The sequence below is a fragment of the Streptomyces sp. NPDC055239 genome, assembly GCF_053606205.1.
Genome location: NZ_JBSGRD010000011.1, coordinates 169,320 through 226,990, shown reverse-complemented (window position 1 = coordinate 226,990; position 57,671 = coordinate 169,320). Strand labels below are relative to the sequence as shown.

Genomic DNA, 57,671 nt, shown 5'->3' with positions numbered 1-57,671 from the left:
TGATGTCGACGACGTAACCCTCCTCGCCGCTGCTGAGCTTGATGTAGTCGCCCGGTTGCACCGTCTTGGCCGCCAGGATGTGTACGCCCGCGAAGAGGTTGGCCAGGGTGTCCTGCAGGGCCAGGGCCACCGCGAGGCCGCCGACGCCGAGAGCGGTCAGCAGCGGGGCGATGGAGACGCCGAGCGTCTGCAGGACGACGAGGAAGCCCATCGCGAGCACGACCACGCGGGTGATGTTGACGAAGATCGTCGCCGAGCCCGCGACGCCCGACCGGGACTGCGCGACGGACTTCACCAGCGTGGTGACCACGCGGGCCGCCGTCAGTGTCCCGGCAAGGACGAGCAGGGCGGTCAGCGTCATCGAGACGTTGCGCCCTGTCCTGGGGGTGAGCGGCAGCGCGGCCGCTGCGACGGCGGCGCCCGCGGTTATCGCCGCGCAGGGAACCAGGGTGCGCACGGCGTCGACGATGACATCATCGCCGCTCCACCGGGTCCTGCTGGCGCGTTCGCCCAGCCACCGCAGGATCATGCGCAGCAGCAGACCCGCCGCGATGCCAACGGCCACCGCGATACCCGCGGTGATCAGGTCGTGCCAAGTGAGGGCTCGCTCCATCAGTTCCTTCTCCAGGTCGTACGGGCGCGCCGGACGTATGTTCGTGTCCGGCGCGAGCGTCATCCTGCCCCATGGGTGCGGCGCCGTTGCCGGGGGCCCGAGCTCAGCCTGCCGTCAACTCACCGGGCACAGGGCGATTTCCGCCATCCCGATCACCACCTGCTACGGCTTGCGCGCCACCCCCGCGTACATCGGCACCGATGTCCCGTCCCTGACCTCGTCGACGCCGAGCTCCTGATGCCAGTCCGGCGCCCACACGACGCCGGGGTCAAGGAGCTCCAAGCCCTCGAAGAACCCCTCCACCTCGGCCCGCGCGCGCGGCGCGAGCGTGACGCCGCCCGCCTTGTACATCTCCACCGCCTGCCGCGTCCGCTCCGGATCGAAGTCGGCGGAGATCTGGGACAGGACCAGGTGGCTGCCCGGAGCGAGCGCGGCCACGAGCTTCTCCACGACGTCGTACGCACCGTCGTCATCGCTGATGAAGTGCAGCAGCGCGATCAGCGAAAGGGCGATCGGCTGGGTGAAGTCCAGTACTCCCTCGGCCTGTTCGAGGATCTTGTCCGGCTCGCGCGCGTCCACCTGGAGGAACTCCGTCGCCCCCTCGGCCGTCCCCCGAAGCAGCGTCTCCGCGTGCGCGAGCACCGTCGGATCGTTGTCCACGTACACGACGCGTGCCTCGGGGGCGGCCGACTGGGCGATGCGGTGGAGGTTCGGCTCGGTGGGGATCCCGGCGCCGACGTCGAGGAACTGGCGTATTCCGGCCTCTCCCGCCAAGTGGCGCGTGGCGCGCTGCATGAACCAACGGTTGTGCTGCGCGCAGTACTTGGCCTGTGGTTCGAGCGACACGATCTGGAGCCCGAGCTCCTCGTCCACCGGGTAGTTGTCCTTGCCGCCCAGGTACCAGTCGTAGACCCGGGCGGGGTGTGCCTTGCTGGTGTCGATCGGGTGGGTGGAGGGCGGCGGGATCGCGGTCATGCGTCAACTCCCATGGGTGGGGCGGGCGTCTCGACGGACTTCGCGTACGTCCGCTCATCGTGCCCGCTCGGCCCCCCGCGCTCAAGAACCACTCGGGTCCCGCAGCAGACTGCCCGCGCCCGGCACATGCGGCGAAAGCCCCAGCTCGGTCAGGATCCGGTACGCCGTCGCGGTGGCCGCCGACAGGACCGGAAGGCCCGCCGCGTCCTCCACCGCCTGGATCGACGCGAGCGACGGCATCTGCACACACGCCGAGAGGACGAGCGCGTCGGCGCGGCTCAGATCAACGCGCCGCCAGTGATCGCGCAGGTCGGCGGGGTCGAGCCGGGCGACGGCCAGATTGTCCGGCACCTCCAGGCTGAGCGCGTCCACGACCTCGATCCCGGCGTCCTCGATGTAGTCGACGACCAACTGGGTGAGCGGCTTCATGTACGGGGTGATGATCGCGACCCGTGCCGCGCCGAGCGCCTTGATGCCGTCGAGCAGGGCGCCCGCGCTGGAGATCACCGGCGCCTGCGCGCCCTCGGAGCGCAGGGCGGCGGTGATCTCGTCCTCCGCCGTGCAGTGGTGGCCAGGACCCTGCGCCATGATCGCGACGAGACAGGCCGTGGCGACCACATCAGGCCTGGCGTCGGCGAGTTCGAGCGCGGCACGCTCGGTCTGCGCGTTCATGGCCTTCAGCTGCTCGGGCGTCACGTGCTTCATCCGCATCCGGCTGCTGTGGAAGACGAACCGATCCTGCGGGGCCACGGACTCGCGGTCGCGCAGCATGCGCGGCAGCTCCGTCTCCATCGTCAGATTCGAGCTGGGCACGATCATGCCGATGTGGTGGTCGGTCGCTGTCGTCGCGGTCACTGCCACGGGATCCTCCGGATGTTCTCGTACGCCGATGCGTACGGCTATGAGTCCTCGGTCAGCCCCTCCCAGTGATCGGCGAGGGACGTGAGGAGGTGCATGACTTCTTCGCGCTGCTCGCCGTCGAACGGTTCGAGGAGCCGCTCGTCGAGGTCGCGGGCGCGACGGTTGGAGTCGTGGAGGGTGCGCTCACCCTCCTCGGTCAGATAGAGCAGCTTGCGGCGGCCGTCGTCGGCCGCCGTCCTGCGCAGGAGCAGTCCCCGGTTCTCCAGGCGGCGTGCCACGTCCGCCATGGTCGACGTGTCCAGGGCCACCGCCGAAGCCATCGACCGCTGGTCACGGCCGGGCGAGGCGTCCACGGCCTGAAGGACGGCGAACTGCGGTCCGGTGAGCGTGGGATCCACCGCCCGGATCCACACCGCGAGGTAGGCCTGGTACAGGCGCCGTACCTGGTATCCGGGGGCGGCCGTGAGGGCGGCGGGCGGACCGGGCGGCCCTGACGTCTTAGCCGTCGTGGTGGAGGTTTCGTCAGCCATGGGGCCCACTTAAGCACGGGGATTGATCGGTTCGGACGCTCAGGTCAGCATCGGGCGCAGCGCCTCGCGCAGGGCGGTGAGGGCGGCGCGGCCGCTGTCCCAGAACAGCATGTGACCCGCGTCCGGGATGCTGTCGAGAACGGCCGAAGGGCGCAGCCGCACGGCCTCGGCGGCGCCCGCCGCGGTGACGACGGGGCTGTCCGCGCCGTACAGGAGCGCCGTGGGTCCCGGCACCGATGGCCACCAGTCGAAGAAGTCCTCGGACTCGAAGCCGCGGTGCGTGGCGGCGATCGCCTCGGCGTCGCAGCTGGCCAGCCAGCGGGCCCGCAGCTCCTGCTCCCTGCGCGGCCAGCGCGGCCAGGACAGGGCCACCTCGTCCGCGTCGGTACCGCGCGTGGCCTGTGCCAGCTGGTCGAGGAAGGCTGCCAGGGGTGTGGGGTAGGGCCCGCGTCCGGGGCCGCTCATCGGCGGGTCCCCGAGCACCGTGCCGCGCAGCGCCACCTTGCCGCGGACCGCCGTCACCGCGGCGATGCGCGCGCCCATGGAGTGCCCGAACAGGACCGGACGGTCGAGACCGAGCCCCGTGACGACCGCTTCGACGTCCTCGGCGTACTCCTCCAGGCAGTAGGAGCCACCGCCGTCGGAGAGCCCGCGCCCCCGGACGTCCAGAACCAACGGGCGTACGACATCTGTCAGTTCGCGTGCCACGAAGTCCATCGTGACGGCGGGGCTCGTGATGCCGGGCAGGATCAGGAGCGGAGTGCCGGGACCGCCGTAGTCGAGGAGGTGGAGCCGTGTGGCGCCCGAGCGGACCCAGCGGCTGGTGGCGGGGACGTCGGCCAGGTCGGCCAGGGCGGACTGTGCAAGACAGCGGTCGGGCGGGGTCATGCGGTCCTCCTTGCGTGCGTGAGGGTGCCGAGGTAGTCGACTGCTTCTTTGAGGTCGATGACGTCGCCGTACTTGGCCTGGATGTCGAAGAGGCTCGCCTCGTGCGGTCCCTCGGCGCGGTCGCCGACACACGCGCGCGGTACGAGCACCGAGAACCCGCTCTGCACGGCGTCGACCGCGCTCGCCCGCACACAGCCGCTCGTCGTCGCGCCGCACACCAGGACCGTGTCGCAGCCGAGACCGGTGAGCAGGGCGGCCAGCGAGGTCCCGAAGAAGGCCGAAGCGCCCTTCTTCACGACCATCAAGTCCTGCGGTTCGCGCGGAAGTCGGGGGTCGAGTGCGACCTCCTCGCCGCCCTCGACGAGGGATCGCATGCCCTGTGCCTTCTGCAGCCAGGTGACGGCGTCACCCGCGGCCTCGGCCGGTGTGTAGGAGATCGCGGTGAAGATGACGGGCACGTCGGCCGGGCGCCCGCTCTCGATCAACTCACCTACCGCGCCCACCACATCGGTCAGATCGGCCCCCGAGGGGAATCCGTCCTCGGTGAATCCGCGTGTCAGGTCGACGACGAGGATCGCGGGCCGGCTGCCCCTGCGCACGGGTGCGCCGAATCCGGCTCGTTCGTAGGTACGTTCCGTCTCCTGGCCGTAGTTCACGATGCCGTCGTAGTTCACGATGCCCTCCTCAGCGCGCGCAGCTCCCGTGCCTGGGAACCGAGCCGACCGAGCAGCCAGCCCTCGAAGAGGCCGAAGGCGAAGGCGCCGGCGACGACGCCGTACTTGGCGGCGGCCGGACCGAGCAGCATGGAGAGGCCGTCGAGTTCGCTCTCCGCGGGGGCCGCGGGGAGAGTGGCCCGGGGTGCCGCGGAGGGCAGGCCGGAGGAAGACGCGGCCGGTGTCGGTGTCCGGTCCTGGTCGAGCAGGCTCCCCAGATTCCGCGCGAACTGCTGGAGGATCCGTTCGGACACCGTCGCGATGGCGCCCTTCCCGAACTGCGCGATCTTGCCGCGTATCACCAGATCCGTGGAGATCTGGAGCAGCGCGCCCTCCGGTGCCGCGAGCACTTCGAGCGCGACCTCGGCCTCCGCGTCGCCGCTCCCGTGGGTGTCGGCTCCGCGCGCCTGGACCCGCAGCCGCCGCCCCTGCGGGTCGACCTCCAGGAAGCGGACCGTACCGGCGTACGCGGCGCTGATCGGGCCGACCTTGATCTTCACGGAGCCCTGCCAGGCGTCCCCGTCACGCCCTTCCAGCGCCGCGCCCGGCATGCACGAGGCGACCCGCTCGACGTCGTTCATCAGGGCGAAGACCTCGTCCGGCGAGGCCTTGACGGGGACCGAGTTGGTGAGTTGCATCAGGACTCCTTGGGGCAGCGCCGGGTGACGGCGCACCCGTCGATCGCCTCGACGATGGTCTGGTAGCCGGTGCACCGGCAGAGGTTGGAGGCGACGACCTCGCGGATCTCGTCCTTGGTCGCCTCGGGCCGCTCGGCGAGGAAACCCTCGGCGAGCATCAGGAAACCCGGGGTGCAGAAGCCGCACTGCAGGCCGTGGTGCTCGCTGAACGACCTTTGCAGATCGCTCAGTTCGGTCCCGTCCGACAGCGACTCGACGGTACGGATCCGGGCACCCTCGGCCTGCGCCGCGAACATCAGACACGCGCGTACGGGCCGGTCGTCGACCAGGATCGTGCACGCGCCGCAGATGCCGTGCTCGCAGCCGACGTGGGTGCCGGTCAGGCGCAGATCGTGCCGGAGCACGTCCACCAGGGTGCGGCGGGGCTCGGTGATCACTTCGTGCCGTTCGCCGTTGACGTCGAGCGTCAGCAGCAGAACATCGGCGGCGTTTCCGGTGGCGGTCAGGTGGCCGGTGTCGGTCATGAGGAGAGCTCCAGGTTCAGGGCGCGGTGCACCGTCTCCGGGGTGATGGGGGTGTGGTCGAGCTCGACGCCCGTGGGAAGCAGCGCGTCATTGACGGCGTTGAGCACGGCGGCAGGAGCCCCGATGGTGCCGCCCTCGCCCGCGCCCTTCGCGCCGGTCTCGGTGAACGCGCACGGCGTCTCCAGGTGATGGATGAGGACGTCGGGGATCTCGTGGGCGGTGGGCACCTTGTAGTCCATGAAGCTGGTCGCCGACGGTTCGCCCTGGGCGTCGTACGTCACCTGCTCGAAGAGCGCGCCCGCGATGCCCTGTGCGATACCGCCCCGGCACTGCCCCTCCACGACCTGCGGGTTGATCGCCACGCCGCAGTCCTCGACGCAGACGTACCGCAGGATCTCCACCTGCCCCGTGCCTTCGTGGAGTTCTACGACCACGCCATGGGTGGCGTTGGAGAAGGTGCCGTCGTTGAAGACGTCGAAGGTGGCGGTGGCGCTCAGGCCCGGCTCGATGTCCTTGGGCAGCAAGTGCGCCTGGAGGTAGGCGATGTCGGCCAGTTCCTCGTAGGTGAGGCTCGCGCCGTCACGGCGCCGTACCGCCCCTGTCCCGAGCTCCACGTCGTCAGGGCCGACCTCCCAGCGCGCCGCGGCGATCCGGCGCAGCTTCTCGCCGAGCTTCGCCGCCGCGAGCCGTACCGCGCTGCCGCCCACCGTGATGGAGCGGCTCGCGAAGGTGCCCCAGCCGTAGGTGATGCGTTCGGTGTCGCCCTGATGGAGCTTCACCTTGCCGATGTCCAGCCCCAGTTCATCGGCGACGATCTGCGCCATCGTCGTCTCGTGGCTCTGCCCGTGGCTCATCGTGCCGGTGGTGACGGTCACCGCGCCGCTGGTGTCCATGCGGACCTCGGAGATGTCGAAGCCGGGGACGACCCGCATCTTGCGCTGGGCGAAGGCCTTCGAGCCGTAGCCGGTGCGCTCGCTGAAGCAGGAGTAGCCGATGCCGATGTGCCGCCCCTGTGCCGCCGCCTCCGAGCGCTTCTCGTACCAGCCCTCGTCCTTGACCAGCTGTTCGCACAGGTTCAGCGACTCCAGATAGGAGCCCGGGTCGTACGTGATGCTGTTGACGCCCGTGTACGGGAACTCGGTGATGACGTTGCGGCGGCGGATCTCCACGGCGTCCAGGCCCAGTTCGCGGGCGGCCCGCTCGAAGAGCCGCTCCACCACCATCACGTACTGCGGACGGCTGCCCCCCCGATACGGGGCGGTGGGCGCCTTGTTGGTGGTGACCGCCCGGCCGCGCACCCGATAGGCGGGCACCTTGTAGACGCCGGGCATCTCGGCCGACGCCATCAGCGGCTCGATGCCCGCCGTGAACGGGTAGCAGGAGTAGGCGCCCATGTCGCACACCACATCGGCGTCCAGGCCGAGGATCCTGCCCTCCTCGTCGAAGGCCGCGCGCACGTCGTAGTGCTGTTCGCGGGCGAGGAAGGAGGCGGACAGGGCGTCCTTGCGGTCCTCGATCCACTTCACCGGCCTGCGGAGCCGCAGTGCGGCAGCGGCGGCGGCGATCTCCTCGCGCCCGACGACACACTTCTGGCCGAACCCGCCGCCCATGTCGGGCACCACGACCCGCACCGCCCGTTCGTCCAGACGCAGACAACGGGACGCCACCGTCCTTACCTGGTGCGGGACTTGGGTGCAGGTCTGCAGGACGAGCTGTTCCTCGCGATCGTCCCAGTGCGCGACGACGCCGCGTGTCTCCAGGGGGAGCGCGTTCTGCCGTCCGGTCCGTGACGCGACGTGGACGACGCAGGCGGCGGAGTCGAAGATCTCGTCGATGCCGTCGGTGGCGAAGAGCGAGACGTCCACCAGGGTGTTGTGCGCCGCCTCTTCGTGGACGAGAGGCGCGTCGGGCGCGAGGGCCGCCTCCTCGGAAGTGACCGGGGGCAGGGGCGCGTAGCTCACCTTGGCCGCTTCCAGGCCGTCCTCCGCCGCGTACGCGTTCCGTGCCACGACGATCGCGACGGGCTCCCCGACGTAGCGGACCCGGTCGCGGGCCAGGACGGGCATCGCGGTCGGCACGAACTCCGAGAGCGGGCGGCCGAGCTGGGCGGTGATGTCGATCAGCTCCAGGTCGTCGGCCGTGAACGCGGCGACGACACCCGGCACATCACGTACCGCCGTCAGGTCGATCGACGTGATCTCGCCGTGCGCGACCGTGCTGCGGACGAACTGGGCGTGCAGCATGCCGGGCAGCGCGATGTCGTCGACGAACCTGCCGCGCCCGGTGAGGAGCCGGGGATCCTCGCGCCTGAGCACGGACCTGCCGACCAACTGGCCTTCTTTTCCGGCATTGTTCATCGGGCCTTCGCCTCCTCACAGGCACGCAGGACCAGAGTGCGGACGAGCTGCTTGCGGTAGTGCGTGCTGCCGGACGCGTCGGCAGGGGGATCGACCGCGTCCGCCGCCGCTGCCGCGCACTCGGCGAACGAGCCGCCGCCCGCGAGGACCGCCTCCGCCTCCGGCACGCGCACCACGGCGGCGGCGACCCCACCGAGCGCCACGCGCCCGCCGCGCACCACACCGCCCGCGACATCGAGATCCACGACGGCGGAGACGAGCGCGAAGTCCCCCTGCCGCTCGGCGAACTCGGTGAGCGCGGCGTGCGGTGCGGGGCGCGGGAAGACGATCTCGACGAGGATCTCGTCGAAGTCGATCGCGGTGGTGTAGTAGCCGAGGAAGAAGTCCCCGGCCGCGATACTGCGCTCGCCGCGCGGCCCGCGGACCACGAACTCGGCGTCGAGCGCGAGGGCGAGCAGACACCACTCGGCGGTGGCGTCGGCGTGCGCGATGCTGCCGCCGACCGTGCCGCGGGTACGGATCGGCAGATGTCCGATCCACGGCATGGCGTCGCGCAGCACACCGAAGTCCGCCCCGATCCGCCCCGCCGGGTCCCTCTCCACCGTGTGGTGGGTGGTGAGCGCCCCGATGCGCAGCCCGCCCGCCGCGTCCGTGCGCACCCTGTCGAGCTCCCGCAGAGCGGCGATGTCGACCAGGTGCCGGGGCCGGGCGAGCCGGAAGTTCATCATCGCGACCAGGCTCTGGCCGCCGGCGACGACCTTGGCGTCATCGCCGAGCTCGGCGAGCAGCCGCGTGGCGCCGTCGAGGTCGCGGGCCCGGTGATAGGCGAAGGGGGCGGGCTTCATGGTCCTCCTGTCGTACGTAGGGGGCGTGCGGGCGCGGGTTACAGCGCCGCTTGCTCCGGGACTGGCAGCGTTGCCGCGGGTGCCGGGGACTCCTCCTCGCCGTCCAGCTCCCGGCCCTTCGTCTCCGGTGCGGCCACCGCCATCCACACGACGGCCACCAGGACCGTCCCGCCGAGTACGGCGAACGTCAGCGGAAGACCGAGCACCGGCCACATCACCGAGCCGAAGAGCAGCGGTGCGAACCCGGTGAGCGCCCTGCTGACCGATGAGGCCCAGCCGAAGCCGCTGGCCCGCAGGGGAGTGGGGTAGAGCTCGGAGACGTACGCGTACAGGGCGGGGATGGCCAGCTGGGCCAGGAATCCGAAGACGCCGATGGCCACGACCGAGCCGGTCGGCAGGTCCCGCACCAGGGCGAACACCACCAGGGCGAGCGAGGCGACCGGCGCCGATACGCCGATCAGCCACTTGCGGCCGACGAGGTCGACCAGGGCGGTGGAGACCATGACGCCGAGGATGCCGACGCCGCTCATCAGGGTGGTGCTCATGAACGCGGCGGTGTCGCCCTGGCCCTCCTCCTTGAGGATCGAGGGCATCCAGCTCAGGGCCGCGTAGTAGACGAGCATGATCGTGGAGAAGAGCAGCCAGGCCGCCGACGTGATGCGCGGGCTGAAGGCCCAGATGCGGCGCAGCTGGTCGACGGCGGCGCCCACACCGCGCGGGCCTTCGTCCTCCACCGGCTCGGGGATGACGTAGGGCTCCACGGGCGCGCCCGTCCGGGCCACCAGGTCGTCGATGACCTCGCGCGCCTCGGCCTCGCGGCCCTTCTTCGTCAGATAGATCGGCGACTCGGGAATGCCGCGCCGGGCCCAGAAGAGCAGCAGCGCGGGCAGGACCATCGTCGCCAGCATCCACCGCCAGTTGCCGTCGAGGGTCAGCATCGCCGTCGAGACGAGCCCGCACAGCGTCACGCCCACCGGCCACCACGCGTCGAGCGCGGTCAGGATCCTGCCCCGGTACTTGCGCGGCGAGAACTCGCCCACCAGGGCGTAGTCCACGGGGATACAGCCGCCGAGCCCCACACCCGCGAGGAACCGCAGGGCGAGGAAGACCGGATACGTCGGCGCGAGCGCACCGAACACCGAGAACAGGGCGAAGATCAGCAGCGTGACGCTGAAGGCCTTCTTGCGGCCGATACGGTCGGCGACCGCGCCCCAGGCGACGGCGCCCACGGCCATCCCCACCAGGTTGGCGGTGGCGACGAGCCCGCGCTCACTGAGCGAGAGGTCGAAATGCTGGCCGAGGAGCGGCATGAGGAAGCCGTTCAAGGCGATGTCGTACGCGTCGAAGAGGTAGCCGAGGCCACCGATGATGAAGATCTTGCCCTGGACCGACCACCTCCAGGGAAGTTCCTGAACGATCTGATCGCCTGTTTTCACGTTCGCTCCACGGGGTCGTGTCGGGGACGTTCTGCGGCGCTCGCGGGTGCCGGGTCAGCGGATGTGCGGGGGATGCAGGGGGTTCAGCGCGTGAACTGGTACGAGAACGCGCCGAGATCGGGGTCGTTGAGCGGGCTGCCGCCCCAGAGCCAGTCGTAGGAGAGATCGGACTCGCCGTCGAAGTTGCGCCGCAGCTTCTCGTCCCTGGCCTGCTGCTCGGGGCCGTCGGGAAAGTGGTAGAAGGTCTTGTTCTGCAGCGAGGCGTCCTGCACCATCCCGGCGTGCTTGGCGCGCCGGTCGACATAGCGGCGCAGGGCACCCTCGATGCCGTCCGCCGTGACCGCGCCCAGTTCCTCGGCGAGCACGGCGGCGTCCTCCATGGCCTGCGAAGCGCCCTGCGCCTGGTAGGGGAGCATCGCGTGGCAGGCGTCGCCGAGGAGGGCGACCCGGCCGTCCTGCCACACCGGGTCGCGGCGCCGGTGGTAGAGCGCGAAGCAGGAGACGTCCTCCTTCGCCTTGGAGAGCATCGCCGGGACGCGGTCGTCCCAGCCGGGGAAGGCGTCGACGAGGTCCTGCGCGGTGGAGGCGATGGACCACTTCTCGGCGACCTCGTCCGTGCAGGGCACGCAGGCCACGATGTTCAGGTACTCGCCGCCGCGGATCATGTAGTGCACCAGATGACGGTCGGGCCCGTACCAGATCGTGGACTGATAGCGGTCCACCAGCCAGCGCGTCGCCGGGTCGGCCGCGATCAAGTCCCCCGGTATGAGGGCCCGGTAGGCCATCTCGCCGGAGAACTGCAGGGTGTCCGGGGCGCCCATCAGATCGCGCACCTGGGAGCGGATGCCGTCGGCGCCGATGACGACGTCGGACTCGTACCGCCGCCCGTCGTCCGTGATCGCCACCGGGCGCGCGGGGTCCGTGCGGTCGAGCTCGGCGACCTTGCTCGCGGTGTGCAGCGCGACGACAGGCCCTGGCCCCGCCGGGTCGACGCAGGCGTCCATGAGGACGCGGTGCAGATCGGCCCGGTGGTAGTGCCAGTACGGCGCGTTGAACTGTTCCTTGCAGCGCCGGCCGAGCGAGGTCAGGCCGACGACGCTGCCGTCCTTCCAGCGCCGCCGCACCTGGTCGAGCGGTTCGGTGTGGATGGCTTCCAGCTGTCGGCGCAGGCCCAGGCCGAGCAGGACGCGGCTGGCGTTCGGCGCCGTCTGGATGCCCGCGCCCACCTCGCCGAGCTGCGGGGCCTGTTCGAGCACGGTGACCCGCAGACCGCGGTGCCGCAGCGCGAGGGCGGCGGTCAGGCCACCGAGGCCGCCTCCGACGACGGTGACTTCGTACGACTGGCTGGACGCCACGCTTCCTCCATCTTGCTTGCACGATCGGGCAGTTGACGCGCGACGCCGCTCAGCGCTCGGTGAGACGGCCGCCCGTCACGACCTCGGTGTCGTCGACCCGGACCGTGCAGCCGCGCATGGCGATGTCGAGATGCGCGTACGACTCACGGCCGAGGACGGGGTGCGGTCCCGTGGACCACAGGAAGTTCCCGGCGAAGGCGCGGGCGTCCATGCCCATCAGGTCGTCCTTGCCGTACATCGCGGTGGCGAACCAGTCGGCCGTACGCATCAGGCCCCAGCCCATGTGGGAGAGGCTGCGCGCCCACTGGTCGTCCGCGTCCTCGAAGAACGTGTTCAGGAGCTCGGCCTCGGCGCCGCCCGACACCTTCTCGATCTGCCCGCCCGAGATCTGCAGGGTCACGGGCTGACGCACGTACTCCTTGAAGGGCAGCAGGATGTCTCCCTCGGCGAGCACGATCTGCCCGTCGGAGATCTCCGGCCAGGCGAGAACCATCGTGCTCGGCCAGTGGTCCCAGCGGCCCGGGTCGTCGGCGAAGCCGCACTGGAACTCGGGCTTGGAACCCGCCAGTTGCACGGTCAGATCCGTGCCCGCGTCCGAGGTGACCTTCATGACGGTCGACCGCTTGAGCAGCTGGACGCCTTCGAGCACCTCGTCCTTGTCGGACTCCTTGGGCAGATTGCGGATGAGGACGTCGGGTGCGTCGCAGACGAAGATGATGCGGGTTCCGGCGCGCAGGATCTCCTGCTGGACCGGCGCGTGGATGAAGCCTTCGCGGGTGATGTCGACGACCAGATCGGCGGACTTCAGCAGGTCCTGCGCGGTGGAGTCGTTGAGCACGGAGACCAGGCCCGGACCCGCGCCGGTGTGGGTGCTCGGCATCGGCGCGGGGCTGCCGCCGGGGACGGTCGCGGCGATGACATGGGCGCCGCACGCCTTCGCGGCGCCGAACGCCGCCGCCACGTAGTCGCCGCGGCTGCCGGGCTCGGAGAGGACGACGACGTGCTCGCCCTCGGTGAGCTTGCACAGTCGCAGTTCGCGGGTGAACGCGTCGAGCAGATCGACGGACGAAAGATCGAACACGGGGGGTCCCTTCTTTCGGGCTCTTTCGGGCTGCCGCAGGCAAACGGGCAGCACGACTCCGGACACTTCGTGCGAGGGGAAACGGGGGTATGAGAGGGGAGGGCGGACAGGCCTCACCGGCCCGCCGTACAGGGTCTGAACTGCGGATACGAGGCGGTGGGTGACCGCCCGACAGAGATAATCCGAACACGTACGATCTCCCTTGGCAAGGGGTGGCGCACGGAGTTAACACCGGTCTTTCCTGATGAACCGTCAGCGAAGTGCCGCTCCGTACCGGCTGACCTCGGCTTCGTCACCGACGGCTGTCCGGTGGTCGCCCGGGGGTGCTCGGGGGGCGCGGTTACGTCCCGGTAAACCGCCCCGCGGTCGGGCCCGCCCTCGCGGATTCCGCCCCCGCGAAGGGGGTTCCCCGCCGGGCACAGATATGAAAGTGTCCTCCCAAATCTCCGGGAGCAGCAGTGGACTCACAGGTCAACAGGGCTGCCATGGCCTCGACATGGGGTGAAGAAGTGTTGCGGAACGGGACACGGGGGCACGATCTTGCCTCGCTGCGCCGGTTGAACACCACCGTCGTGCTGCGCGCCCTGCACCGCCGCAGCCCGCAGACGCTCGCGGAGCTCGCCGCGGGCACCGGGCTCTCCAGGCCCACCGTGGAAGCAGCCGTCGAGGAGCTGACCGCGCACGGCTGGGCGGGGGAGGCCGAGCGCGAGGACGGGGAGCGCGCGCCGGGCCGCCCCGCCCGGCGGTTCCGGTTCCGCGTGGAGGCGGGCCATGTGGTCGGCGCCGACATCGGCCTGCACAAGATGGTGCTGATCCTCGCCGATCTCGGCGGGACGGTGCTCGCCGTGCAGCGCGAGGACATCGACCCGGAGCTGGGTGGAGCCAAGCGGCTCGACCTGCTGCGGACGGGGCTCGAAGACTTCCTCGACGCGCACTCCGTACGACGCGACGACATCCTCGCCCGCTGCGTCGGCGTACCCGGCGTCGTCGATGCGGGCGGCACCATCACCTCGCACGTCATCCCCGAATGGTCCGGCGTCGACCTCGGGCGGCTCCTCGCCGACGGGGAAGCGGGTCACACCCTCGTCGAGAACGACGTGAACCTCGCCGTGCTCGCCGAGCGCTGGCAGGGCGCGGCCACCCTCGCCGGAGACGTCGTCTGCGTCCTGACCGGCCACCGCGTGGCGTGCAGCCTCACCATCGGCGGGCGCCTGCACCGGGGTCGGCGCGGCGGCGCGGGCGAGCTGGGGCTGCTTCCGCTGCTCGGCATGAACACCGCGCAGGAAGCTCTCAGCTGGAAGGGGCCGCGGCGCGCGGGGGAGTCCGAAGTGGCCGCCCTCGCACGCGCCGCGGACACCGCGGACCCACGTGCGCTGGCCGCCGTCGCGGACTTCGCCGACCGCATCTCGCCGGGCATCGCCGCCCTGGCTCTCGCCGTCGACCCGGAGTTAGTGGTGCTCACCGGCGGCGCGACCCCACTGGGCGGCCATCTCGTGCCGCTGATCGAGGACAGGCTGCGCCCGCTGACGCTGCACGTCCCACGCATCGCGCTGAGCACGCTGGGCGAACAGGGCGTCGCGATCGGCGCCGTACGCAAGGCGCTTGACCAGGTCGAATCCGATCTCCTGACGGACGCGACGCCGTAGGACAAGGAAGACCGCAGAGCAACGAAGGCCGCAGGACAGCGAAAGCCGCAGGACAACGAAGACGGAGGCGCTCATGCGCAGGAGAACTCTGCTCTACGGAGCGATGGCGGCGCCCCTGCTCGCCGCCTGCTCCGGCGAGAGTGACGACGGCAAGGAGAGCGGTGGCAGGACCACCCTCACGTACGGGGTGTGGGACGTGGCCCATGTGCCGGGGCTGCAGAAGGTGATCGACGCCTTCGAGAAGGAGAACCCCGGCATATCCGTGCGCATAGAACTCACGCCCTGGTCCAGCTACTGGACCACCCTGAAGACCTCCATGCGCGGCGGCACGGCACCGGACGTGTTCTGGATGAACGCGGTCAACCTCCAGCTGTACGCGTCCAACGGAGTCCTCGAACCCCTGAGCGGCCACATCAAGAGCGACGCGACCCCCGTGGACCGCCACCCCGAGTCACTCGTGAAGATCTACGCCTATCAGGGCACGCAGTACGGCATTCCCAAGGACTTCGACACCATCGGCCTCTGGTACAACAAGGCGCTCTTCGACAAGGCGGGCATCAAGTACCCGGATTCCAGCTGGACATGGGACGACGTGCGTGACGCGGCGGCCGAACTCACCAACCCACGTGAACGGGTGCACGGCATGGCCGCCGAGATGGACCGCCAGGCCCAGATCTACCCCGCCATCCACGGCGCGGGCGGCTACGTCCTCAAGGACGGGAAGTCCGGCTTCGGTGACGAGCGGTCCATCGAGGGCCTGCGCTACTGGACCGACATGATCGACCGCGGCTGGTCACCGCCGCAGAGCGCGATGGTCGAGTCCAAGGCCCGCAACCGCTTCTGGTCGGAGAAGGCCGCCATGGTCTACGAGATATCCGCGTACTCCGGCCAGATGCACGCTACCCCCGCGATCAAGGACCACGGCGGTGTCACCGTGCTGCCCAAGGGCCGAGAGCGCGCCACGATCATCCACGGCCTCGCCAACGTCATCTCCGCCAAGAGCCGCAAGAAGGCGGCGGCCTGGAAGTTCGTCCACTTCATGGCGGGCCGCGAGGCCGCCGAGATCCAGGCGTCGACAGGCGTCACCATCTCCTCGTACGAGGGGACGCAGGACGCTTGGTTCAAGTCGATGCCCGAGTTCGACCTGAAGTGCTTCGTCGAGATGCAGAAGTACGCCGTTCCGTACCCGAGCTCGAAGAACACCGCGGTCTGGGAGAACCTCCAATACCCGATCCTGGGCGCCGCGTTCAGCGGCAAGGGCGGCATCGAGAGCGCCGCCCGCACGCTGGGCGAGCAGATGGACCGGGCCCTGAAGGAGGAGCGCGCATGATGAGTGTCTTTCCCTCCACGGCGGCGGCGAAGGCGGCAGGACGCAGCCGTAGCCGCGTCCTCGGCAGCAGACCGCAGTCCGGGTCCGCGCCCAAGTCCCGCAACCAGCGCGCCGCCTACCTCTTCATCGCGCCGCTCGGCATCGGCTTCGCCCTCTTCTACTTCTGGCCGCTGCTCCAGACCTTCTTCTACAGCTTCACCGAGTTCGGGGCGTTCGGCGGCAACACCTGGATCGGCACGGACAATTACGTACGCGTCCTCAAGGACGTCACCGTCTGGCAGGCACTCGGCAACACGCTGATCTACTGCGTCATCGGACTGCTCGCCCTGCCGCTCGCGATCGGTGTCGCGGCGCTGCTCAACCGGCGCGGACTGCGCGGCGTCGCGGTCTACCGCGCCCTGTACTTCATCCCGTTCGTGACGCTGCCCGTCGCCGTCGGCCTCGTCTGGAACTGGCTCTACAACGGCGACTACGGACTGATCAACGAAGTCTTCGAGTGGTTCGGCGCGGACCGCCGCTACTGGGTCTCCGACCCCTCGACCGCCGTGTACGCGATCGGCACCGTCATGGTCTGGTCGACCACCGGCTACTACTTGATCATCTTCATGGCGGGCATCAAGGGCATCCCGCAGGACTACTACGAAGCCGCCGAGCTGGACGGCGCGGGACCGCTGCGCCGCTTCTTCACGATCACGATGCCGCTGCTCAGCCCGACGATCTTCTTCTCGTCCATCATCTGCATGATCAACTCACTGCAGACCTTCGACCTGATCTACATCATGATGGCCGAGAAGAACCCGGCGATCGGCGACACCCAGTCGGTGGTGAGCCTCTTCTACAAGTGGGCCTTCATCGAGAACGCCCAGGGCCCGGCCGCCGCCCTCGCCTTCCTGCTCATGCTGATCATCGCGGCGCTGACGCTGGTGCAGTTCAGGCTGCAGAAGAGGTGGGTGCACTATGCGTGAGTCTTCAGCGAGCGCTTCCGTACGGCCCGCGAGTCGTCGCATCAACGTCCGACGCATCAATGTCCGGCGCATCAAAGCCGGTTCGGTCGCCACCCACGCCGTGCTCTCGCTCGGCGCCCTGGTGATGGTCTTCCCCTTCCTGTGGCAGCTGCTCACCGCGGCCAAGTCCCTCGCCGAGACGGCGCGGGTGCCGCCGACCTTCCTGCCCCACACCTGGAACTGGTCGAGCTTCGAAGAGGTCTTCAGCGCACTGCCGTTCCGGGAGATGCTCTTCAACAGCGTCTTCAACACCGTGGGGCGCACGGTCGGGCAGCTGGTGTTCTGCTCGCTCGCCGCCTATGCCTTCGCGCGCATGCAGTTCCGGGGCCGCAACGTCCTGTTCGGGCTCTTCCTGTCCGTGCTCATGGTGCCGAGCTCGCTGCTCGTCCTTCCGCAGTACGACATCATCCAGCGGCTCGGCCTGCTCAACTCGGCGCCCGCGCTGTTCCTGCCCGGCATGTTCAGCGCGTTCGGGACCTTCATGCTGCGGCAGTTCTTCCTCACGCTCCCCAAGGAGCTTGAGGAGGCCGCGCGGATCGACGGCGCGGGTCCGTTCCGCATCTTCTGGTCGATCATGCTGCCTCTCGTGCGGCCCGCGCTCGCCGCGCTCGCCGTCATCACCGCGATGTGGTCGTGGAACGACCTCCTGTGGCCGCTGATCGTGAACACCGACCCGCAGAAGATGCCGATCAGTGCCGGACTGACCTCGCTCGAGGGCCAGTTCGAGACCAACTACCCCGTGATGATGGCCGGTTCGCTCATCGCGAGCCTGCCGATGCTCGTCGTCTACGTCCTCCTGCAACGGCACTTCGTGCAGAGCGTCGCACTCTCCGGCTCCAAGAGCTGACCCCACTCCCACTCCAGGAACCACGAAAGGTAACTCTGCCCATGCGAATAGGCCTGATCGGCGCGGGCGGCATCGCCCGCGCCCATCTCCCCGGCTGGCTGGAACTGGGTGCGCGCGTCAGCGTGTACACCGTCGACGGCTCCGCGGAGAAGCTCGCCGCCGAGTACGCCGGGCGCGAGGTCGCCGCGGTGGCGAGTCTCGGCGAACTGCTCGCCGACTGCACGGCCGTCGACATCTGCACCCCCACCCCCACCCACAAGGAACTCGCCCTCGCGGCCGTCGCCGCGGGCCGGCACGTCATCTGTGAGAAGCCGCTCGCCCTCAACACCTCCGACGCCGAGGAGATCGCCGCAGCCGCCGAAGCGGCGGGCGTACGGCTGCACCCCGCCCATGTCGTGCGGTACTTCCCGGCGTACGCGGCGATGCGACAAGCCGTCGCGGGAGGCGAGTTGGGTGAGCTTGCGGTGCTGCGGTTCACTCGGGGCGGCGCGCGCCCGCAGTGGGCGCCCTGGTTCGCCGACCCTGCCAAGTCCGGCGGCGTGATCATGGACCTGATGGTGCACGACATCGACGTCGCCCGCTGGATCGCGGGCGACGTGGTCCGGGTGCACGCGCAGACGCGGGGAGTCGAGCACGCCAAGGGGGGCACGGAGGCCGAGGTGGTCTCGGCGACCGCCGTCCTCACCCACGCCTCCGGCGCGATCAGCCACATCACCGGCCTCTGGGGGCTCCCGGACCAGCAGTTCCGTACGACGTTCCGGATCGCGGGCAGCGACGGACTCCTGCGGCACGATTCCACGTCCGTGCCCGGCTACCGCGTCACCGCGCAAGGAGTGCGCGCTGCCAACGAGGGCATCCCTTCGAGCCCGATGACGGAGAGCCCCTACCTCTCCGAGCTGCGGGAGTTCGCGGCTTCGTGGGAGGCGGGCGGCGGTGAGCCACGGGTGAGCGCGCGGGACGGGATCGAGGCGGTGCGGATCGCCGAGGCGGCGGTGGAGTCGAGCCGCACGGGCCGGGCCGTCGAGATCCGGACGGGCATCGAGTCGGACATCAAGGCTGAGTCGGACATCAAGGAGGTCACGCGATGAAGGTCGCCGTTCTGTCGTTCGCCCATGTCCACGCGGCCGGATACCTGCGGCTCCTGGCCCGTATGCCGGATGTCGAGGTCATCGGCAGCGACCCCGACACCGGCTCGGCCGCGCCCGGTGAGGTGCGGGGACGCGCGTTCGCCGAGGAGATGGGGGTCGCCTACGCGGAAACGTACGACGAGGCCTTCGCCTGGGGCCCCGACGTGGTGATCGTCTGCTCCGAGAACGCGCGCCACCGGCCCCTCGTGGAGCTCGCCGCCTCCCACGGCGTGGACGTCCTGTGCGAGAAGCCCCTGGCCACGACGGTCGAGGACGGCGAGGCGATGCTCGCGGCCTGCCGCGCGGCAGGCGTACGGCTCGCAGTCGCCTTCCCCGTCCGCTTCAGCCCCGCGTACGCGGCCGTCAAGGCGGCCGTCGCATCGGGCGAGGCGGGCCGGGTCCTGACCGTGTCCGGCGCGAACAACGGCTCCATGCCCGCCTCCCGGCGTTGGTTCGCCGATCCCGAACTGGCGGGCGGCGGGGCCCTGATGGACCACACGGTCCACATCGCCGACCTCCTGGACGACCTCTTCGGCGATGCACGCCCCGTCGACGTGTACGCCCAGACCAACAACCGCATGTACGAGGGCGAGGTCGACGCCGAGACCAGCGGCCTGGTCACCGTGACCTACGACAACGGCTCGGTGGCCACGATCGACTGCAGCTGGTCGCACCCGCGCTCCCACCACTCCTGGGGCGGGCTCGAACTCACCGTGGTCGGCGAGCGGGCGACCCTGGAGATGGACGCCTTCGACCAGGCGGTCCACGGCTACAGCGAACGCCGGGGACAAGGGCTCGAACTGCCCTTCGGGGCCGATCTGGACGAGCGGATGCTGCGTGCGTTCCTGTACGGACCGCAGGATGGCGGCATGGACGTCGCCGACGGCGAGGGCGGACTGCGGACGCTGAAGATCGTGGCGGCGGGCTATGAGTCGGCTCGCAGCGGGGTTCCGGTGGCGGTGGGCTGACGGCATGCCCCGGCGGGGGCGCCGGTCTCAGCCGCCGAAGAGCTGCGTCCAGTACGTCCCTGCCGACCCGCCGCCCGCGAAGCCGACGCCGAGGTGGGTGAAGGAGGGCTTGAGGATGTTGGCCCGGTGACCGGGGCTGTTCATCCAGCCGTCCACCACCTCGGCGGGCGTGCGCTGCCCGCAGGCGATGTTCTCGCCGATCGCCCGGTGCGTGCTGCCCGCCGCCGACGCGCGGTGCCAGGGTTCGCCGCCGTCGGGCGAGGTGTGGGAGTAGTAGGCGCGGGCGACCATGTCCGCGCTGTGGCCCTGCGCCGCCACGGTCAGGAGCGGGTCGGGGGCGAGGGGGCGAAGACCGGCCGCCGTCCGCTCGGCGTTGGTGAGACGGAGCACGGCCGACGCCCACTCCGCGAGCCCCTGCGGGGTGAGAGGGGTGGCCCACAGCGCGGTCCAGTAGACGTCGCCGGAGCGCGCGTCGGTGGTGTGGGCCACGCCGACCTGCGTGTACGCGCGGCTGTGCACCGTACGCCGTGACTCCTCGCCGGAGAGGCAGTACTCCAGGAAGTCGGCGGGCGTGCGGGGTCCGGAGACGAGATGCTCGCCGATGGCCAGATAGGCGTACCCGCCCGCGACCACGCGCTGGTAGAGGGACGTGCCGTCCGCGTGCTCCGAGCTCAGCGTGGACCGCGCCGCCATCCCGGCGGCGTGCGCGCTCGCGGCGGCGGTCAGCCGGGCGTCGAGAGTGACCGGAGGCGCGCCCGCCGAAGCCCGTGCGGCGTTGATCAGCGGGAGGAATCCGTCGGGGTCGGGTGCGGCCGAAGGCCGGGGCATGGGCATGGGCGCACCGGCGGGCGCGGGTGCGTGTTGACCGGCAGCGGAGGGGGAGGGCTGCTGGGGCTGAGGGCTCTCGTCCTGCGCCACGTCCACCCCGAAGTCCCTCGCCACCCCCGCGAGCCCGTCCGCGTACCCCTGCCCGATCGCCCGCAGCTTCCACCCCGTGCCCCGCCGGTAGATCTCCGCGAGCAGCAGCACCGTCTCGCGGTCGGGGCGCGGCGGTGTGAAACGGGCCACGTGCCGGCCGCCGGGCCCGTGCACCTGCAGCGTGATGCCGGGAAGGCGGCCCAGGGGAGTGCCGGGCTCGGCGGGGCTGACGGCCACGGTGACGCGGCTCGCACCGGCACGCAGACGCCGCGAGTCGACCGTGACCGTGTCGCCCTGGAGCCGGGCGCCGGGCGCGGCGGGCTGGTTGTAGAAGACGAAGTCGCCGTCGCCCGCGACCTTCCCGCTGTCGCCGGTGACGATCACGGACAGGTCGAAGGGGCCGGACACCCGCAGGGTGACGGCACCGTCCGGCAGTGGCACGTTCCCTCCGGCAACCAGCTCATTCATGCCAGGACAACGCGAGAGCGGCACTCCGAGGTTCCCGGCGGAGCAGGGCCGGGATGGCCCAGAACCGGAGGCGGGTCCGCGCCGCGGGAGGAGGGTATTAGCGTGGGGGCCACGGGAAAGCACAATTCACCGACAGGATCCGAGGTGCCCGGCAGATGGCAAGCCGCAGCGAGAGCCGTACCCAGCTCGTAGAGGGACTCATGGAGCGGTTCCCGCAGGTGCCGCGAGAGGCGGTGATCAAAGAAGACCTGCTCAGGGGTGGCATGGCCTTCGACGAGTCCGCGCTCAGCGACAACGAGGGCGGTGAGATCAAGCCGAAGTCGTACTTCATCTTCTCCTTCGACCACAGCACGCTGCCCGAGCTCGGCGCCGCCGCCCTGCGCCGCCCGCCCGAGGAGATCGTCCTCACCGGCGGCCCCTACGACCTGCGCCGCACGGTCGTCTCGGTCCGCGTGAACCCCTCGTCGCCCTACCGCGTGGCCGCCGACGACAACGGCGTGCTCGGCCTGTACCTGGACGGCGCCCGGATCTCCGACGTGGGCCTGCCGCCGATGCCGGACTACTACCGGCACACCCTGGAGAACGGCAAGTCCGTCATGGAGGTGGCGCCCACCATCCAGTGGGGCTACCTGATCTACCTGACGGTCTTCCGGGTCTGCCAGTACTTCGGCGCCAAGGAGGAGTGCGGGTACTGCGACATCAACCACAACTGGCGCCAGCAGAAGGCGGCGGGCCGCCCCTACACGGGCGTGAAGCCGATGGACGAGGTCCTCGAAGCCCTCGCGATCATCGACAAGTACGACACCGCTAAGTCCTCCACCGCGTACACGCTCACCGGTGGCGCCATCACCTCGAAGCTCCAGGGCAAGGACGAGGCCGACTTCTACGGGCAGTACGCGAAGGCCATCGAGGAGCGCTTCCCCGGCCGCTGGATCGGCAAGGTCGTCGCGCAGGCGCTGCCCAAGGCGGACGTACAGCGCTTCCACGACTACGGCGTACGGATCTACCACCCCAACTACGAGGTGTGGGACCCGTACCTGTTCGAGCGCTACTGCCCCGGCAAGGAGCGCTACGTCGGCCGCGACGAGTGGCACCGCCGCATCCTGGACTCCGCCGATGTCTTCGGGCCGCGCAACGTCATCCCGAACTTCGTGGCGGGCGTGGAGATGGCGGAGCCCTTCGGGTTCAAGACGGTCGGTGAGGCCATCGACTCCACCGTCGAGGGGCTGCAGTACTTCATGTCGCGCGGCATCACGCCCCGCTTCACCACGTGGTGCCCGGAGCCGACGACTCCGCTGGGCAAGGCGAACCCGCTGGGCGCGCCCCTTGAGTACCACGTCCGTCTCCTGGAGGCGTACCGCGCGACGATGGAGTCCAACGGCCTTTCGTCGCCGCCCGGATACGGTCCCGCGGGCCCGGGGCGCGCCGTGTTCTCCGTCTCCTCCTTCATGGACAGCCTGGCCCCCGAGGCGGCCGCCCCCGAGGACCAGGTGTCCGGGACCGGAGTCCCCGAGAAGGCCTAGGCGACGGGAAGACCTAGACGACCAGGTTGCCGTCCGGGGTGCGCCGCGCGAGGCGCCCGGTGCGGAAGTAGCCGTCGGCGGTGAAGGAACGTGCGTCGTGGTCGGGTGCCCGGTAGTAGCCGCGCGGGGTGTACGGGCCCCGCGCGAGCAGCTCGCCGGGCTCCCCGTCGGGCACGTCCTCGCCGTCGGCGTCGACCAGGCGTATCTCGTCGTCGGGCGACAGCGGGCGGCCCTGCGTGGTGAGCACGCTCTCGTCCGGATCGGCGGGCCGGGTGAGCGTGAGCGGCCCCTCGGCCATGGCGAACACCTGCTGCGGGCGGCAGCCCAATTCAGGGCCCACGCGCGCGGCGGTCGCCGGGTCCAGGGGCGCGCCGCCGAGCTGCACGAGACGCAGACTGCTCACGTCGGCCTCGGCCTCGGCCGAGGCAAGCGCGTCGAGCCAGAGCCGGGCGACGGCGGGCACCAGCGACGTGACGGTGACCCGCTCCCGTCCGATGGCCGAAAGGCACGGGGCGGGCTCCGCGTTCTCGACCAGGACGACGGTGCCGCCGACGGAGAGGGTCCCGACGATGCCGGGGCAGCCGAAGGTGAGGTTCGACCCGGCGGGGTGCGCGGCCAGATAGACGTCGTCCTCGGTGAGCGACACCAGCTCGGCCGCGGCCCGCACCTGGTAGGCGTAGTCGTCATGGGTGCGCGGAACGAGCCGGGGCGCACCGACGGCACCGACGGCATCGCAGGAGGGCAGGAGGAACGCCACCTGGCCGGCGCTCTGCGCGAGCGCGGGACCGGGCGGCGAGTCGACGGAGCCCAGCGGGAAGTAGTGACACCCCGACGGGTCGGTCGTCATGCCGCCGTACGGGGATGAGGTGCCCGGCGCCTCAAAGGTGAACACCCGCCGCAGGAAGGGCCCTTGGGCGGCGATGCCGGCGGCCATCGCCGTGTGGTCGAAGCCCTGGTAGGTCGAGGGGCCGACGTAGCCGACGGCCTGGGCGACCCGCGCGATGTGGGACACCTCGGGGGCGCGGTGCGAGACCGGGCAGGTCACGGGGATCGCGCCGACGCGCATCAGCGCGAACACGGTGACGACGAACTCGGGAACGTTCGGCAGCTGGACGACGACCCGCTGTCCTGGCCTCAGACCGCGCAGCCGGAACCCGGCGGCCATCCGGTCCACGCGCCGGTTCAGGTTCGCGTACGTGATGCGGGTGCCCTCGTGCACCAGCGCCGTACGCGGCCCGTACTGCAGGGCCCAGCCGCGCAGCAGGTTGTCCAGCGTGATGCCGCGCCAGTGCCCGGCCGACCGGTATCGGTCGACGAACTCCGGGGGCCAGGGCGTGCAGCCGTCGAGCATGGAGGTCATGCGGCTGGTCGCGTCCCCTCTCGCTCTCGACTTTCGACTTTCGACGCCGGGGAGCAACCCCGCTGTCCTGACCTTGGCAATCCAAGTCCGTCGACACCCGCGCGCACCATGTGCTTTTCGAACCACGAACGCTGAAGTCCCTCGGCGGAAGGTCCAATGAGGTGCACAGGAGCGCGCCGCCCGCTTTACCCGAGTGAGCGGTTTGGTGAATGATCGATCAAATGACCACCCCGCCCCTGCCCCTCGGAGGAAACGTGCCGCAGAACCCCGTCACAGTCGTCACCGGCGGCAGCCGCGGCATCGGCGCGGCCATCTGCGTCCGCCTCGCCAAGGAGGGCCACCACATCGCCCTCGGCTATCACTCCGACGCCGATGCCGCCGAGAAGGTGGCCGCGGAAGTCCGAGCGACGAGCGCGGGAGGAGCAGAGGCAGACGCGGGCGCCCGCTGCGTCACCGTCCGGATGGACACCGCCGACGAGGCGGACGTCGACCGCCTCTTCGAGACCGCCGCCGCTGATCTTGGCCCGGTCACGGGGCTCGTGAACAACGCCGGGATCGGCGCCCCGGTGGGGCCGCTCGCGCAGGCCGACGCCGCCGCCATGCGGCGCGCGCTCGACGTGAACGTACTCGGCTACCTCCTCTGCGCCCGCCGCGCGATCCGCGACATGACCCGGACCGGCGCCGGTGGCGGCATCGTGAACATCTCCTCCGCGGCGGCGACCCTCGGCGCCCCGGGCGAGTACGTCCATTACGCCGCTGCCAAGGGTGCCGTCGACACGATGACCGTCGGCCTGTCGAAGGAGGTCGCCGCCGACGGCATCCGCGTCAACGCCGTCGCGCCCGGCGTGATCTGGACCGAGTTCCACGCCGACCCCGAGCGCCCGGCGAAGCTCGCCGCGGGGATCCCCCTGGGGCGCTCCGGTCAGCCCGACGAGATCGCGGCGGCCGTCTCCTGGCTGCTCTCGGGCGAGGCGTCGTACACGTCAGGGACGATCCTGCGCGTGGCGGGCGGAAGGTGAGCCAACCGGCCCGCGTGCCTGCCGCAGTCCCTACCCTTGGCGCATGATCACCGAATCCGCCCGCATCACCCCGGACGTCGTCATGCGCCCCGCCACGCTGGAGGACGCGGGCGGTCTCGCCCGCGCCCGCCTGCGCAGCCGCGCGCACCTGGGGCCGTGGGAACCCGCCCGGCCCGAGGACTACTTCACGACGCAGGCGCAGGCCGCCCGGCTCCGTGTCCAGTTGGAGGACTGCAGGGCCGGGCGTGCGGCGCCCTGGGTGCTCGACCGTGAGGGGGACATCGTCGGCTCGGTCACCCTGACCGGCATCGTCCTCGGCCCCTGGCGCAGCGGAAACCTCGGTTACTGGATCGACGTGGACCACGTCGGCCGCGGCCTCGCCACCGCGGCCGTCCTGCGGGCCTGCGCCGCCGCCGACACCGAACTCGGCCTGCACCGCGTCGAGGCGGGCACGCTCCTCGACAACGTGCCCTCGCAGCGGGTCCTCACCAAGTGCGGCTTCGAGGAGTTCGGTGTCGCGCCGGAGTTCCTGCACATCAACGGCGCCTGGCGCGACCACCGACTCTTCCAGCGGATCCTCAACGACCGTCTCCCATAAGGCGGTTCGCTAATTCCACAAGGCGGTTCGCCAGAGGATCCCGCTCGTCGCCTAGATGATGTCCTCCGCGATCTCCGCCTGCTCCCGCTCGTTCCCGTACGCCGACGGCGTGCTGTAGGAGCCCTTCGCCACGAACCACCAGATGGTGGCGAGGGTGAGCACCACGACGAGCGCGATGGCCGCGTAGTTCATCGAGTCGACCGTCACCGGCGAGACCTGGGGCAGGCAGAACAGGATCGTCACGAAGACCACCCAGACCACCGCTATCCAGCCGATGGGCTTGCTCCAGCGGCCCAGGTGCCACGGGCCCTTCTCGAAGCGGTCGCCCGCCCGCAGGCGCAGGTAGATCGGGATGGCGTACGCGGGCGTGATCCCGATGACGTTGATGGCGGTCACGGCCGTGTACGCGGTCGTCGAGTACAGGGACGGCAGGGCGATGACCGCGGCCAGACCGACCGAGAGCCAGACGCCGGGCACCGGCACCTGGGTCCGGGAGCTGACCTTGCGCCATATCTTCGATCCGGGCAGCGCGTTGTCGCGGCTGAAGGCGAACACCATGCGGCTGGCCGCGGCGGTCTCGGCGTTGCCGCAGAACAGCTGCGCCACGATCACGATGAGCAGCAGCGCCGTCGCCCCGGACTCGCCGATCGCGTCGATCATGATCTGCGCGGGCGGCACGCCGGTGTCGGTGTTCACCGTGCCCGCGTAGTCCTGGATCGCGAACGTCAGCCCTGCGAGCAGGATGAAACCGGCGATCCACGACGCCCAGATGGCACGCACGATGCCGCGCGCCGCGGACACCGAGGCGTTGGAGGTCTCCTCCGACAGGTGCGCGGAAGCGTCGTATCCGCAGAAGGTGTACTGCGCGAGGAGCAGACCGATCGCCGTGACGTAGAGCGGGTTGTCCCAGCCGGTGTTGTTGACGAACTCACCGAAGACGAATCCCGGGGACTGGTGGTGGTCCGGCACGATCGCGAGGACGCCCACGATCACTGCGACACCGGCCACGTGCCACCACACGCTGATCGAGTTGAGCAGACTCACCAGGCGTACGTTGAACAGGTTGAGCACGGCGTGCAGGAGCAGGATGCCGAGGAAGATCAGGAAGGTCTTCTCCGGCGTCGGCGTGAAGCCGAACTTCAGGTTCAGGAACGCCCCGGAGAAGAGCGCGGCGCCGTAGTCGATGCCCGCTATCGCGCCGAGCAGACCGAGCAGGTTCAACCAGCCCGTGTACCAGCCCCAGCGCCGCCCACCGAGCCGGTCGGCCATGTAATAGAGGGCTCCCGACGTCGGGTACGCGCTGGTGACCTCGGCGAGCGCCATGCCCACGCAGAGCACGAAGAGACCGACGCCCGCCCAGCCCCAGAGCATCACGGCAGGGCCGCCCGTGCCGAGGCCGAAGCCGTACAGGGTCATGCAGCCGGAGAGGATGGAGATGACGGAGAAGCTGATGGCGAAGTTGCCGAAGCCGCCCATCCGGCGCGCGAGGACCGGCTGGTAGCCGAGCTCCCTGAGCCTCTGTTCCTCGTCGGGCAGCGGGTCTGTGGTCGATGCGGTGCTCGACCAGGTGGTGCGGGACACGGATGTACCTCCGGTGGGGAGCGGTGGTTCGGGGAGCGGGTGGTGCTGAGCGAAAGGCCGTTGCCGGGGGGTGGCAGGGGGCCTCAGCCCGGATCGCGTAAGGCGGTCATACAGCGCGTACGCGCCTGCATGAACATCTCGGCCGCCGCGTCCGTGTCACCGGGTGAGCGCGTGCGGTACGTCCACGGCGCCACGGTGTAGAAGGGGTCAAGGACGTCGAACACTCTTGCCGCGTCCTGGAAGTGATGCGCGCCCCACAGCGCGTGGGCCAGGTGGCTGAGGTCGAGGAGCGAGGTCGACGCGGGCGGCGCGTGCTCGAACCACAGGTGCAGCGCGCGCAGGGCGGAGCGGGTCGCGTCCTCCCCTATCCAGTGCAGGTCGAGGGCGTTCTCGCTGCCGCCGTCCTTGCGGTACCGCTCGACGCGTACATAAAGGGGCAACAGGTGCAGCGACGAGCCCGCGTGCGCCGAACCGGACGCCCAGTGGGCGAAGTTGACCGCCTCGGTGAGCGGACCTCCGGGGCGGCGCGCGTACGCGAACTGCAGCATCCGGTGGTAGGCCTCACGGTTGCCCGGGTCGCGCTTGTCGGCCTCGGCGAGGAGATGCCAGGGCCCGGGGAAGAGCATCGGCTCGGGGGCCGGCACCCGGTGCTCGTCCCAGCGCTGCCCCTTGTCGAGCTGGGCGAGGGCGAGCAGGCAGACCCACGGCACGGGATCCTCGGGTGAGGCGTCCATCGCGGCGCCGCACGCCGCTGCCGCCTCGCGCCACAGCTCGTTGGTCTGGCGGTGCCCGGCGCGATGGGCGCGCAGGGTCCGCTCGACAAGGACCCTGCTGTGCAGAACGGATGCCGCGGCGCTGTGCGGCTCCTCGGTCAGCCAGGCCCTGACCACGTCGGAACCGGCGACGGCGGCCGCCAGGATCTGGGTGCGTTGCGTCCACAGGCCCCAGTCGGGCGTGGAGTCGAGAAGGGTGCGCGTCGACACCCAGCGACCCGTCCTGAGGTCCTGGAGCACGGCGCGCAACTGTTCGTCGTGGCCCGCCGGGTGATACACGGGGCGGCCTGACGGAGTGGGCATGAATCCTCTGTGGGGGAGGAGGGCGGAGGGCAGAGCGTGTGTGAACTGGCCTATGACGAAATGATGTTGTTCGGCGGTCAGTGTAGATCTGGAACTTCCGTTCTCAGGGCGGTTCGTGGATCTTTTGAGTTTGAATTGAGGTCAACTCGGCGCGCCGGTTGGCATTTTCCGAAAAGTCGGGGGATGGGCTCGCCCCCGGAAGGGGTGCGGAACCCCCTGGGAAGGGGGCTCTTGACGCCTTCCCGGCAGCTGTAGCAGGCTTCCGCGGTGATCACGAATGGCAGCGGACCGCGCGGCGAGGCAGTCCTCGCCATCGACCAAGGCACCTCCGGCACGAAGGCTCTCGTCCTCTGCCCGGACCGCGGAGTGATCGGCTCCGGCGCCGCGCCCGTACGCCCGCGCCACCTCCCGGGCGGCCTGGTGGAGGTCGATCCGGCGGCCCTGTACGACTCGGTGGTCGACGCGGGACGCCGCGCCCTGGCCGACGCGGGAGAGCCGGTCGCCGCGGTCGGCCTCGCCAACCAGGGCGAGACGGTGCTCGCCTGGGACCCCGCTTCGGGCCGCCCGCTGACCGAGGCGATCGTGTGGCAGGACCGCCGCGCGGAACCGCTCTGCACGGAACTCAGTCCTTACGCCGCCGAGTTGCAGCACTTGACGGGCCTCCCGCTCGACCCCTACTTCGCCGCGCCCAAGATGGCGTGGATACGCCGCCACCTCACGCGCGAAGGCGTCGTCACCACCAGCGACGCATGGCTGGTCCACCGGCTCACCGGTGAGTTCGTCACCGACGCGGCGACCGCCGGACGCACCCAGCTCCTCGACCTGGACGACGTCACATGGTCACCGCGCGCCCTTGACGTCTTCGGCCTCGCCGACGAGCGGCTGCCGCGTGTCGTCGACGCGGCGGGCCCGGTCGGCACCACGAAGGCCTTCGGCCCCGAGCTGCCGCTGACCGGCCTCCTCGTCGACCAGCAGGCCGCGCTGCTCGCCCAGGACGTGACCGAGCCGGGCAGCGCCAAGTGCACCTACGGAACAGGCGCGTTCCTGCTCGCCCAGACCGGCACCCGGCCGCGCCGGGGTGATTCAGGCCTGGTCAGCTGTGTCGCCTGGCGCTTCGCGGGGGAGAGCAGCTACTGCCTGGACGGGCAGGTCTACACCGCCGCCTCCGCCGTCCGCTGGCTCACGGACCTCGGCGTCATCGAAGGGGCGCCGGACCTCGACCTGGTGGGTTCGTCCGTGCCCGACACGGGCGGCGTCACGTTCGTCCCGGCGCTCGCCGGGCTCGCGGCGCCCTGGTGGCGCGGCGATCTGCGCGGCTCGATCACCGGCCTCGGCCTCGACACGTCCCCCGGCCATCTGGTCCGTGCCCTGTGCGAGGGCATCGCGGCCCAGGTCGCGTCCCTGGCCGACGCCGTGGCCGCCGATCTGGGCGAGCCCCTGACGAGCCTGCGCGTCGACGGAGGCCTGACCCGCTCGGCCCTCCTGATGCAGACCCAGGCCGACCTGCTCCAGATCCCCGTCGAGGTATCGGCGCTGCCCGATGTCACCGCCCTCGGCGTGGGCGTCGTCGCGCGCATGGGACTCGACCCGAAACTCACGGTGCGCGACGCGGTCCCACGGTGGCGGCCCACCACCGTCTACGAACCGAAGATCGACGCGACACAGGCCGCCGAGCGCATCGGCGGCTTCCGCTCGGCCGTGGACGCCCTCCTCGACCGTGCGCCCGTACCGTCGTCATGACCGTCACCACCAAGGGCCCGCTGCCCTCCGAGCCCTATGACGTGACCGTGGTGGGAGCCGGGGTCGTCGGCTCCGCCATCGCCCGCGAACTGGCGGGACACCACCACCTCCGGGTCGCCCTCGTCGAAGCCTCCAGCGACGTCGGTGACGGCACGTCGAAGGCCAACACCGCCATCCTGCACACCGGTTTCGACGCCGTACCCGGCTCCCTCGAGGCCCGTCTCGTACGCGAGGGCCGACGCCTGCTCGCCGCGTACGCGGAAGAGTCCGGCATCCCGGTGGAGCCGGTCGGAGCCCTGCTCGTGGCCTGGGACGAGGAGCAACTCGCGGCGCTGCCCGCCCTGCTGGACAAGGCGGAACGCAACGAGTACGACGAAGCCCGCATCATCGGCGCCGCCGAGGTCAGATCACGCGAACCACACCTGGGCGAGGGCGCGTTGGGCGCACTTGTCGTCCCGGGCGAGTCCCTCATCTGCCCCTGGACGACGACACTCGCGTACGCCACCCAAGCCGTGCGCGAGGGAGTGGACCTGCACCTCAACTGCAAGGTCGGCGATGTGGATTCCGCGCCGTCACCGGACGGCTCCGCCGACTGCCACGAACTGACCACGCCCCGAGGTGTCGTACGCACCCGCTACCTCATCAACGCGGCGGGTCTGCACGCCGACGCGCTCGACCGGCGGCTCCTTGGACGCGGCGAGTTCACGGTGACCCCGCGCAGGGGCCAGCTCATCGTCTTCGACAAACTCGCCCGCGACCTGGTCCGCCACATTCTCCTGCCGGTGCCGACAGCGCTGGGAAAGGGCGTGCTTGTGGCTCCGACCATCTACGGAAACGTCCTTCTGGGCCCCACCGCGGAGGAGTTGGACGACAAGGGGGCGACGGACACGACGGAGGACGGCCTCGCCGGACTGCGCACCAAGGGCCGACGCATCCTGCCCGCACTGCTTGACGAGGAGGTCACCGCGGTCTACGCCGGGCTGCGGGCGGCCACCGAGCACGACGACTACCAGATCCACAGCTCACCCGAGGAGCGGTACATCACCGTCGGCGGCATCCGGTCCACGGGCCTCACCGCGTCGATGGCGATCGCGGAGTACGTCGTCGGCCTGCTCGCCGATGACGCGGGCCCCGACCTCGACCTGACGGTGGCCGGAAACCTGGACCCCGTGAGCATGCCCAACCTCGGAGAGGCCTTCCCCCGCCCCTACCAGCGCGCCGACCTCATCGCGACCGACCCCGCGTACGGCAGCATCATCTGCCACTGCGAGCGCGTGACCCGCGGGGAGATCAGGGACGCCCTCATCAGTACGGTCCCGCCCGGGTCGCTCGACGGACTGCGGCGACGGACACGGGCGCGGGGCGGGCGCTGTCAGGGGTTCTACTGCGGGGCCGCGGTACGTGAACTCTTCGAAGGCTGGGGCGAGTCGGGGGCGGAGCGATGAGGCGGCAGCGGAGTGTGGACGTACTCGTCGTCGGCGCGGGCCCCGCGGGACTCGCCGCGGCCACCCGCCTCGCGACGTCGGGCGCGGGCACGGTGGAGGTACTCGAGAGGGAGGCGCGGGCCGGCGGAGTGCCGCGCCACTGCGACCACCGTGGATTCGGGCGCTGGGGCGTGACGGGACCGCAGTACGCGGAACGCCTCGTCGAGGCCGCCCTGGGCGCCGGAGCGGCGGTACGGACCGGGGTGACCGCCACCGGATGGGCCGGGTCGCTCGCGGTGGACACGACGGGACCGCACGGCCTGGAGCGGATCACCGCGCGCGCCGTGGTCCTGGCCACGGGCGCGCGGGAAAGGCCACGGACGGCACGGCTCGTGCCGGGGACGCGCCCGGCGGGCGTGTTCACCACCGGTGAGCTGCAGCAGGCGGTCCACATCTACGGGCAGGAGATCGGGACCCGGGCGGTCGTCGTGGGGGCGGAGCCGGTGAGCTACGAGGCGCTGGCCACGCTGCGGCGCGCGGGAGTGGAGGTCGCCGCACTCGTCACGGAGGAGGCGCGGGCGCAGGTGGGCCGGGCGCGGGCCGCGGCGGCTCGGCTCGGTCCCGCGCGGGTGCCGCTGGTGACCGAGGCGGTCGTGACCGAACTCCTGGGACGTGGCCGCCTTTCGGGGGTGCGGCTGCGGCGCCCGGACGGGCGGGAGAGGTCCCTTGACTGCGACACGGTGGTGTTCACCGGTGACTTCGTCCCCGACCACGAGCTGGCTCGGCGCGGGGGCGTGCTCCTGGACCCCGGGACGCGGGGCCCCGCGGTGGACGGTTCGTTCCGCACGGACTCGCCGGGCGTCTTCGCGGTGGGCAGCGGAGTGCACGCGGTGGAGCCCGCGCGGGTGGCGGCGGGGGAGGGGGCGCGGGTCGCGGATGCGGTGCGGGGCTATCTGGAGGGTGCGCGATGGCCTTCCGGCGGCGTGCCTGTGGTGGCGGACGCCCCGCTGAGGTGGGTGGCGCCGAACCGGCTCGTGCCGGACGTTCAGGGGAGCCGCTTCGTCCTGCGGACGGCGGAGGCAGTGCGCTGTCCCGCCCTGGTGGTCACGCAGGACGGGCGGAACCTGCACCGCCAACGAGTGCTGCGGAGGGTGCTGCCCAACCAGGGGCTGTACCTCTCCGGGGGCTGGGTGGGGAAGGTGGATGCGGAGGGGGGAGCGGTACGGGTCGCTCTCTCTAGCCCGTCCGGCGTTTGAGGACGAACGCGGCGAAGCCGGTGATGACGGTGCGCGCAAGGTGCTGGGCCCCCGCGCCGAGCGGCCGCGGCGGAGCCGCAAATGTCACAGCCGGGAAGGGGCGGGGTCGGGGGAAAAGACCACCCTTCCCCCCAGCGCGAGCGCCCCGTACACTCCAAAACTAGCAGTGCTAATTAACGCTAGGCCGTCACGCGAGACCCACAGCCGCTGACCGCAAACGATCCGGAGCCGTATCGTGCGCCCAGTCCACTTCGCCGCAGCCCGCCGCACCCCCATCGGCAAACTCCGCGGGACCCTCTCCTCCGTCCGCCCGGACGACCTCGCCGCCACAGTCGTACGCGGCCTCCTCGCGGGCACCCCCGAGCTGGACCCCGCCCGTATCGACGACATCTACTGGGGAGCCGCCAACCAGGCGGGCGAGGACAACCGCAACGTGGCCCGGATGGCCGCCCTCCTCGCCGGACTCCCGGAATCCGTGCCGGGCGCCACCGTGAACCGGCTCTGCGCCTCCGGCATGGAAGCCGTCACCGCCGCTGCCCGCACCATCGCGTCCGGCGAAGCGGACATCGTCCTCGCGGGCGGCTCCGAGTCGATGAGCCGCGCCCCCTTCGTCCTGCCCCGCCCCGACGAAGCGCTGCCGCACAAGATGGAGACCGTCGACACTCGCCTCGGATGGCGCCTCGTGAACCCCGCGATGAAGGACCTGCACGGCGTCCTCGCCATGGGGGAGACCGCCGAGGAAGTGGCGCAGCGCTACGGCGTCTCCCGCGAGCGCCAGGACACCTTCGCCCTCCGCAGCCACCAACGCGCCACCGAGGCACGCAAGAACGGCCACTTCGACGACGAGATCCTCCCCGTCACACGGCCCGACAGCACCCTCGTCGAGCTCGACGAGTGCGTCCGCGAGGACACCTCGTACGAGAAGCTCAGCAGCCTGCGCCCCGTCTTCCGCAAGGACGGCACCGTCACCGCGGGCAACGCCTCGCCGATGAACGACGGCGCGGCCGGACTCCTCCTCGTCAGCGAGGAAGCCCTGATCGAGCTCGGTCTCGAATCCCTCGGGCGGTACGTCGCCGGCGCCTCCGCCGGTGTGCACCCGGACGTCATGGGCATCGGACCCGTCCCCGCCACCCAGAAGGCGCTGACCCGCGTCGGCTGGTCCATCGGCGACCTTCAGGAGGCCGAGTTCAACGAGGCGTTCGCGGCCCAGGCCCTCGCCTGCGTCGATGCCCTCGGCATCGACCCCGAGCTGGTGAACCCGACCGGCGGCGCCATCGCGCTCGGCCACCCCCTCGGCTGCTCGGGCGCCCGCATCCTGACCACGCTGCTTCACCGCATGCGCCGCACCGGCGCGGCTCGCGGGCTCGCCACGATGTGCGTGGGCGTCGGCCAAGGCAGCGCGCTGCTGGTCGAGCGCGGCTGACCGCGTCCGGCTGCCCCCCGGCTTAACTCCGTACTACCGCACCACTGCACCACTGCACCACTGCACCACCGCACCACCGCACCACCGCAAGGAAACGGAGCACCACTCATGGCCACGCTGTCCCTCGCCGCGATCCTCGCCGAGCCCGCCCGTCGCCGACCGGACCGCACCGCCCTGGTCGAGGGCGAACTGCGGCTCACCTTCCGGGAGCTGTGGCAGCAGGCCCGTGCGCAGGCGGCGGCGCTCGTGGGGCTCGGGGTCGGGCCGGGGGACAAGGTGGCCCTGATGGCGCCCAACACCGCCGAGTTCCCGCGCGCCTACTACGCGATTCTCGCCGCGGGCGGCGTCGTCGTCCCCGTACACCTCCTCCTCTCCGCCGAAGAGGTCGAGCACGTCCTGCGGGACAGCGGCGCCACCCTGCTCCTGTGCCACCCCGCGCAGGCCGAGACGGGCAAGGCCGCTGCCGCCGCCACCGGCGTACGGATGCTGACCCTCGGCGTGAGCGGCGAACTGGAGACTCTGGCGAGCGCGGCCGAGCCACTCCCCGGCTACGTCACGCGCGAGGCCGACGACCCCGCTGTCGTCTTTTACACCAGCGGCACCACGGGCGTCCCCAAGGGCGCCGTGCTCAGCCACCTCAACCTGGTGATGAACGCGACGGTCTGCGCCTTCGACGCCCACGACGTGCGCGGCGACGACATCGCCCTCGGCGCGCTCCCGCTCTTCCACGCGTTCGGCCAGACCGTCTCCATGAACGCCACCTGGCGCGCGGGCGCGACGCTCGTACTGCTGCCGCGTTTCGACGCGACGCGGGCCGTCGAGCTGATGGCGGCGGAGCGCGTCAACACCTTCCACGGGGTGCCGACGATGTACGTGAACCTCGTGACGGCCGCCGCCGAGACCCCGGCCCCCGGGCTGCCCACGCTGCGGCTCGCGGTCTCCGGCGGCGCCTCGCTGCCCGTCGCCGTGATGGAGCGTTTCGAGGAGGCCTTCGGCGTACCGGTCTACGAGGGGTACGGGCTCTCCGAGACCTCGCCCACAGCCTCCGCGAACCAGCCCGTCTTCGGCACCAGGGCGGGCAGCATCGGCCACCCGCTGTGGGGCGTGGACGTGGAGATAGCCCGAGCCGAGGTGGAGGACCGCATCGAGCTGCTGCCCACGGGGGAGCTCGGCGAGGTCGTGGTCCGTGGCCACAACGTCTTCTCCGGCTACCTGGGACGCCCGGAGGCGACCGCCGAGGCCGTCGTCGACGGCTGGTTCCGCACGGGGGACCTCGGCACCAAGGACGCCGACGGGTTCCTGGCCATCGTCGACCGCAAGAAGGACGTCATCATCCGCGGTGGCTTCAACGTCTACCCGCGCGAGGTCGAGGAGGTCCTCATGCGCCACCCGGACGTCGCGCACGTCGCCGTGATCGGCCTGCCCGACGACGTGCACGGCGAGGAGATCTGCGCCGTCGTGGTCGCGGCACCCGGCTCCGCGCCCGACGCCGCGCAGATCACGGACTGGTCCAAGGAGCACTTGGGCCGCCACAAGTACCCGCGCCGCGTGGAGTTCACCGGCGAGCTGCCGCTGGGCCCCAGCATGAAGATCCTCAAGCGGGAACTGCGCGTCACGTACAGCGGGGCTCACGCCGGTGGTCGTCCCGGGCGTCCAGGATGTGACCGCCCCTGACGGGCCGGAGATAGTTGGGCCTAGCATCTGTTCCTGGCATGGACATATCTCTCGATGTATCTCTCGGCGTATCTCTCGGCGTATCTCTCTGGGAATTCGCCGCGCTCGCCGCGGCCGCGGTGCTCGTCGGCTTCTCGAAGACCGCCGTCAGTGGGGCCAACACGGTCAGCCTCGCCGTCTTCGCCGCGGTCCTGCCGGCCCGCGAATCGACCGGAGTCCTGCTGCCCATCCTCATCGCGGGCGACGTACTGGCCGTCCTCACCTACCGCAGACACGCCCACTGGCCCACCTTGTGGCGCCTGTTCCCCGCCGTCGCGGGTGGCGTGGTGGTGGGCACGGTCTTCTTGATGTGGGCAGATGACGCCGCCGTCCGTACGTCGATAGGGGCGATCCTCCTGCTGATGGCGGCGGTCACGCTGTGGCGCCGCCGGACCCCCGCCGCGGAGGAGCCGGAACCCTCGCCACTCTCGCGCGGCGCCCGCCTGAAGGCCCCCTCCTACGGCGTGCTCGGCGGCTTCACCACCATGGTCGCCAACGCGGGCGGCCCGGTGATGTCGATGTATCTACTCTCCGCGGGATTCAGGAAGCTCAGCTTCCTGGGGACATCGGCGTGGTTCTTCCTCATCGTCAACACCTCCAAGGTGCCGTTCAGCGTGGGCCTGGGCCTGATCGACGCGCACTCGCTGCTGCTCGACGCGGCGCTCGTGCTCTTCGTCGTGCCGGGCGCCCTCATCGGCAAGGCGGCCGTGCACCGCATCAATCAACGTCTCTTCGAGCAGCTGGTGATCGGAGCCACGGTGCTCGGCGGCCTCCAGCTGCTCCTGCGCTGACGGCGGGACGCGCCAGGCCCAGGACTAGGCCCAGGCCTTGCTCACGAGGCCCAGGCCTAGGCCTTGCTCAACGGGACCTGCTGCACCGCCGGAACCGGCTGCCGCGCCTCGGGGGCAAGCCCGTGCTCCAGATCCTCCACGAGAAGCCGCTTCGCGATCGCGTCGACCGCCTTGACGAGGTCCTGGTCGGCAGGACGGCCGCTGTCCTTCTCCACCTGCTCGCCCAGCCACTTCGCCCACGCCTTGCCGATCACGTCGGCCTCGCGTTCACCCGCGGGGGTGTGCGAGAAGAGCAGGCCGGAGCGGGTGAGGAAGCCCTCCTCGACCATCCGGTTGAAGACCGGCACCAGTACTTCGGAGGGCAGCTGGCGCCGGGCCGCGATGAGCCCCAGACTCGCGTGACCGACCATCCGGTCGAAGAGCGAGACCTGCATGACGGCCCACGCTCCCGCGATGTCGAGCCGGGTGTCGGAATCGCGGATGACACGGCGCGCGGTGTCCATACCGGTACTGCGGATGATGTTGCCGACCGCCAGCTCGAGCACCCGGTCCGGGTTGCCGCCCGACGTCGGTGACGCGAAACCCTCGCCCATGTCCGATGAGCTCATCCGCGCGCTGTCCCGCAGCTGTACCTGCTTGAGGAAGAGAGCCACCACGAACCCGAGCAGCGCCACGGGGACCGTCCACAGGAACACGGTGTGCAGCGTGTCGGCGTACGCCTTGATGACGGGCGCGGCCGCTTCGGCGGGAAGACTGTGCAGCCCTTGCGGACTCTGTGCGGCCTTGGCCACGACAGCGGGATCCGAGCCCCCGGCCTCGGCCGCCGCGGCGACCCCGTCCGCCAGATTCGGCTTCAGCGTATTGGCGTAGATGGTGCCGAACACGGCGGTGCCGAAGGAGCTGCCGAGCGTACGGAAGAAGGTGACTCCGGAGGTCGCGGTCCCCAGGTCGGAGTAAACGACGGTGTTCTGCACGGCGATCGTCAGAACCTGCATGCAGAGCCCGATACCGGTACCGAGGACGAACATGTAAAGCGACTCGAGCCAGGTACTGGTCTCAGCGCCCATAAGGGAGAGCAGATAAAGCCCGAGCGCCATCACCAGAGCACCCACGATGGGAAAGATCCGATACGTCCCGGTCTTGCTCACCACGTTGCCGCTGAAGATGGACGCGATGAGCAGCCCGATCACCATGGGCAGCGTCCGCACGCCCGAGATGGTGGCCGAGTCCCCGTCCACGTACTGCAGATAGGTCGGCAGGAACGTCATGGCGCCGAGCATCGCGAAGCCCACGATGAAGCTGAGGATCGAGCAGACCGTGAAGACGGGATTGGCGAAGAGCCGCATCGGAAGCATCGGTTCGGCGGCCCGCGTCTCGACCACACAGAACAGCGCGAGCGCGAGCGCGCCGCCGACGAACAGCGCGATGATGGTGCCAGAACCCCACGCGTACTGGTTGCCGCCCCAACTCGTCGCCAGAATCAGCGCGCTCGCGCCGATCGCGACGAACGCGATGCCGAGATAGTCGATGACGGGCCGCACCGCGGACTTCACGACGGGGATGTTCCGGGCCGCGGCGATCACCACGACGATCGCGATGGGCACGTTGACGTAGAAGGCCCAGCGCCAGGTCAGATGGTCGGTGAAGAGCCCGCCGAGAAGCGGCCCGATGACGGTGGCGACGCCGAACACGGCGCCGATAGCACCCTGGTACTTGCCGCGCTCGCGCAGCGGGATGACATCGGCGATCAACGCCATCGAGGTCACCATCAGACCGCCCGCGCCGATGCCCTGAAGGGCGCGCCAGGCGATGAGCAACGTCATGTTGGTCGACAGGCCGCACAGGAACGAGCCGGTGATGAAGACGACGGCCGAGACCTGGAAGACGATCTTCCGCCCGAAAAGATCACCGAACTTCCCCACGAGCACCGTGGCGACGGTCTCCGCGAGCAGATACGACGTCACGACCCACGACATGTGCTCGGCGCCGCCCAGATCCGCCACGATCGTGGGCAGCGCGGTGCCCACGATGGTCTGGTCGAGGGCGGCGAGCAGCATCCCGAGCATGATCGTCACGAAGACGATGTTGCGGCGGCGCTTGTCCAGGACGGGCGGCCCCTGAGCTGGGGCCTCGGCGGCGGGCTCGGCGGTGGTGGTCACACGGTCACCCTCACACCGCGCGGGGGCCAGTGCATGCGGGGCCGGTCCGGTCCGGTGACGCCCCCTACTGACCGACCCCACCCCAATCCCTCGGTCCTCCGGATTCAGTCCTTCGGATCGCGGCGCAACAGATAGGTATCCATGATCCACCCCTTGCGCTCGCGTGCCTCGGCCCGGAGGGCCTCGATACGGGGAGCGGCTTCGTCCAGCGGCCCGGATACGAGGATCTCGTCGGCGGTCCCGATATAGGCACCCCAGTAGATGTACATGTCGCCGCCCTCACCGCCCTCACCGCCCTGGAACTGCCGGAAGGCCTCCTTGGCATCGAGCATGACCACGACATCATCGACACCGTTGGGAAAACCGCGGTCGGCGAGACGGCGCCCAGTGGTGATCTGTATAGGCTGCCCGACGCGATTCAGGCCGATGCGGTGCTTGGCGGCGAGGGAGGAGACACTGCTGACACCGGGCACGACAACGTACGAGAAGTCCACGTGCCCCCGATCGAGGACTTCCTCCAAGATCCCGAGGGTGCTGTCGTACAGCGCGGGGTCGCCCCACACCAGAAACGCGCCGCACTCGTCAGCGCCCAGCTCATCGCCGATCAGCCGCTCATAAATATCGGCCCGGCGACTGCGCCAGTCCCCGACGGCGGGGGAGTAGTCCGCACCGCTCGCCTCGCGATCGCGCGCGGGATCCCGAGCCTCGACCACGCGGTAGACGCCGTCGGCCCGGTCGGCACAGTGCGCGTCGAGGAGATCACGCCGCAGCTGGACGAGATCGTCCTTTTCCTCCCCCTTATCGAGGATGAAGAACGCGTCGGTGCACTTCAGAGCCTTGACGGCTTGCAGGGTCAACTGGTCGGGGTCGCCCGCGCCGATACCGATGACATAGATCTTTCGCACGCCGAGAGTCTGCCGCACGGGGGTGCCGCAGTGCGCTTTGGGCGGGGTACGCGAGTGGCTACCGCCCTCGTCACCAACGGCCCCTCTCGCCTTCTCCACGCAGCAGCGGCGCGTGCTCGGCGGCATCCACAGTCGGCCCGTCCCCATCCAGCGACTCCGCCAACTGCCGCGCCCACAGCACAAGTCCATCGAGATCGATCCCGTACGGCCGCTCTCCCCACTTCCCCGCACCGATCGCACCCGCGCCCCTGAGCAGCAGCCGCGCCCCGCCGGTGAGGTTGCCACGGGCCGAGTGGGTCAGCCCAACGGCCAACTGCGCGAGCCCTTTCCACAGATCGCGCTCGTCCTCGGGCCCCGACTTCCAGGCATCTTCGAAGACCTCGTGCGCATGAAAGGGCCGCCCCGCGTCAAGCAGGGCCTGCGCCTGAGCGACCGTCTCATCGGGCGTACGCGTAACCCCTTCGGGCTGCCGCTCCACCCCTTCAGTGCCGTACGCCAACGGCCGCCCCAGCCCATCACGCGGCCGCGCGTTACGGGCCCGCCCTTCGTCATCACGGTCACGGCCACGGTCATCAGGTCGAGGTGCACTGCTCATAACCCGATTGTCCCTCGCCGACCCCCTGGAAGGGGGCGCGGACCACTCCCGAACGTGGGGTAAAGTTCTGTTTGCGCGATCACGCAGAACACCGCGAGACACGCGCATCGGGACGTGGCGCAGCTTGGTAGCGCACTTGACTGGGGGTCAAGGGGTCGCAGGTTCAAATCCTGTCGTCCCGACGGAAACGTCGCAGGTAGGGGCCATCTTCGGATGGCCCCTACTTCGTGTTTGGGAGCAATTCTGGGAGCGGGGAGCGGCTCCCTGCGCTCCCAGGGAGCGGGAGTCTGGGAGCGACGTCAACCGGGGGTGGACGGATGGTCGCCCGATCCGGTCGCTCCCAGGGAGCATCTCCGCTGCCCGGTCGGATGTTCGGGCAAGGGGTCGAGCTGTTCGCCCCCTTGTCCGAATACTCGTCATGGGGCCGTGCTCCCAATCGTCCCCTTGACGGCTTTCGCCGACCCCTTGCCTGCGTGAACGCCGTGTCTCGGTGCACACGTCATCCAGAGGTTGAACGCCGTAGCGCAATTCGGTGCAGATCGGAGGGGGTGTCGCTTCGGGGTGAGTGCTCCTGCGCGTCCCCTTGACGCAGCGTAATGGCTGATGGCGTCTGTAGGACGCGGTACGGAGACGCTCGCGGTCGGCGCGCCGGTCGACGGCGGCTGTCGCAAGCACCTGGTCGAGCATGCCGCCGCCCTCGGCATCAACATGGAAATCGTCGAACGCCGCCCTGGGACCGGGGGTTTCACCCCCGGTCCCGAAGCGGGCAGTCGAGCGGACCTACGGCTGGCTGATGTTCCGCCGCCGTCTGGTCCGCGACTGCGAGACCCTGCCCGCCCGCTCCGAAGCCATGATCCACCCGGCAATGACCGATCTCATGGCCCGCCGACTCACCGGTGAGGCCACCGTCTCCTGGCGGGACCCGGCGAAAGTGAACTCACCGGATATTCCTGGATGCAACAACAGGAGATAGCGACCTCTAGGGACCCCATCACCAAGTCGACGGGCCTCCTGCAAGGTCGAGGAAAAGTTGGTTGTAATCGTCGAATGTCGATGGGTGTGGTTCCTCTGGAGGGACACCGTGAGCTGGCAGTTTGGTGGGACCGCCAGGCTCGGCGCCCCGGCACGCTGGCCCGAAGCGTCCCGGGGCGATTCATTCAGGACATCGGCCGCTCGGCCCCACTGCCCCCTTACGGCCCCTGCATGGGGTACTGCAACGAACATGTCACGAAGCCCTCAACCGGGTGGGCGGGCTTTGCCAGGTCGGCCATTCTGATCTGGCGTGGTTCGGCGGGATGTGCAGCCACGGGGCGGCAGCCGGGGCATGGATGGGCCGGTCGGACACTGGACAGGACCTGAGTGATCAGGAACTCAAAGCGGGACGCGGTGACGCTGCCGGTGGAGCGGGAACTGTTCAGGACCTGCCCTGCGTGCATCCGTCGGCCCCAAGGCGTGAGGGTAGGGGAGGACGTGGATGACACAGCAGGAGATTGCGGCGTTGGCCATGACCGGTGCGACAACGATCGTGGCCGCGATGGCCACAGACGCCTGGACCACCGTCCGCAGCGGATTCTCGGCATTCATCCGCCGCCGCAGCCCTGACCTGCATGCCGGTATCGAGGCGCGGCTGGACAACGGTGCGGCTCTGGTCGCCCAGGCCGGGGATGCCAAGTCTGCCCGCGGGGTGCTGGTCGGGCTGTGGCAGGGGGAACTGGAAAGGTTCCTGGCCGCGCATCCCGACGCGGCTGAGGAACTGGGGGTGCAGACGGCCGAGATGCTGGCAGCACTGCCGACGATGCAGCAGCAGTGGGTACAGCACAACGCCGCTCATGACCATGGCGTGGTCAACGCCGTGCAGGACGGCACCCAGCACAACCACTACATGGACTCCCTCGGTACCCAGCCGCCCTCGCCCGGCGCGTGAGGTGAAGGAGGGAGAGGGCGTGGGCTACATCCAGGTCATCACGGCCACCGGCGGTGGCCGGGTCAATGCCGTACAGCACGGGGACCAGTACAACTACCTCTACCGCGGTACCCCGCCGTACCGGGTGGAGCCCTTCCCCCTCGCCACACCGGCCGCGATGCCCGCCGGGCTGGCCCGGGTGCCGAGCCGACTGCTGACAGCCCGCCACCAGATCGTTCCCTTCATCCCCCCACCGGAGCTGGCGGTATTGGAGTCCTGGCGCGACGGCGAGCCGCCGGGACTGTCAATACGTCTGGTGCACGCCGAGGGCGGGTCGGGCAAGACCCGGCTGGCCACCGAGTTCGCCGCGCGCTCGGCCAAGGCCGGCTGGGCAGTCGCGCTCGCACGACACCGTAGCGAGGCCGCCTCGGCCGGGGATGGCGACCAGACCCTGACCGTACGGGCCCCGGGCCTGGTCATCATCGTGGACTACGCCGAACGCTGGCCCCTGGAAGACCTGATCACGCTGGTTCGCCAGCACCGTGACGCTGCCCGCGACAAGCTGCGCATCCTGCTGCTGGCCCGCCCCGCTGGCCCCTGGTGGCAGGGCCTGGCACACCAGTTCACGAAACTCGACATCCTCGACGTCGATGCCCTCCGCCTCGAAGGACTCCCGGATACCCCGGGGGTACGCGCCGACATGTACACCGCAGCCCGAGACCGGTTCGCTGAGATCTTCACCCACACCCACCCCGCCAGGATCGGCATACCCGATCTCGACGACCCGGTGTTCGCCCTGACCCTGACCGTCCACATGCGCGCCCTGGTCGACGTGGACGCCACCCGCCGCGGGAAGACGCCCCCGACCGGCAGCGGCCAGGCGAGCCTGTCCTCCTACCTGCTGGACCGTGAACATGACCACTGGCGCTCTTCTCACGACCAGGGCCGTGGTCCTCTGCGCACCACCGAGCAGACCATGGGCCGGGCCGTGTACGTGGCCACCCTCACCGGCGCCCTGCCCCCCGCCGATGCTGCGGCAGCCCTGACCTGCACTGGCGCCGCCGACACTCCAGCCGCCGGGGGGCAACTGGCCGAAGACCACGCCCGCTGCTATCCGCCTGCCGAGCCCGAACTGGTACTGGACCCGCTCTCCCCCGACCGCCTCGGCGAGGACTACCTCGCACTGGCTCTGCCCGGCCATGAGAAAGAGTTCGGATACCACGCCACCGACCCCTGGACCTTCACCGCACCCGCCACACTGCTTGCCCCTGACCACCAGGACAGCGGGCCGGCGGTCTACACCCGCCAGGCCCTGTCGGTCATGATCGAGTCAGCCCACCGCTGGCCTCATCTGACCACCCAGCACCTCGCGCCACTCCTGCGGCGCCACCCCGAACTCGCCCTGGCTGTCGGCAGTGCCGCTCTGACTCGACTGGTTGACCTGCCCACCCTGGACGTCACCGTCCTGGAAGCCATCGAACCCCACCTCCCCGAACGTCGTCACACCGACCTCGACGTCGGTATCGCCGCCCTCGCCGCACGCCTGGCACACCACCGCCTGGCCACCGCCCACGACCCCGTCATCCGCGGCCAGACCCTCTACAACCTCGCGATCCGCCAGCGCAACGCCGGACTTCGCGACGAGGCCCTCACCACCGGTAGGCAAGCCCTGCAAGCCTGGCGCGATCTCACCTCCACCCATCCCGAATACCTACCCGGCCTCGCCATGTCGCTGTCCGACCTCGGCACCTCCCTGTCGGAGGTGGGGCGGCGGGATGAGGCCCTGACCGCCATCCAGGAGGCGGTGGAGATGCGGCGTCGGCTGGCAGCAGCCAATCGCATCGCGTACGAGCCCGGCCTCGCTCTGTCCCTGGGCAACCTCGGCGCCTTCTTGTCAGAGGTGGGGCGGCGGGATATCGCCCTGACCGTCACCCAGGAGGCGGTGGAGATCTACCGTCGACTGGCAGCAGACAACCCGGCCGCATACGAGCCCGACCTCGCCCGCTCGCTGTCGAACCTCGGCGCGCGACTGTCGGAAGTGGGACGGCGTGATGAGGCCCCAGCCGCCGTGCAAGAGGCGGTGGAGATCTACCGTCGACTGGCAGCAGACAACCCGGCCGCATACGAGCCCGACCTCGCCCGCTCTCTGGCCAACCTCGGCACCCCCCTGTCGGAGGTGGGACGGCGGGATATGGCCCTGACCGCCGCGCACAGGGCGGTGGAGATCTACCGTCGACTGGCAGCGGCTAACCCCGCCGCATACGAGCCCGACCTCGCTAAGTCACTGAGCAACCTCGGCAAGTTCCTGTCGGAGGTGGGACGGCGGGATGAAGCCCTGACCCTCACACAGGAAGCGGTGGAGATCCGGCGTCGGCTGGCAGCTGTCAATCCCGCCGCGTATGAGCCTGGCCTCGCTATGTCGCTGTCCAACCTCGGCACGTGCCTGTCAGAGCTAGGGCGGCGGGGTGAGGCCCTGACCGCCGAGCAGGAGGCGGTGGAGATCTACCGTCGACTGGCGGCAGGCAATCCCGCCGCATACGAGCCCGACCTCGCCCGCTCGTTGTCCAACCTCGGCGCCTTCCTGTCGGAGGTGGGGCGGCGGGGTGAGTCCCTGGCCGCCGAGCAGGAGGCGGTGGAGATCTACCGTCGACTGGCGGCAGGCAATCCCGCCACCTACGAACCCGACCTCGCCATATCACTGTCCAACCTCGGTATCTGGCTGTCGGAGGTGGAGCGCCCTGAAGAGGCCCTGACCACTGCCCAGGAGGCGGTGGAGATCTACCGTCGACTGGCGGCAGGCAATCCCGCCGCGTACGAACCCGACCTCGCCCGCTCGTTGTCCACCCTCGGCATCTGCCTAGCGGGGGTGGGGCAGCAGGATGAGGCCCTGGCCGCCGCACAGAGGGGGTTGGAGATCCAGCGTCGGCTGACAGCGAGGAACCCCGCCGCGTACAAACCCGGCCTCGCCAAGTCGCTGACCAACCTCTGCAGCTGGCTGGCGGGGATGGGGCGCCTCGGCGAAGCCCTGGCCGCCGCACAGGAGACGGTGGAGATCCGGCGTCGGCTGACAGCGGGGAACCCCGCCGCGTACGAACCCGGCCTCGCTATGTCGCTGTCCAACCTCGCCATCTTGCTGTATGAGGTGAAGCGTCCAGGTGAGGCCCTGCCCGCCGCACAGGAGGCGGTGGGGATCTATCGTCGGCTGGCGGCCGATCTTCCCGCCGCGTACGAGCACGACCTCGCCAACTCGCTGTACATCTGGGAAACGGTGCGTGCCGAGGCGCAACAGGACACCACGGAAAAGAGGTGAAGCCCTTCAGCTGATTTACACCTGCTGCTGCACCTGCCCGAACCGGTGATGGTGCCGCTGACATCTCGGCCATCACATCAGCCACGGTCTCCCGCGCAATCTGCAGCCGCCTCAAGATCTCCCGGGCACTGCCCAACCTGCCTGCCACCTCGGCCAGTTCGGCCTTGAGCTCCTCCTGTGGGTGCCCGAAACTGGGCCGCCCTATGCGACCTGGGTGTATTCGTGGATTATCCCGCCGAGTAGATCTCGACGGATGACCTTGCTGTCCGGGTCGACCAGGTCGGGGAGCGGCCGCAGGGGTGCTGCTTGGTGGAGGGCGCGGTGTGGGCGATGGGTATTGAAGTGTGTCTCGTATATGGCCAGTACGTTGCGCAGGTGCCGTTCGTTGGTGATCAGGGTGTGGTCGAGGAGTTCGCGGCGGCATCCGCCGATCCAGCGCTCGATGTACGCGTTCGCCCGCGGGGCCCGCCCGGGAGTGAGCAGGACCTGGATGGTCTCGGATGCGAAGACGGCGTCGAAGGCGTTAGTGAACTTCGCGTCCCTGTCCCTGATCAGGAACCTGACTCGGTCGACGCGGTCGTTCAGTGCCATGGCAGGCTCGCGCGCCTGCTGGACTGCCCGACTGCCGGTCGGATGGGCGGTGACGCCCAGGAGGTGTACTCGGCGGGTGGATATCTCCATGACCACCATGCAGTACAGGCGCCGCAGCAACACGGTGTCCACGTGGAAAAAGTCCACCGCGAGGATCCCCGAAGCCTGGCTGCGCAGGAACTGCGCCCAGGCCGGGCCCGAGCGGCGTGGTGCCGGGTCGACCCCGGCTCTTCTCAGGATCGCCCATACCGTCGAGGCGCCAACTGGATAACCGGCGCAGGCCAGTTCGCCCGCGATCCTGCGGTACCCCCAGTGCGGGTTCTCCGCGGCCATCCTCAGCACCAGCTCCCGCAGGGTGGGCGGGGTCGGCGGCCGGCCTGGTCCTCGGCGTTGGTAGGTCCAGCGGCGCTTGACCAGGTCGGCGTGCCGGCGCAGCAGCGTACCGGGGGTGACGAACAGGTGCCCTCGTAGGTCCTTGGGCGGCAGCCGGGACAGTGCCGCGATCACGGCTCGGGCCGCCCATGAGGGCTGGGGTCGGAGGACCTGACGGCGGAGCACCGTGAGCTGGTGCCGCAGTACGAGGACCTCCGCGTTCTTGGAAGCCTCCGATCGTGCCAGCAGCGCAATCCACCCCAGGACCTTCAAGAAGGCTAGGTACAGCAGTCGCAGAGCCGTGCCCCAGGATCTCGCCACGCCTGATCTCGACCGCAAGGCCAAGTCAGCGGGGGTAGCCGAGTTTCGGGCACCCACAGGCGGAGCAGTAGATCGAACGGCTGCAGGGCCGAGTCTCTGGCCGGGACGTTCGACAAGAGCCAACCGACGTCTTGTTACAGCCTGTTGCCGATCAAGTACCTGCGATATTCTGTCCTGTGCCCTGTACGGCACGACCGGCGGCACACGAGGGGGATCGTGGAGGGGCGCGACGTGCAAGGGCACTACGAGGAGTTAGCGGCCGAGTACGACGAGCACTGGGTCTATGGTCCGGACTATATTCCCTGGATGTCCAGCCGGATCGCCGAGGCACTGCAACTCGGCCTCGCGGACCGGATCGCCGACATCGGCTCCGGTACAGGCCTATTCGCCAGGGAAGTGGCCAGGCGGCTCCAGCCTCGCCATCCTATTCTGTGTGTTGATCCTTCCGAAGCGATGCTCGGTCAGCTCGGGGCGCCGCCTCCGGCTGGCTTGACGTCAATCGTCGCTTCTGCCGAGGACATCGCGGAGGGGCGTACGCGACTGCCGTACGAACAGCTTGATGCGGTGTGGTTGAAAGAGTCGGTGCATCATGTCGCCGATCCGGCGCACACGCTTCGCGGCCTGGCTGATCGGCTGGCGCCCGGGGGCCGGTTGCTGGTGGTGATGCTTCCGGCCACCATTCAGTACCCGCTGTTCGAGGCGGCCCTCGCACGCTTTGAGGAGCTGCAGCCGGACCCGTCCGTTATCGAGGGGCACTTGCAAGCTGCTGGGCTGGAAGCCGATCTCGGATATGTCGAGCACGAGCTGCGTATCAATCGGGATCAATACCTCGGTATGGTGCGTGCCCGCTACATGTCCCTGCTCTCCTCCTTCAGCGACAGCGAGATCGAGAAGGGCATAGAAGAAATGCGCGTCGCTCATCCGGAGCCTGTGTTGGTGTTCCCGGACCGGTTCGCGTTCATCCTCGGTCGGCGACGTGGAGAGCCCTCGTGAGCACCATGGTCGACGAACGGCTACGACGCCTGCGGAGCGAACTCGATGACCACTCGCGGATCGCCGACCGACTGGGGCTTGATCTGGAACGGCCGTTACGCTCCCTGAACGACGGCTATCCCGAGAACGCAGTCGCCCTGATTGGCAAACTGACCGAGAAGCTACTCAAGGAACTGTGGCGCCACCACGATGTCGAGGGCGACCCCTCGACTAAGGCCCTGAACGACCTGGTCAAGCGCTGCCGTCCGTACATCCGCAGCAGCACGGTTCTGGATGCGCTCGAAGACATTCGGCGGCTGCGAAACCGCTCGACACACGACGGGTACGTCATCAGTGACGAAGACGGGCTGATGGCGGTCCGCAGGCTCGTGGACGTACTGGTCTGGTTCACCAATACCGGGAGTGCGGCCCTTCTCGGCGGTGAGCCCGACGTGGCGCCCGAGGTGGCGCGCCGCTGCGAGTTCCTTGCCGGGCTGTACGTCACCCTCGGCTACCGGCAGGCAAAGCGGTTCGTCCTCAGCTCGGATACCGTCTACCAACTGTTCTGCCGTGAGTCAGGGATGCGCCTGGAGTACGTGGAGTTGATGCTCTCCCGGGACGCCGACGATCTTCGTGCCGTCCTTGCCTCCAGTGGCGGGGAGCTCTTGCGCACGCGGTTGCCCAAGCTCACTCGGTTCGTCGTCCTGGACGACGACGGTGGAGTGGTAGCCGACGCCATTCACCCCATGCTGGGACTGGATTTCCGCATCGTGCGTTACGACGGCTTCGTCGATACCATCGTCAATCTTGGTACCCACCTCGAGGATCTCACCGGCGCCGCCACCGAGGAGGAGCCAAGGGACGCTGTCACCGCGGCGGCGCTGAGCACCGACCCTCGGACCGGCGAGTCGAGAATGGAGCAGTCCGGCGACGCGGCGGAGCTCTTGAGGCGCCTGGCGGGCGGTAGTGCGAACGTCCTGGTCACCGGGCGCCCCGGCAGTGGCAAGAGCACACTCCTGCGCTCGCTGGCCGTCAACCCCGAGATCCGCCGTTTCCGCTTCTACTTCGACCTCGGCATCAAACCGAAGGACGAACCGTTCTCCGAGTACGCGGCCCGCCTTCTCGCGCCGGCCATGACGTCGGATCGCTCACGCGCTTACGAACTTTTCCTCTACCTCATCCGTTCCGGGACCGCACTGTGTGTGCTCGACGCTGTCGATGAAGGCGTCGATGAACCCAGCCCTGCCGGTTTCCTTCGGCTCTTCACCGATCTCGCTGCCGTCCTGTCAGCCGAATCAGCCGTCGTCATGAGTTCACGAGTGTCCTTTCTCGCGGACTCGCCCCAGATACGCCAGCTTCTGGATAGCGGCGCGGGCCGGTCCGAGCAGTTGGTCGAGCAGATGTACGCGAATGGTGTCGACCCGTCACGGGTCCCGCACTTCCACGTTGTACGCCTTGCTGAGCCTGCGGAAACCCCTCTCGAGAAGCACCTCACCACGGCGCTGAACTTGCCTACGGGAAGACCGCTCGCGGACATTCTCGGTGTACACATCGCGCAGACACTGGCCGAGCATGGGCAACTTGATCTGGAGCAGCGGCTGCCTGCCGTGTTCGGACATGCTTTCCTCACCGACCGCACCGTGTTCTCTCTTCTCGATGTACACCGACAGTTAGGGGCCAATGCATTCACGAACGGGCGCCTCGATCTCGGCGCCTGTGTCCTCGCTCCGCTGCTGCGGCCCGCCGGGCCCGATCACGTCGCCTTCGTGCACACGGCATACCAGGAACTACTAGCTGCAAGATGTCTGGCCGAGGCGGCGAAGCGTGACCTGGCAGCCGACCTTCCCGGTGGTGCATTCCTCACCGAGCAGGTGCGCGCATTCCTGGCCGGTCTGCCCGGCAGTCCGGAAACGAACGACTGCGTGCTGCCCTCCGGGGCGTACCTGGTCGGACCGGCCGAACGGCTGCTGATCCGCCGCGTCGAGCATCCCGTGGTCTTCGACCGCCATGCAGTGACCGTTGCGCGCTACCGCCGCTTCCTCGAATCCCTGGACGCGGAAGGTACCTCACGGTGGGACCACCCCGACCAGCCAGCTGACATCACACATCGCCCCTGGACCGACCGGCTGCGGCGGCCCGACTACTACGAGGATCCGCGCTACGACGGCTACCCTGCCATCTGTGTCAACTGGTGGAGCGCGTACGCCTTTGCCGGGTTCGAAGGCAAGCGGCTACCGACCTCGCTTGAGTGGGAGGCCGCCGCGCGTGGCACCGACGGACGCCTTTTCCCTTGGGGCGATACTCCCGACAGCACCCACATAAACTGCGCCGACACATGGGTCGGCGCACCGGTCGTGACGTATCAGGCGTGGTATCAGGATTTCGCAGGCGACGCTGTACGCCGGGCCGGGGCCACACCCATCGATGAACGGCCGGGCAACCGCTCCCCGTTCGGCGTTCTCGACATGGTGGGCAACTGCTGGGAATGGACGTCCACCAGCCTGGACGACCCCGGCGAGGCCGTCATCTGCGGTGGCAGCTACGACAACCCGATGCGTTCGGTACAGACCAGCAGCAAGGGCATCTACCGCAAGCGCGGCGGAAGCAACGCGGTCGGCTTCCGATGCGTGCAAGACCTCGACACATCCGGGACAGAGGAGACGACGGCATGAGCAGTGGCGGGCCGCGTCACGGAACCATTGTGGACAGGCGCCCGAGTGGGGGAGGGCTGAGCGGTGCGCTCGGCACCTACGTCGTCTGCGACGACGAGGACGAGCGGTACTACGGCTTCGACTACCGGCAGATCGTGACCGAAGGATTCCGGACCATCCGCACGGGGGAACAGGTCCGCTTCCATATCAGCGCCGAAAGCCCCGACCGGGCGGAGTTCGTCATTCGCCTCGACCAGCCCGACCCAGCCGAGTACTACCGGTGACCACCTACGGAGCCCCACTGCTCGAGGACATCACAGGATCACGCCAGGAACTGACTGTCGTGCTCCCGGTGCGGCTACTGCGCGTCCCCAACTGGCCCGAAGGCCCCTTCCCATTCGAGCTGGGCAGCCGCCGCACCGACGCCGCGACTCGGTCCACCTACTTTGCCCCCGCCTCTGCCCGCGCACTCTACGGAGCACCCGGACGGCCGCGCCGCTGGCACCTGCCGCTGGACGTCAAGCAGGACGGACTGCATCTGCTGGGCATGGAGCTCCTCCACGCGGCAACCGCCCGCAATCCCGAACACGCTCTCATCGTCTTGCACTTCAGCGTGGAAAGACCGCTGCTCCCCATACTGCGGTCCCTGGCCGGGCGGCGGCCGAGCCCTGCCGACGAACTACTCACCGGGCCCTTCGACCCGGCCGGACTCCTTGCTGGTATCGCCGATGTCCGGGGCCGTGACCAGCCGTTCGCTTTAGCGCGGCCTTACACCGTCGCCTTCATGACCCCCACAGCGCGGCACACCCCCGCCCTCCGCACCAGCGGCGAAGGCGCGCTACCTGCCACCGCAGACCACTGGCTGTGGCAACTGGCTTCGCGTTCCACGCCGGAGGATTTCCCGCTGCCTCCGGAAACCGTTGGAGAACAGCTCAAGGACGCAGTACGCATCTCGGCAGACTGGAGCGCTCTGGTGCTCCGCCAAGGGGCTGCCTTCCTCGGCCACCGGCCTTACACCGGTGCGGGCGACTTCTTCGAATTCGGAGCGCTGCACTCTCGTACCGTCTATCTCGACGCCCTGCTTCTCGGCTCGCTCCAGCGCGACCACATCGACGAACTCACCGACGAACTCTCCGAGGTGTTCAACTCTGCGCGGCTGGCACGCCGTGTCGCCACGCTGGAGCGGAACATTGCCGTCTTTCGCAGCACCTACTGGCGACAGCACCTCACCGCGCACGGTGCGGCCAACGACCTGCTCCTTGCGTTCCAGAACCAGCATCGGCTGCCCGCACGTTTCGATGAAATCCTGGCTGAAGCAGCCGACTACAGCAGGCTCGTACAAACCCAGGAGAGCCAGCAGATCAGTGGAGCCCTGGGCGTCCTGACCATTCTCGGGCTGCCACTCGGCACGGCGTTGAGCATTCTGCAAGTTCTCGATGACCACTCCACATCACACTTGTTCATCTCGCTCGGGCTCTCGGTTGCCGCTACAGCAGCAGCCCTCACCACCCGGTATGGGCGCCTGGTCCTGTCATCTTTGCGGGGCTCGGGTGGCAAGGAGTAGGACTGCGCTTGCCGAAAACTCCCGTAGTGCTTCAAAACTGTTCCACACTCCTTGAACTGGAGTGTTGTCGAGTGATCAGCTTGCACGGTGGTACTCGTTGGTGAGGCTGCCGACGGCCTGGTGGCGTGGGATCCGGGGCGTCGGTAGGGGAATGACGTCGGGGTCGTCACGGGGTGCGAGTTGGTTGCGGCCTTGGTGGGGTCTGTGGTCGTTGAAGTGCTTCGCGTAGTCGTGAAGGATCTTCTCGGTGTGGCTGCGGTCGTACAGCAGGATGCGGTTGGTGCACTCGTCGCGGACTGAGCGGATGAGGCGTTCTGCGTGTGGGTTGCAGTTGGGGCTGCGTGGCGGGATCTTGATGACGGTGATGTCCTCGCTGGCGAAGACTGCGTCGAGGGCGGCGGTGAACTTGGCGTCACGGTCCCGGATGTGGTGGGTGAAGTCGGCTGTCCGGTCGCCGAGGTGCCGGAGAAGTTGGCGGGCTTGCTGGGTGGCCCGGGCGGCGGTGGGGTGGGCGGTGACGTCGAGGATGTGCATGGTGCGGGTGCGTACTTCCATGACGAACAGCGCGTACAGCCGCTTGTCCCGCGTGAAAACCCTGGTTCGGACCGATGACCAGGCCGTTTGTCTACCTGCTGTCAGGCTGCTTGTTGGTACTCGTTGATGAGGCCGCTGAGTAGCTGTGTGCGGCGGACGCGGTTGGCGAGCGGGATCGCCGGGGCTGGTCGCCCGTCCTCTACGGACTGGGGAGGGCGTTGGTTGAGGGATTGGTGGGGGCGGTGTCGGTTGTAGTGGTTGGTGTAGGTGTCCAGGACTGCTCGTAGGTGCCGCTCGTTCATGATGAGCAGGCGGTCGGTGCATTCACGGCGGACGGTGCCGACCCAGCGTTCCGCGAAGGCGTTCGCCTTCGGCGATCTCGGTGGTGTGAGGAGGACCTGTACGCCCGCGCCTGCGAGGATGGTGTCGAAGGCGTCGGAGAACTTCCCGTCCCGATCGCGCAGGAAGAACCGGAACCGGTCGACCTGGTCATCGAGGTCCATCATCAGGTTGCGGACCTGCTGGGTCACCCAGCCCCGGTTCGGGTGCTCGGTGACGCCGAGGATGTGCACCCGGCGCGTTGAAACTTCCATTATGAACAGCACGTACAACCTCCGACGGAACGCGGTGTCGACGTGGAAGAAGTCGCACGCGAGTAGTCCGGTAGCTTGCGCGCGCAGGAAGGTGGACCAGGCGTCGCGTGCCCGTTGGGGCGCGGGCGGGATGTTTCCCTTCCGCAGTACTGACCGGACGGTAGCGGCGGAGACGGTGACGCCCAGCCGTGCCAGTTCGCCCTGCACGCGGCCGGTGACCCCACAGAGGGTTCTCCCTCGCGAGGCGCAGGATCAACTCCCGTGTCTCCTCTGATATCGGTGGCCGACCCGGTTTCTTGTGAGGGTAGGTCCACTTGTCGGCGATCAGCTCCCGGTACCAACGGAGCAGTGTCGCCGGGGTGACGAAGAAGCTGCTCCAGCACTCTCTGGGCAACAGTCTCGACAGGGCCGCCAGCAGAACCCGATCTCCTGGTTCTAACTTCGGTCGGCCGACTTGACGTTGGAGCACGGCGAGCTGATGCCGCAGCACGAGCAGTTCGACGTCCTTGGCCGCGCTGCCCATCAGCCGTAAGCCTGCCAGCTTCAGTGCCCTTCGTGTCAGCAGGTAGATCCATGACCACCGCATGGACTCCGATCATCCTCGGTCTGACACCGCTCCCGCAGAAGAATGCTCCAGCTCAGTGGCCCGAACCCGAGTTTTCACGCGGCACAGGCTGTTGCCCCGCGTGGAGAAGCTGCAGGCCAGAGCCGGAATCCTATTTCCGAGCTGGACAGGTGGCCTGTCGGCGTAGCACCGCGACTTCGTGACGCAGGATGAGTATCTCGGCGTTTTCGCTGCCTTAGATCTGCACAGCAGGCCCAGCCACGCGAAGACCCGCGTGGCGAACAGGTAGATCATCCGTGTGAGCACGGTCTTGATCATGCCGGATTGGCATATCGCCTGAGGTCAGCACGGTGAAGCAGTTTTGAAGCGCTACGGGGAGCAGCGGTTCGATCCGTGCCTACAAGCCGTCGTCCACGATCCAAGGCCGAGTCGTCACACGACGCGAACGGCCGAATCATCACATTGGTCACGCCCGGCGCGACTGCTACGCGGATAGCCATCACTGATCTTCGCGTAGTAAGTGATGTCTGCGGATGATCGGTTGAGGACCTGCACCGCTGCGCCGCGACTGTTCAGCCACTGCTCGAGTTCAGGTCCGGCGATCTCGCGCTGCACACCTCTTACTTCAAGGAGTGCGGGCCCGAATATCGTTCCCGAGAGCCCGGCGACGAGCGTGTGCCCGTTGAACACCGCCTACAGCGACGTTTCGCTAACCGATGCGTTGGAGAGATCGGCGCCCTGGAGCTGAACGTCGAGGAATGAAGCTCCGTCGAGCGTCGCTTCTTGGAAGGACGCCGACCGCGCGTCCACCTTCCAGAGGTCCGCGCTGCCCAGGTTGGTATGGCGCAACTGGGCGCCACGCAAGGACGTGTCACGCAGATCGGCCTTTGCCAAGGACGCCTCACTCAGATCAGCGTTGTCGAGTACGGCATCGGTGCTCTGCGCACGATACAGATCCGCGCCGACGAGCTTGGCCGCTACAAGATTGGTGTCAAAAAGCGTAGCCAGCGCCAGGTCAGCGCCCGACAGGTCAACGCCAGAGAGATCGAGTTGAGAAGCATCCAAAGTCGCCTGGTCATCTGTCTCGTCACACCAAGCCTGCAAGGCCATAGCGGCCTCAGGCTCGACTGGCATGACCCGCACAGCCCTACCGGGATCACGGATACCAGACAACTCGCTCACCTCCTCCGGTGCTGTTCGGCTAACGCCATGTATCCCCAGGCGGGGCTTGGCTGGCACTGTGTACGTCCGAGATAGGAGCGACCGAAGGTAATTCGCGGAGTCCTCTTCAGCGGAGTCAAAGGAGTCCTCTTCAGCGGAGTCAAAGACGCTGGCTGTCGCTGAGCTTGGCGGTGATTCGAGAGACGAATCGGTTTGCCTCCGCCTCGGTAATCTCAACGTGGTCACTATCGTTGTGCCCGAGTTCGTATAGACGCAGATATTCCGTGGGCTCCCAGCGCAGATTCCGTGTGAACGCTTCATCGCGGAAAGACTGTCCAGATCGGCGTCGCCGCACGATCCCGGCAGGTCGCTCTCGGGGGAATTCGTCGTCAATGCGAGCGTAGAAGGTGACTGTCCCAGGAGGCGAGTTGAGTACCTTCACTGAGGCTCCACGGCTTTCCAACCACAACTCCAGCTCAAGGCCGGCAAGTTCCCGTACAGAACCGCCTTCATCGACGCGAGCTGGTCCGAAGACGCTGCCGGTAAGCCCTTGAAGGATCGTCTCCTTGTCGAGGACCACATCGAAGGAGGCGTTGTGCAGTGTCGCATCGGTGAGGTCAGCGCCCTGAAGGCACGTTCTCACGAGGATGGTGCCATTGAGCCGTGCACCGCGAAATTTTGCTGACGTCGCATCGGTTTCGGTGAGTTCGGTATCGCTCAGATCGGCTCTAGTGAGGTTTGCGTTGCGCAGGGATGCTCCGTCAAGCACAGCCTTTGCGAGGGAAGCGCCGGTAAGATCGGCGGAATCGAGCATGGCATCTTCCAGATGCGCTCGGTAGAGATCAGTGTCCACCAGCGTGGTGCGCTTCAGTCCCGTGCCGCTGAACACCCCGAGAGCTAGATGGGCTCCGGTGAGGTCGGCACCAGAAGCATCGAGACCTGAGAGGTCCAAGGTGGTGTCCTGCTGCTGGGACCACGACTGCAGCTCTGCAGCTGCTTCGGGGTCGGCAGGCATCACGCGAACGACTCGCGGCATGTCACGGATCCCAGACAATGTACTCACTCCACTTTTATTCATCGACGTTCATCTTGATGCGAGTGCTACTACTGGGTGCCTCATTCCGCGCTAGTAGACGCTATTCGGAGGGTGCGGTGTGAAGGGTGTCCCAGCTTGCCTTTGCTGCACTTAAGGAATCTCACCACCTTTCATCTACATAGTCCGAGACCTCAAGGAGTCGTGCACGTTCCACGCGCGGAATCGAATATGTATGGATCCGAATATGGGCAACGAATTCTTCGGGTAGTGCCACGTGATGACTCTCTACGTAGAAGTAAAGGTCACCTCTCCACAGCCACTGTCCGTCGGTGTACAGGGAATCGCCACCGAGGATCTGTCGGCCAGACCCCAGCTTGTCCTCTGACGCTCCCATAACGGCTATAATTTCATGCCCAGCTCGCAGGTAGTCGGCGATCTTTTGCTGGTCAGCGTATGCCTCTGAGAGGATGAATTCCCGTACGCTGCCTCGCGGATTGCCAAAGCCTGGAGACCAGAGTTCCGTGAAGTGATCCGCAATTTGCATGGAAGAGCCTGTTCTATTGGGACATGGGGAGGAAGGTGCGCCAGTATCCCATTCTGTTGATCCTCGGGATCTGGCCTGGCCCGCGATTGGAAAAGGTTCCCACTGCGTCCGTGGGGGCCATAACGGGCACGCCCAGTTCGTTCGCTATTGCTTGGGCCGCTGAATCGTGCAGGACTCCTTCTCCGATGGGTGGCGCAATTTCATCCGACATGAAGCGGACATATCCTGTGTGGCAGGATACGAGGCGGATCGGTCCACCGTTGTAGCTAGGGTTGTTTCGAATTGCGTCAGCGATGTGGGAGGGGTGTACGTCGCCAGCAGGGAAGCCTACCCCTGCTTCGTTGATGCGTCCTGGCATGAAGAACCCTCGATTGTTCCCATGTACCACGACATCGTGGTACCCCTCCAGGGGTTTCACACGAGCGAAGTTGCCCACGGTGTTCTGGTCATACCCGATGGCCGTCGCGCCGTCGCCGAAGTAGACATGATCCCCAGTCTCCAGGACGAGATCACTGGCCTCTTTGGGAGGCACGGCAATCGTCGACTCGGGTGAGACACGTGCTTCGTAGTCACGTCGTGTGCCCATGCCATCAGAGGCGTCGGTGCCCCCATGAGTGACGTCCGGATCGTGGTTCACCTGGCTGTCCGTGGAGCCAGCCGTGTGCGACTGCCCACCATCGTGATGCGGAGTATGTTCGTCACGTACTGCTCCACCCGCGCCCGGCGGTGCGTTACTCCGAACCTCGCCGGGGCCGTGGTGGCTGCCTGTGGCACTTGTGCCAGCGGTGGCGGAGTGCCCGGGGCGCACATCGTGCGTGAGGCCGATCGTGCCGGTCTCACGCGGTACAGGAACCTGGTCGAACAACTCATCCTGCTGAGCATTGATGGCGTCCAATTCCTCGCGGGTGACGCCAGGCAGCCGCCCCTTCTCGTACAGGACATGCGTGTCCATCTTGGCGACGAAGCTCTCAGGGGTATGGAACTGCACCTCGAAGATCCGGCCCGTCGCAGGATCGCGCCACGTCGAGTTGATGCCCTTGTAACCGGGGGAATCCCAGGTGTTCTTGAACGTCACGCTCTCGAACCCCTGAGCGCGAAGAGTGTCGACTGCTTGCTGTACCCCAGGCGCGTAGTGGGACGAGGGGAACTCGACGGTGTACCGGATAGAGTCCCTGACCTTACCCAGAGCAGATTGTGCTGTGCGCTCGGGTTCGTCGATCAACTGGGTCGCGAGCTTTCGCTTAAGGGAATCCTCGCCCTTGAGGCG

48 protein-coding genes, 1 tRNA gene and 1 pseudogene (2 of these 50 cut by a window edge) are annotated in these 57,671 nt (G+C 68.8%); 23 read left to right on the top strand and 27 right to left on the bottom strand.

Annotation, left to right across the window (positions count from 1 at the left end; all coding sequences use genetic code 11):
* The 13 genes from ACWFRJ_RS31095 to ACWFRJ_RS31035 form a co-directional block, all read right to left on the bottom strand.
* Positions 1-613 carry the 5' portion of a mechanosensitive ion channel family protein gene (locus ACWFRJ_RS31095; protein WP_453538602.1) on the bottom strand. It extends 479 nt beyond the left edge of the window, so the window shows 613 of its 1,092 coding nt (coding positions 1-613); the start codon lies at positions 611-613; the stop codon falls past the left edge of the window.
* Between the two features lie 162 nt (positions 614-775).
* On the bottom strand, positions 776-1,588 hold the full coding sequence (locus ACWFRJ_RS31090; protein WP_453538223.1) for an SAM-dependent methyltransferase: 813 nt from the start codon (positions 1,586-1,588) through the stop codon (positions 776-778).
* Positions 1,589-1,669: 81 nt separating this feature from the next.
* Complete coding sequence (locus tag ACWFRJ_RS31085) at positions 1,670-2,407, bottom strand: maleate cis-trans isomerase family protein (RefSeq protein WP_453538599.1); 738 nt, start codon at positions 2,405-2,407, stop codon at positions 1,670-1,672.
* A gap of 80 nt (positions 2,408-2,487) precedes the next feature.
* Positions 2,488-2,979 carry a MarR family winged helix-turn-helix transcriptional regulator gene (locus tag ACWFRJ_RS31080; protein WP_453538220.1) on the bottom strand — a complete coding sequence of 164 codons (492 nt, stop codon included), beginning with the start codon at positions 2,977-2,979 and terminating at the stop codon, positions 2,488-2,490.
* A 39-nt stretch (positions 2,980-3,018) separates the two neighbouring features.
* Complete coding sequence (locus ACWFRJ_RS31075; RefSeq protein WP_453538218.1) at positions 3,019-3,867, bottom strand: alpha/beta fold hydrolase; 849 nt, start codon at positions 3,865-3,867, stop codon at positions 3,019-3,021.
* Entirely contained in the window at positions 3,864-4,541 is a 678-nt protein-coding gene (locus ACWFRJ_RS31070) for an isochorismatase family protein (RefSeq protein WP_453538215.1), read from the bottom strand. Before ACWFRJ_RS31070 ends, ACWFRJ_RS31075 begins: the two co-directional genes overlap by 4 nt.
* Positions 4,538-5,218: an SRPBCC family protein gene (locus ACWFRJ_RS31065; protein WP_453538212.1), complete on the bottom strand. Its 681-nt coding sequence runs from the start codon at positions 5,216-5,218 to the stop codon at positions 4,538-4,540. The genes ACWFRJ_RS31070 and ACWFRJ_RS31065 overlap by 4 nt, the downstream gene beginning before the upstream one ends.
* A complete protein-coding gene (locus tag ACWFRJ_RS31060) occupies positions 5,218-5,742 on the bottom strand; it encodes a (2Fe-2S)-binding protein (RefSeq protein WP_453538209.1) in 525 nt (174 codons plus the stop codon). Before ACWFRJ_RS31060 ends, ACWFRJ_RS31065 begins: the two co-directional genes overlap by 1 nt.
* Positions 5,739-8,099, bottom strand: coding sequence for a xanthine dehydrogenase family protein molybdopterin-binding subunit (locus ACWFRJ_RS31055; protein WP_453538206.1), 2,361 nt, complete (start codon positions 8,097-8,099; stop codon positions 5,739-5,741). Before ACWFRJ_RS31055 ends, ACWFRJ_RS31060 begins: the two co-directional genes overlap by 4 nt.
* Positions 8,096-8,944, bottom strand: coding sequence for an FAD binding domain-containing protein (locus ACWFRJ_RS31050; RefSeq protein WP_453538204.1), 849 nt, complete (start codon positions 8,942-8,944; stop codon positions 8,096-8,098). Before ACWFRJ_RS31050 ends, ACWFRJ_RS31055 begins: the two co-directional genes overlap by 4 nt.
* Positions 8,945-8,982: 38 nt before the next feature.
* Positions 8,983-10,380 (bottom strand): MFS transporter, encoded by a 1,398-nt coding sequence (locus ACWFRJ_RS31045; protein ID WP_453538201.1) that lies wholly within the window; start codon positions 10,378-10,380, stop codon positions 8,983-8,985.
* Between the two features lie 83 nt (positions 10,381-10,463).
* Positions 10,464-11,735: an FAD-dependent monooxygenase gene (locus ACWFRJ_RS31040; protein ID WP_453538198.1), complete on the bottom strand. Its 1,272-nt coding sequence runs from the start codon at positions 11,733-11,735 to the stop codon at positions 10,464-10,466.
* 49 nt (positions 11,736-11,784) lie between these two features.
* A complete protein-coding gene (locus ACWFRJ_RS31035; RefSeq protein WP_453538196.1) occupies positions 11,785-12,816 on the bottom strand; it encodes a hypothetical protein in 1,032 nt (343 codons plus the stop codon).
* 557 nt (positions 12,817-13,373) lie between these two features.
* On the opposite strand from ACWFRJ_RS31035, the gene ACWFRJ_RS31030 reads away from it, so the two are divergent.
* The 6 genes from ACWFRJ_RS31030 to ACWFRJ_RS31005 all read left to right on the top strand — a co-directional run bounded on the left by ACWFRJ_RS31030 (position 13,374) and on the right by ACWFRJ_RS31005 (position 19,738).
* A complete protein-coding gene (locus ACWFRJ_RS31030) occupies positions 13,374-14,462 on the top strand; it encodes an ROK family protein (protein ID WP_453538193.1) in 1,089 nt (362 codons plus the stop codon).
* Positions 14,463-14,535: 73 nt separating this feature from the next.
* Positions 14,536-15,792, top strand: coding sequence for an ABC transporter substrate-binding protein (locus ACWFRJ_RS31025; RefSeq protein ID WP_453538190.1), 1,257 nt, complete (start codon positions 14,536-14,538; stop codon positions 15,790-15,792).
* On the top strand, positions 15,792-16,757 hold the full coding sequence (locus ACWFRJ_RS31020) for a carbohydrate ABC transporter permease (RefSeq protein ID WP_453538187.1): 966 nt from the start codon (positions 15,792-15,794) through the stop codon (positions 16,755-16,757). The genes ACWFRJ_RS31025 and ACWFRJ_RS31020 overlap by 1 nt, the downstream gene beginning before the upstream one ends.
* A complete protein-coding gene (locus ACWFRJ_RS31015; protein WP_453538184.1) occupies positions 16,750-17,643 on the top strand; it encodes a carbohydrate ABC transporter permease in 894 nt (297 codons plus the stop codon). The genes ACWFRJ_RS31020 and ACWFRJ_RS31015 overlap by 8 nt, the downstream gene beginning before the upstream one ends.
* A 41-nt stretch (positions 17,644-17,684) precedes the next feature.
* Positions 17,685-18,731, top strand: coding sequence for a Gfo/Idh/MocA family protein (locus ACWFRJ_RS31010; protein WP_453538181.1), 1,047 nt, complete (start codon positions 17,685-17,687; stop codon positions 18,729-18,731).
* The gene (locus tag ACWFRJ_RS31005; RefSeq protein WP_453538178.1) at positions 18,728-19,738 is read left to right on the top strand and encodes a Gfo/Idh/MocA family protein; all 1,011 of its coding nucleotides are present in this window, start codon (positions 18,728-18,730) and stop codon (positions 19,736-19,738) included. Before ACWFRJ_RS31010 ends, ACWFRJ_RS31005 begins: the two co-directional genes overlap by 4 nt.
* A 27-nt stretch (positions 19,739-19,765) precedes the next feature.
* On the opposite strand, the gene ACWFRJ_RS31000 is transcribed toward ACWFRJ_RS31005, so the two are convergent.
* Positions 19,766-21,124, bottom strand: coding sequence for a CAP domain-containing protein (locus ACWFRJ_RS31000; protein ID WP_453538175.1), 1,359 nt, complete (start codon positions 21,122-21,124; stop codon positions 19,766-19,768).
* A 155-nt stretch (positions 21,125-21,279) separates the two neighbouring features.
* Here ACWFRJ_RS31000 and ACWFRJ_RS30995 point away from each other — a divergent pair, with 155 nt between their 5' ends.
* On the top strand, positions 21,280-22,647 hold the full coding sequence (locus tag ACWFRJ_RS30995; RefSeq protein ID WP_453538172.1) for a radical SAM protein: 1,368 nt from the start codon (positions 21,280-21,282) through the stop codon (positions 22,645-22,647).
* A 13-nt stretch (positions 22,648-22,660) separates the two neighbouring features.
* On the opposite strand, the gene ACWFRJ_RS30990 is transcribed toward ACWFRJ_RS30995, so the two are convergent.
* Positions 22,661-24,007, bottom strand: coding sequence for a (2,3-dihydroxybenzoyl)adenylate synthase (locus tag ACWFRJ_RS30990; RefSeq protein WP_453538169.1), 1,347 nt, complete (start codon positions 24,005-24,007; stop codon positions 22,661-22,663).
* A gap of 221 nt (positions 24,008-24,228) precedes the next feature.
* Here ACWFRJ_RS30990 and ACWFRJ_RS30985 point away from each other — a divergent pair, with 221 nt between their 5' ends.
* Positions 24,229-25,026, top strand: coding sequence for an SDR family oxidoreductase (locus tag ACWFRJ_RS30985; protein WP_453538166.1), 798 nt, complete (start codon positions 24,229-24,231; stop codon positions 25,024-25,026).
* Between the two features lie 43 nt (positions 25,027-25,069).
* Positions 25,070-25,624, top strand: coding sequence for a GNAT family N-acetyltransferase (locus tag ACWFRJ_RS30980; RefSeq protein ID WP_453538164.1), 555 nt, complete (start codon positions 25,070-25,072; stop codon positions 25,622-25,624).
* A gap of 51 nt (positions 25,625-25,675) precedes the next feature.
* Here ACWFRJ_RS30980 and ACWFRJ_RS30975 read toward each other — a convergent pair whose 3' ends face one another.
* A complete protein-coding gene (locus ACWFRJ_RS30975) occupies positions 25,676-27,205 on the bottom strand; it encodes an amino acid permease (RefSeq protein WP_453538161.1) in 1,530 nt (509 codons plus the stop codon).
* A gap of 83 nt (positions 27,206-27,288) precedes the next feature.
* Positions 27,289-28,281, bottom strand: a complete 993-nt coding sequence (locus ACWFRJ_RS30970; protein WP_453538158.1) for a hypothetical protein — start codon at positions 28,279-28,281, stop codon at positions 27,289-27,291.
* 267 nt (positions 28,282-28,548) lie between these two features.
* Here ACWFRJ_RS30970 and ACWFRJ_RS30965 point away from each other — a divergent pair, with 267 nt between their 5' ends.
* The 6 genes from ACWFRJ_RS30965 (at position 28,549) to ACWFRJ_RS30940 (ending at position 36,628) form a co-directional block, all read left to right on the top strand.
* Complete coding sequence (locus ACWFRJ_RS30965; protein WP_453538155.1) at positions 28,549-30,021, top strand: FGGY family carbohydrate kinase; 1,473 nt, start codon at positions 28,549-28,551, stop codon at positions 30,019-30,021.
* Complete coding sequence (locus ACWFRJ_RS30960) at positions 30,018-31,466, top strand: FAD-dependent oxidoreductase (protein WP_453538152.1); 1,449 nt, start codon at positions 30,018-30,020, stop codon at positions 31,464-31,466. Before ACWFRJ_RS30965 ends, ACWFRJ_RS30960 begins: the two co-directional genes overlap by 4 nt.
* The gene (locus ACWFRJ_RS30955; protein WP_453538149.1) at positions 31,463-32,701 is read left to right on the top strand and encodes an NAD(P)/FAD-dependent oxidoreductase; all 1,239 of its coding nucleotides are present in this window, start codon (positions 31,463-31,465) and stop codon (positions 32,699-32,701) included. The genes ACWFRJ_RS30960 and ACWFRJ_RS30955 overlap by 4 nt, the downstream gene beginning before the upstream one ends.
* Before the next feature lie 235 nt (positions 32,702-32,936).
* Positions 32,937-34,124: a thiolase family protein gene (locus ACWFRJ_RS30950; protein WP_453538146.1), complete on the top strand. Its 1,188-nt coding sequence runs from the start codon at positions 32,937-32,939 to the stop codon at positions 34,122-34,124.
* 108 nt (positions 34,125-34,232) lie between these two features.
* Positions 34,233-35,798 carry a long-chain-fatty-acid--CoA ligase gene (locus tag ACWFRJ_RS30945; protein WP_453538143.1) on the top strand — a complete coding sequence of 522 codons (1,566 nt, stop codon included), beginning with the start codon at positions 34,233-34,235 and terminating at the stop codon, positions 35,796-35,798.
* Positions 35,799-35,836: 38 nt separating this feature from the next.
* Entirely contained in the window at positions 35,837-36,628 is a 792-nt protein-coding gene (locus ACWFRJ_RS30940) for a sulfite exporter TauE/SafE family protein (protein WP_453538140.1), read from the top strand.
* 56 nt (positions 36,629-36,684) lie between these two features.
* Here the strand turns inward: ACWFRJ_RS30940 and ACWFRJ_RS30935 are convergent, their stop codons facing one another.
* The 3 genes from ACWFRJ_RS30935 to ACWFRJ_RS30925 all read right to left on the bottom strand — a co-directional run bounded on the left by ACWFRJ_RS30935 (position 36,685) and on the right by ACWFRJ_RS30925 (position 40,287).
* Positions 36,685-38,787 (bottom strand): MDR family MFS transporter, encoded by a 2,103-nt coding sequence (locus ACWFRJ_RS30935; protein ID WP_453538137.1) that lies wholly within the window; start codon positions 38,785-38,787, stop codon positions 36,685-36,687.
* 104 nt (positions 38,788-38,891) lie between these two features.
* Positions 38,892-39,692, bottom strand: coding sequence for a precorrin-6A synthase (deacetylating) (gene cobF, locus ACWFRJ_RS30930; protein ID WP_453538596.1), 801 nt, complete (start codon positions 39,690-39,692; stop codon positions 38,892-38,894).
* Positions 39,693-39,762: 70 nt separating this feature from the next.
* Positions 39,763-40,287 (bottom strand): DUF309 domain-containing protein, encoded by a 525-nt coding sequence (locus ACWFRJ_RS30925; RefSeq protein ID WP_453538134.1) that lies wholly within the window; start codon positions 40,285-40,287, stop codon positions 39,763-39,765.
* Between the two features lie 108 nt (positions 40,288-40,395).
* Here ACWFRJ_RS30925 and ACWFRJ_RS30920 point away from each other — a divergent pair.
* The 4 genes and pseudogenes from ACWFRJ_RS30920 (at position 40,396) to ACWFRJ_RS30905 (ending at position 45,500) form a co-directional block, all read left to right on the top strand.
* Positions 40,396-40,469 (top strand) — tRNA-Pro (locus ACWFRJ_RS30920).
* 469 nt (positions 40,470-40,938) lie between these two features.
* Positions 40,939-41,260 (top strand): annotated as a pseudogene (locus tag ACWFRJ_RS30915) (IS5 family transposase); the annotation flags it as partial.
* A gap of 501 nt (positions 41,261-41,761) precedes the next feature.
* Entirely contained in the window at positions 41,762-42,211 is a 450-nt protein-coding gene (locus ACWFRJ_RS30910; RefSeq protein WP_453538131.1) for a hypothetical protein, read from the top strand.
* Positions 42,212-42,230: 19 nt separating this feature from the next.
* On the top strand, positions 42,231-45,500 hold the full coding sequence (locus ACWFRJ_RS30905) for a tetratricopeptide repeat protein (protein WP_453538129.1): 3,270 nt from the start codon (positions 42,231-42,233) through the stop codon (positions 45,498-45,500).
* Between the two features lie 201 nt (positions 45,501-45,701).
* On the opposite strand, the gene ACWFRJ_RS30900 is transcribed toward ACWFRJ_RS30905, so the two are convergent.
* Complete coding sequence (locus ACWFRJ_RS30900; protein ID WP_453538126.1) at positions 45,702-46,784, bottom strand: integrase core domain-containing protein; 1,083 nt, start codon at positions 46,782-46,784, stop codon at positions 45,702-45,704.
* 216 nt (positions 46,785-47,000) lie between these two features.
* On the opposite strand from ACWFRJ_RS30900, the gene ACWFRJ_RS30895 reads away from it, so the two are divergent.
* The 4 genes from ACWFRJ_RS30895 to ACWFRJ_RS30880 are packed head-to-tail and all read left to right on the top strand — an operon-like array spanning position 47,001 to position 51,971.
* A complete protein-coding gene (locus ACWFRJ_RS30895) occupies positions 47,001-47,777 on the top strand; it encodes a class I SAM-dependent methyltransferase (RefSeq protein WP_453538123.1) in 777 nt (258 codons plus the stop codon).
* Between the two features lie 5 nt (positions 47,778-47,782).
* A complete protein-coding gene (locus ACWFRJ_RS30890) occupies positions 47,783-50,428 on the top strand; it encodes an SUMF1/EgtB/PvdO family nonheme iron enzyme (RefSeq protein WP_453538593.1) in 2,646 nt (881 codons plus the stop codon).
* Entirely contained in the window at positions 50,425-50,691 is a 267-nt protein-coding gene (locus ACWFRJ_RS30885) for a hypothetical protein (RefSeq protein WP_453538120.1), read from the top strand. The genes ACWFRJ_RS30890 and ACWFRJ_RS30885 overlap by 4 nt, the downstream gene beginning before the upstream one ends.
* Positions 50,688-51,971 carry a hypothetical protein gene (locus ACWFRJ_RS30880; protein WP_453538117.1) on the top strand — a complete coding sequence of 428 codons (1,284 nt, stop codon included), beginning with the start codon at positions 50,688-50,690 and terminating at the stop codon, positions 51,969-51,971. The genes ACWFRJ_RS30885 and ACWFRJ_RS30880 overlap by 4 nt, the downstream gene beginning before the upstream one ends.
* A 75-nt stretch (positions 51,972-52,046) precedes the next feature.
* Here ACWFRJ_RS30880 and ACWFRJ_RS30875 read toward each other — a convergent pair whose 3' ends face one another.
* The 6 genes from ACWFRJ_RS30875 to ACWFRJ_RS30850 all read right to left on the bottom strand — a co-directional run.
* Positions 52,047-52,526 (bottom strand): integrase core domain-containing protein, encoded by a 480-nt coding sequence (locus ACWFRJ_RS30875; RefSeq protein WP_453538114.1) that lies wholly within the window; start codon positions 52,524-52,526, stop codon positions 52,047-52,049.
* An 80-nt stretch (positions 52,527-52,606) separates the two neighbouring features.
* Positions 52,607-53,098, bottom strand: a complete 492-nt coding sequence (locus ACWFRJ_RS30870) for an integrase core domain-containing protein (RefSeq protein ID WP_453538111.1) — start codon at positions 53,096-53,098, stop codon at positions 52,607-52,609.
* 997 nt (positions 53,099-54,095) lie between these two features.
* Positions 54,096-54,278 (bottom strand): hypothetical protein, encoded by a 183-nt coding sequence (locus ACWFRJ_RS30865; protein WP_453538108.1) that lies wholly within the window; start codon positions 54,276-54,278, stop codon positions 54,096-54,098.
* 78 nt (positions 54,279-54,356) lie between these two features.
* Positions 54,357-54,773, bottom strand: a complete 417-nt coding sequence (locus tag ACWFRJ_RS30860; RefSeq protein WP_453538105.1) for a pentapeptide repeat-containing protein — start codon at positions 54,771-54,773, stop codon at positions 54,357-54,359.
* A gap of 211 nt (positions 54,774-54,984) precedes the next feature.
* Positions 54,985-55,902: a pentapeptide repeat-containing protein gene (locus tag ACWFRJ_RS30855; RefSeq protein WP_453538102.1), complete on the bottom strand. Its 918-nt coding sequence runs from the start codon at positions 55,900-55,902 to the stop codon at positions 54,985-54,987.
* Between the two features lie 515 nt (positions 55,903-56,417).
* Positions 56,418-57,671, bottom strand: partial view of a hypothetical protein gene (locus ACWFRJ_RS30850; protein ID WP_453538099.1) — the 3' portion only. 2,034 nt of this gene lie beyond the right edge of the window; 1,254 of the gene's 3,288 nt are visible here — the last part of the coding sequence; the start codon falls outside the window, past its right edge; it ends in the stop codon at positions 56,418-56,420.

Coding starts and splice junctions, on each gene's coding strand:
- ACWFRJ_RS31090 (WP_453538223.1), bottom strand. CDS start 1,588: ATGACCGCGATCCCGCCGCCCTCCACCCACCCGATCGACACCAGCAAG.
- ACWFRJ_RS31085 (WP_453538599.1), bottom strand. CDS start 2,407: ATGATCGTGCCCAGCTCGAATCTGACGATGGAGACGGAGCTGCCGCGC.
- ACWFRJ_RS31080 (WP_453538220.1), bottom strand. CDS start 2,979: ATGGCTGACGAAACCTCCACCACGACGGCTAAGACGTCAGGGCCGCCC.
- ACWFRJ_RS31075 (WP_453538218.1), bottom strand. CDS start 3,867: ATGACCCCGCCCGACCGCTGTCTTGCACAGTCCGCCCTGGCCGACCTG.
- ACWFRJ_RS31065 (WP_453538212.1), bottom strand. CDS start 5,218: ATGCAACTCACCAACTCGGTCCCCGTCAAGGCCTCGCCGGACGAGGTC.
- ACWFRJ_RS31060 (WP_453538209.1), bottom strand. CDS start 5,742: ATGACCGACACCGGCCACCTGACCGCCACCGGAAACGCCGCCGATGTT.
- ACWFRJ_RS31055 (WP_453538206.1), bottom strand. CDS start 8,099: ATGAACAATGCCGGAAAAGAAGGCCAGTTGGTCGGCAGGTCCGTGCTC.
- ACWFRJ_RS31050 (WP_453538204.1), bottom strand. CDS start 8,944: ATGAAGCCCGCCCCCTTCGCCTATCACCGGGCCCGCGACCTCGACGGC.
- ACWFRJ_RS31025 (WP_453538190.1), top strand. CDS start 14,536: ATGCGCAGGAGAACTCTGCTCTACGGAGCGATGGCGGCGCCCCTGCTC.
- ACWFRJ_RS31020 (WP_453538187.1), top strand. CDS start 15,792: ATGAGTGTCTTTCCCTCCACGGCGGCGGCGAAGGCGGCAGGACGCAGC.
- ACWFRJ_RS31015 (WP_453538184.1), top strand. CDS start 16,750: ATGCGTGAGTCTTCAGCGAGCGCTTCCGTACGGCCCGCGAGTCGTCGC.
- ACWFRJ_RS31010 (WP_453538181.1), top strand. CDS start 17,685: ATGCGAATAGGCCTGATCGGCGCGGGCGGCATCGCCCGCGCCCATCTC.
- ACWFRJ_RS31005 (WP_453538178.1), top strand. CDS start 18,728: ATGAAGGTCGCCGTTCTGTCGTTCGCCCATGTCCACGCGGCCGGATAC.
- ACWFRJ_RS31000 (WP_453538175.1), bottom strand. CDS start 21,124: ATGAATGAGCTGGTTGCCGGAGGGAACGTGCCACTGCCGGACGGTGCC.
- ACWFRJ_RS30995 (WP_453538172.1), top strand. CDS start 21,280: ATGGCAAGCCGCAGCGAGAGCCGTACCCAGCTCGTAGAGGGACTCATG.
- ACWFRJ_RS30990 (WP_453538169.1), bottom strand. CDS start 24,007: ATGACCTCCATGCTCGACGGCTGCACGCCCTGGCCCCCGGAGTTCGTC.
- ACWFRJ_RS30985 (WP_453538166.1), top strand. CDS start 24,229: ATGACCACCCCGCCCCTGCCCCTCGGAGGAAACGTGCCGCAGAACCCC.
- ACWFRJ_RS30980 (WP_453538164.1), top strand. CDS start 25,070: ATGATCACCGAATCCGCCCGCATCACCCCGGACGTCGTCATGCGCCCC.
- ACWFRJ_RS30970 (WP_453538158.1), bottom strand. CDS start 28,281: ATGCCCACTCCGTCAGGCCGCCCCGTGTATCACCCGGCGGGCCACGAC.
- ACWFRJ_RS30960 (WP_453538152.1), top strand. CDS start 30,018: ATGACCGTCACCACCAAGGGCCCGCTGCCCTCCGAGCCCTATGACGTG.
- ACWFRJ_RS30955 (WP_453538149.1), top strand. CDS start 31,463: ATGAGGCGGCAGCGGAGTGTGGACGTACTCGTCGTCGGCGCGGGCCCC.
- ACWFRJ_RS30945 (WP_453538143.1), top strand. CDS start 34,233: ATGGCCACGCTGTCCCTCGCCGCGATCCTCGCCGAGCCCGCCCGTCGC.
- ACWFRJ_RS30940 (WP_453538140.1), top strand. CDS start 35,837: ATGGACATATCTCTCGATGTATCTCTCGGCGTATCTCTCGGCGTATCT.
- ACWFRJ_RS30925 (WP_453538134.1), bottom strand. CDS start 40,287: ATGAGCAGTGCACCTCGACCTGATGACCGTGGCCGTGACCGTGATGAC.
- ACWFRJ_RS30910 (WP_453538131.1), top strand. CDS start 41,762: ATGACACAGCAGGAGATTGCGGCGTTGGCCATGACCGGTGCGACAACG.
- ACWFRJ_RS30890 (WP_453538593.1), top strand. CDS start 47,783: ATGGTCGACGAACGGCTACGACGCCTGCGGAGCGAACTCGATGACCAC.
- ACWFRJ_RS30885 (WP_453538120.1), top strand. CDS start 50,425: ATGAGCAGTGGCGGGCCGCGTCACGGAACCATTGTGGACAGGCGCCCG.
- ACWFRJ_RS30875 (WP_453538114.1), bottom strand. CDS start 52,526: ATGGAAGTACGCACCCGCACCATGCACATCCTCGACGTCACCGCCCAC.
- ACWFRJ_RS30870 (WP_453538111.1), bottom strand. CDS start 53,098: ATGGAAGTTTCAACGCGCCGGGTGCACATCCTCGGCGTCACCGAGCAC.
- ACWFRJ_RS30860 (WP_453538105.1), bottom strand. CDS start 54,773: ATGGCCTTGCAGGCTTGGTGTGACGAGACAGATGACCAGGCGACTTTG.
- ACWFRJ_RS30855 (WP_453538102.1), bottom strand. CDS start 55,902: ATGAATAAAAGTGGAGTGAGTACATTGTCTGGGATCCGTGACATGCCG.